This is a genomic window from Mycolicibacterium fluoranthenivorans (assembly GCF_011758805.1).
Taxonomy (GTDB): Bacteria; Actinomycetota; Actinomycetes; order Mycobacteriales; family Mycobacteriaceae; genus Mycobacterium; species Mycobacterium fluoranthenivorans.
This window is the reverse complement of record NZ_JAANOW010000005.1, coordinates 223490-281160: the sequence shown is the minus strand read 5'-3', so window position 1 is coordinate 281160 and position 57671 is coordinate 223490. Positions and strand designations below refer to the sequence as shown.

51 protein-coding genes and 1 tRNA gene (2 of these 52 running past the window's edge) are annotated in these 57671 nt (G+C 65.0%); 36 read left to right on the top strand and 16 right to left on the bottom strand.

The genetic code is table 11. The features are described from left to right. The 4 genes from FHU31_RS30225 to FHU31_RS30210 form a co-directional block, all read left to right on the top strand. Nucleotides 1-2197: the 3' portion of a cation-translocating P-type ATPase gene (locus FHU31_RS30225; RefSeq protein ID WP_167164932.1), read on the top strand. 185 nt of this gene lie to the left of the window's left edge; 2197 of the gene's 2382 nt are visible here — the last part of the coding sequence; its start codon lies off the left edge, out of view; it ends in the stop codon at nt 2195-2197. A gap of 10 nt (nt 2198-2207) precedes the next feature. After that, nucleotides 2208-2393, top strand: a complete 186-nt coding sequence (locus FHU31_RS30220; RefSeq protein WP_167164930.1) for an antitoxin — start codon at nt 2208-2210, stop codon at nt 2391-2393. Beyond that, on the top strand, nt 2394-2825 hold the full coding sequence (locus FHU31_RS30215) for a type II toxin-antitoxin system Rv0910 family toxin (RefSeq protein WP_167164928.1): 432 nt from the start codon (nt 2394-2396) through the stop codon (nt 2823-2825). A 95-nt stretch (nt 2826-2920) separates the two neighbouring features. Beyond that, entirely contained in the window at nt 2921-3664 is a 744-nt protein-coding gene (locus FHU31_RS30210; RefSeq protein ID WP_167164926.1) for a VOC family protein, read from the top strand. Here FHU31_RS30210 and FHU31_RS30205 read toward each other — a convergent pair. Both FHU31_RS30205 and FHU31_RS30200 read right to left on the bottom strand, forming a co-directional pair. After that, on the bottom strand, nt 3642-5297 hold the full coding sequence (locus FHU31_RS30205; RefSeq protein ID WP_167164924.1) for an NAD-binding protein: 1656 nt from the start codon (nt 5295-5297) through the stop codon (nt 3642-3644). The two genes, FHU31_RS30210 and FHU31_RS30205, sit on opposite strands and share 23 nt — an antisense overlap. A 42-nt stretch (nt 5298-5339) precedes the next feature. After that, nucleotides 5340-5816, bottom strand: coding sequence for a cupin domain-containing protein (locus FHU31_RS30200; protein WP_167164922.1), 477 nt, complete (start codon nt 5814-5816; stop codon nt 5340-5342). A 42-nt stretch (nt 5817-5858) separates the two neighbouring features. Here FHU31_RS30200 and FHU31_RS30195 point away from each other — a divergent pair, with 42 nt between their 5' ends. Next, nucleotides 5859-6269, top strand: coding sequence for a hypothetical protein (locus tag FHU31_RS30195; protein ID WP_167164921.1), 411 nt, complete (start codon nt 5859-5861; stop codon nt 6267-6269). Continuing rightward, nucleotides 6262-6846 (top strand): GNAT family N-acetyltransferase, encoded by a 585-nt coding sequence (locus tag FHU31_RS30190; RefSeq protein WP_167164919.1) that lies wholly within the window; start codon nt 6262-6264, stop codon nt 6844-6846. The genes FHU31_RS30195 and FHU31_RS30190 overlap by 8 nt, the downstream gene beginning before the upstream one ends. 44 nt (nt 6847-6890) lie before the next feature. Here FHU31_RS30190 and FHU31_RS30185 read toward each other — a convergent pair whose 3' ends face one another. The 4 genes from FHU31_RS30185 to FHU31_RS30170 form a co-directional block, all read right to left on the bottom strand. Continuing rightward, entirely contained in the window at nt 6891-7340 is a 450-nt protein-coding gene (locus tag FHU31_RS30185; RefSeq protein WP_090354710.1) for an Hsp20/alpha crystallin family protein, read from the bottom strand. Nucleotides 7341-7512: 172 nt separating this feature from the next. Then, nucleotides 7513-8376 carry a winged helix-turn-helix transcriptional regulator gene (locus FHU31_RS30180; RefSeq protein WP_263987974.1) on the bottom strand — a complete coding sequence of 288 codons (864 nt, stop codon included), beginning with the start codon at nt 8374-8376 and terminating at the stop codon, nt 7513-7515. Next, nucleotides 8376-9875 (bottom strand): carotenoid oxygenase family protein, encoded by a 1500-nt coding sequence (locus FHU31_RS30175; RefSeq protein ID WP_167164917.1) that lies wholly within the window; start codon nt 9873-9875, stop codon nt 8376-8378. The genes FHU31_RS30180 and FHU31_RS30175 overlap by 1 nt, the downstream gene beginning before the upstream one ends. Next, the gene (locus tag FHU31_RS30170; protein ID WP_167164915.1) at nt 9875-11059 is read right to left on the bottom strand and encodes an acetyl-CoA acetyltransferase; all 1185 of its coding nucleotides are present in this window, start codon (nt 11057-11059) and stop codon (nt 9875-9877) included. Before FHU31_RS30170 ends, FHU31_RS30175 begins: the two co-directional genes overlap by 1 nt. 188 nt (nt 11060-11247) lie before the next feature. Here FHU31_RS30170 and FHU31_RS30165 point away from each other — a divergent pair, with 188 nt between their 5' ends. Beyond that, complete coding sequence (locus FHU31_RS30165) at nt 11248-12315, top strand: GGDEF domain-containing protein (RefSeq protein ID WP_167164912.1); 1068 nt, start codon at nt 11248-11250, stop codon at nt 12313-12315. A gap of 80 nt (nt 12316-12395) precedes the next feature. Here the strand turns inward: FHU31_RS30165 and FHU31_RS30160 are convergent, their stop codons facing one another. Next, entirely contained in the window at nt 12396-13127 is a 732-nt protein-coding gene (locus tag FHU31_RS30160) for a nitroreductase (RefSeq protein WP_234901750.1), read from the bottom strand. A gap of 177 nt (nt 13128-13304) precedes the next feature. On the opposite strand from FHU31_RS30160, the gene FHU31_RS30155 reads away from it, so the two are divergent. The 6 genes from FHU31_RS30155 to FHU31_RS30130 all read left to right on the top strand — a co-directional run bounded on the left by FHU31_RS30155 (nt 13305) and on the right by FHU31_RS30130 (nt 21327). Continuing rightward, entirely contained in the window at nt 13305-14828 is a 1524-nt protein-coding gene (locus FHU31_RS30155; RefSeq protein ID WP_167164910.1) for a GMC family oxidoreductase, read from the top strand. A gap of 52 nt (nt 14829-14880) precedes the next feature. After that, nucleotides 14881-15498: a TetR family transcriptional regulator gene (locus FHU31_RS30150; RefSeq protein ID WP_167164908.1), complete on the top strand. Its 618-nt coding sequence runs from the start codon at nt 14881-14883 to the stop codon at nt 15496-15498. Nucleotides 15499-15640: 142 nt separating this feature from the next. Further along, a complete protein-coding gene (locus FHU31_RS30145; protein WP_167164906.1) occupies nt 15641-16987 on the top strand; it encodes an oxygenase MpaB family protein in 1347 nt (448 codons plus the stop codon). Between the two features lie 110 nt (nt 16988-17097). Next, a complete protein-coding gene (locus FHU31_RS30140) occupies nt 17098-18357 on the top strand; it encodes a bifunctional glycosyltransferase family 2/GtrA family protein (protein WP_167164904.1) in 1260 nt (419 codons plus the stop codon). A gap of 30 nt (nt 18358-18387) precedes the next feature. Further along, complete coding sequence (locus FHU31_RS30135; protein ID WP_167164902.1) at nt 18388-20355, top strand: glycosyltransferase family 39 protein; 1968 nt, start codon at nt 18388-18390, stop codon at nt 20353-20355. Between the two features lie 264 nt (nt 20356-20619). Then, nucleotides 20620-21327, top strand: a complete 708-nt coding sequence (locus tag FHU31_RS30130; RefSeq protein ID WP_167165189.1) for a response regulator transcription factor — start codon at nt 20620-20622, stop codon at nt 21325-21327. Nucleotides 21328-21330: 3 nt separating this feature from the next. Here FHU31_RS30130 and FHU31_RS30125 read toward each other — a convergent pair whose 3' ends face one another. Beyond that, a complete protein-coding gene (locus tag FHU31_RS30125; RefSeq protein WP_234901774.1) occupies nt 21331-22068 on the bottom strand; it encodes a response regulator transcription factor in 738 nt (245 codons plus the stop codon). 237 nt (nt 22069-22305) lie between these two features. Between FHU31_RS30125 and FHU31_RS30120 the strand changes: the two genes are divergently transcribed. The 3 genes from FHU31_RS30120 to FHU31_RS30110 all read left to right on the top strand — a co-directional run bounded on the left by FHU31_RS30120 (nt 22306) and on the right by FHU31_RS30110 (nt 26532). Next, the gene (locus tag FHU31_RS30120; RefSeq protein ID WP_272953499.1) at nt 22306-23868 is read left to right on the top strand and encodes a sensor histidine kinase; all 1563 of its coding nucleotides are present in this window, start codon (nt 22306-22308) and stop codon (nt 23866-23868) included. A 1248-nt stretch (nt 23869-25116) separates the two neighbouring features. After that, on the top strand, nt 25117-25734 hold the full coding sequence (locus FHU31_RS30115) for a hypothetical protein (protein WP_167164900.1): 618 nt from the start codon (nt 25117-25119) through the stop codon (nt 25732-25734). Nucleotides 25735-26145: 411 nt separating this feature from the next. Next, a complete protein-coding gene (locus tag FHU31_RS30110) occupies nt 26146-26532 on the top strand; it encodes a hypothetical protein (RefSeq protein ID WP_167164898.1) in 387 nt (128 codons plus the stop codon). A gap of 67 nt (nt 26533-26599) precedes the next feature. Here FHU31_RS30110 and FHU31_RS30105 read toward each other — a convergent pair whose 3' ends face one another. From FHU31_RS30105 to FHU31_RS30090, 4 genes are all read right to left on the bottom strand, one after another. Continuing rightward, complete coding sequence (locus FHU31_RS30105; protein WP_167164896.1) at nt 26600-28399, bottom strand: FAD-dependent monooxygenase; 1800 nt, start codon at nt 28397-28399, stop codon at nt 26600-26602. A gap of 3 nt (nt 28400-28402) precedes the next feature. Further along, on the bottom strand, nt 28403-29041 hold the full coding sequence (locus tag FHU31_RS30100) for a VOC family protein (RefSeq protein ID WP_167164894.1): 639 nt from the start codon (nt 29039-29041) through the stop codon (nt 28403-28405). 66 nt (nt 29042-29107) lie between these two features. Beyond that, nucleotides 29108-30067 (bottom strand): fumarylacetoacetate hydrolase family protein, encoded by a 960-nt coding sequence (locus FHU31_RS30095; protein ID WP_167164892.1) that lies wholly within the window; start codon nt 30065-30067, stop codon nt 29108-29110. Between the two features lie 142 nt (nt 30068-30209). Continuing rightward, a complete protein-coding gene (locus tag FHU31_RS30090) occupies nt 30210-31472 on the bottom strand; it encodes a PucR family transcriptional regulator (RefSeq protein ID WP_263987975.1) in 1263 nt (420 codons plus the stop codon). Between the two features lie 650 nt (nt 31473-32122). Between FHU31_RS30090 and FHU31_RS30085 the strand changes: the two genes are divergently transcribed. Further along, a complete protein-coding gene (locus FHU31_RS30085; protein ID WP_167164889.1) occupies nt 32123-33457 on the top strand; it encodes a PE-PPE domain-containing protein in 1335 nt (444 codons plus the stop codon). Nucleotides 33458-33573: 116 nt separating this feature from the next. On the opposite strand, the gene FHU31_RS30080 is transcribed toward FHU31_RS30085, so the two are convergent. Together FHU31_RS30080 and FHU31_RS30075 are read right to left on the bottom strand one after the other, a co-directional pair. Next, nucleotides 33574-34236, bottom strand: a complete 663-nt coding sequence (locus tag FHU31_RS30080; RefSeq protein ID WP_167164887.1) for a TetR/AcrR family transcriptional regulator — start codon at nt 34234-34236, stop codon at nt 33574-33576. A 104-nt stretch (nt 34237-34340) separates the two neighbouring features. Continuing rightward, the gene (locus FHU31_RS30075) at nt 34341-36245 is read right to left on the bottom strand and encodes an acyl-CoA synthetase (protein ID WP_167164885.1); all 1905 of its coding nucleotides are present in this window, start codon (nt 36243-36245) and stop codon (nt 34341-34343) included. Between the two features lie 473 nt (nt 36246-36718). On the opposite strand from FHU31_RS30075, the gene FHU31_RS30070 reads away from it, so the two are divergent. From FHU31_RS30070 to FHU31_RS31320, 3 genes are all read left to right on the top strand, one after another. Continuing rightward, entirely contained in the window at nt 36719-38254 is a 1536-nt protein-coding gene (locus FHU31_RS30070; protein WP_234901749.1) for an alpha/beta hydrolase, read from the top strand. 107 nt (nt 38255-38361) lie between these two features. Continuing rightward, the gene (locus FHU31_RS30065; protein WP_208411592.1) at nt 38362-39657 is read left to right on the top strand and encodes an MFS transporter; all 1296 of its coding nucleotides are present in this window, start codon (nt 38362-38364) and stop codon (nt 39655-39657) included. Between the two features lie 46 nt (nt 39658-39703). Continuing rightward, the gene (locus tag FHU31_RS31320) at nt 39704-40168 is read left to right on the top strand and encodes a hypothetical protein (RefSeq protein ID WP_208411591.1); all 465 of its coding nucleotides are present in this window, start codon (nt 39704-39706) and stop codon (nt 40166-40168) included. A 234-nt stretch (nt 40169-40402) separates the two neighbouring features. On the opposite strand, the gene FHU31_RS30055 is transcribed toward FHU31_RS31320, so the two are convergent. After that, nucleotides 40403-40475: transfer RNA gene (locus tag FHU31_RS30055), tRNA-Arg, on the bottom strand. Between the two features lie 426 nt (nt 40476-40901). Here FHU31_RS30055 and FHU31_RS30050 point away from each other — a divergent pair. Beyond that, nucleotides 40902-41765 (top strand): hypothetical protein, encoded by an 864-nt coding sequence (locus FHU31_RS30050; protein ID WP_167164883.1) that lies wholly within the window; start codon nt 40902-40904, stop codon nt 41763-41765. Nucleotides 41766-41826: 61 nt separating this feature from the next. Here FHU31_RS30050 and FHU31_RS30045 read toward each other — a convergent pair whose 3' ends face one another. Further along, on the bottom strand, nt 41827-42477 hold the full coding sequence (locus FHU31_RS30045) for a TetR/AcrR family transcriptional regulator (protein WP_167164881.1): 651 nt from the start codon (nt 42475-42477) through the stop codon (nt 41827-41829). Nucleotides 42478-42585: 108 nt separating this feature from the next. Between FHU31_RS30045 and FHU31_RS30040 the strand changes: the two genes are divergently transcribed. The 15 genes from FHU31_RS30040 to FHU31_RS29970 all read left to right on the top strand — a co-directional run. After that, complete coding sequence (locus FHU31_RS30040) at nt 42586-43629, top strand: DUF7064 domain-containing protein (RefSeq protein WP_167165179.1); 1044 nt, start codon at nt 42586-42588, stop codon at nt 43627-43629. Between the two features lie 34 nt (nt 43630-43663). Then, the gene (locus FHU31_RS30035) at nt 43664-44773 is read left to right on the top strand and encodes a phosphotransferase family protein (protein WP_167164879.1); all 1110 of its coding nucleotides are present in this window, start codon (nt 43664-43666) and stop codon (nt 44771-44773) included. Then, the gene (locus tag FHU31_RS30030) at nt 44770-45774 is read left to right on the top strand and encodes a spirocyclase AveC family protein (RefSeq protein ID WP_167164877.1); all 1005 of its coding nucleotides are present in this window, start codon (nt 44770-44772) and stop codon (nt 45772-45774) included. Before FHU31_RS30035 ends, FHU31_RS30030 begins: the two co-directional genes overlap by 4 nt. A 74-nt stretch (nt 45775-45848) precedes the next feature. Then, on the top strand, nt 45849-47459 hold the full coding sequence (locus FHU31_RS30025; RefSeq protein WP_167164875.1) for a phytoene desaturase family protein: 1611 nt from the start codon (nt 45849-45851) through the stop codon (nt 47457-47459). Between the two features lie 743 nt (nt 47460-48202). Further along, nucleotides 48203-49186 (top strand): MlaE family ABC transporter permease, encoded by a 984-nt coding sequence (locus tag FHU31_RS30020; protein ID WP_234901748.1) that lies wholly within the window; start codon nt 48203-48205, stop codon nt 49184-49186. 92 nt (nt 49187-49278) lie between these two features. Further along, a complete protein-coding gene (locus FHU31_RS30015; RefSeq protein WP_167164873.1) occupies nt 49279-50058 on the top strand; it encodes an ABC transporter permease in 780 nt (259 codons plus the stop codon). A gap of 23 nt (nt 50059-50081) precedes the next feature. Next, entirely contained in the window at nt 50082-51158 is a 1077-nt protein-coding gene (locus FHU31_RS30010; protein WP_167164871.1) for an MlaD family protein, read from the top strand. Next, nucleotides 51155-52162 (top strand): MlaD family protein, encoded by a 1008-nt coding sequence (locus FHU31_RS30005; RefSeq protein ID WP_167164869.1) that lies wholly within the window; start codon nt 51155-51157, stop codon nt 52160-52162. Before FHU31_RS30010 ends, FHU31_RS30005 begins: the two co-directional genes overlap by 4 nt. Further along, on the top strand, nt 52159-53121 hold the full coding sequence (locus tag FHU31_RS30000) for an MlaD family protein (RefSeq protein ID WP_167164866.1): 963 nt from the start codon (nt 52159-52161) through the stop codon (nt 53119-53121). The genes FHU31_RS30005 and FHU31_RS30000 overlap by 4 nt, the downstream gene beginning before the upstream one ends. Continuing rightward, the gene (locus FHU31_RS29995) at nt 53091-54239 is read left to right on the top strand and encodes an MlaD family protein (RefSeq protein WP_409371217.1); all 1149 of its coding nucleotides are present in this window, start codon (nt 53091-53093) and stop codon (nt 54237-54239) included. Before FHU31_RS30000 ends, FHU31_RS29995 begins: the two co-directional genes overlap by 31 nt. 8 nt (nt 54240-54247) lie before the next feature. Next, complete coding sequence (locus tag FHU31_RS29990; RefSeq protein ID WP_208411638.1) at nt 54248-55231, top strand: MlaD family protein; 984 nt, start codon at nt 54248-54250, stop codon at nt 55229-55231. Next, entirely contained in the window at nt 55228-56184 is a 957-nt protein-coding gene (locus FHU31_RS29985; protein WP_167164862.1) for an MlaD family protein, read from the top strand. The genes FHU31_RS29990 and FHU31_RS29985 overlap by 4 nt, the downstream gene beginning before the upstream one ends. A gap of 39 nt (nt 56185-56223) precedes the next feature. Beyond that, the gene (locus FHU31_RS29980) at nt 56224-56850 is read left to right on the top strand and encodes a hypothetical protein (RefSeq protein WP_167164860.1); all 627 of its coding nucleotides are present in this window, start codon (nt 56224-56226) and stop codon (nt 56848-56850) included. A 72-nt stretch (nt 56851-56922) separates the two neighbouring features. After that, nucleotides 56923-57504 (top strand): hypothetical protein, encoded by a 582-nt coding sequence (locus FHU31_RS29975; RefSeq protein WP_208411637.1) that lies wholly within the window; start codon nt 56923-56925, stop codon nt 57502-57504. A gap of 29 nt (nt 57505-57533) precedes the next feature. Then, nucleotides 57534-57671, top strand: the beginning of a protein-coding gene (locus FHU31_RS29970; RefSeq protein ID WP_234901747.1) for a hypothetical protein. The gene runs 321 nt beyond the window's last position; the window shows 138 of its 459 coding nt (coding positions 1-138); its start codon is at nt 57534-57536; its stop codon lies off the right edge, out of view.

Genomic DNA, 57671 nt, shown 5'->3' with positions numbered 1-57671 from the left:
GATCAACGGCTTGTTCGGTCTGCTGATCGTTGCGAACTCCGCGATCGGCATCATCCAGGAGTTGCGGGCCAAGCAGACCCTGGACCGGCTGGCCATCGTCGGGCAGGCGAAACCGTTGGTGCGCAGGCAGTCCGGGACGGTGGCGTTGTCACCCAACGAGGTGGTGCTCGATGACATCATCGAACTCGGGCCCGGTGACCAGATCATCGTCGACGGCGAGGTACTGGAGGGCGCCAACCTCGAGATCGACGAATCGTTGCTGACCGGTGAGGCCGACCCGATCCAGAAAGACGCTGGCGATCCGGTGATGTCGGGCAGTTTCGTGGTGTCGGGCAGCGGTGCCTATCGCGCCACCAAGGTGGGCCGTGAGGCGTACGCCGCCAAGCTGGCCGAGGAGGCCAGCAAGTTCACCCTGGTGAAATCCGAACTGCGCAGCGGGATCAACAAGATCCTGCAGTTCATCACCTACCTGCTGTGGCCTGCCGGCGCGCTGATCATCTACACCCAGCTGTTCACCACCGACGTCGGCTGGCGCGAGTCGGTACTGCGGATGGTCGGGGCATTGGTACCGATGGTGCCCGAAGGTCTGGTGCTGATGACCTCGATCGCCTTCGCCGTCGGCGTGGTCCGGTTGGGCCGGCGGCAGTGCCTGGTGCAGGAGCTGCCCGCCATCGAGGGCCTGGCCCGGGTCGACGTGGTGTGCGCCGACAAGACCGGCACGCTGACCGAAAACGGGATGCGGGTCAGCGATCTGAAGACCTTGTCTACGTCGTCTGCGTCCGATGTGACCGACGTGCTGGCTCAACTGGCCGCCGACGACGCCCGCCCCAACGCCAGCATCGCCGCCATCGCCGAGGCCTACAAGATGCCGCCCGGTTGGACCCAGACCGCCTCGGCGCCGTTCAAATCGGCCACCAAGTGGAGCGGAGCCTCCTACGGCGAACACGGCAACTGGGTGATCGGCGCGCCCGATGTGCTGCTGGACCCGGCCTCCCCGGAGGCCGAAGAGGCCGAACAGATCGGGGCACACGGGCTGCGGGTGCTGCTGCTCGGATCGACCGACACCGTCGTGGATACCCCAAACGCCCCCGGCACCGTCACCCCCGCCGCGTTGGTGGTGCTGGAGCAGCGGGTGCGCCCGGATGCCCGCGAGACCCTGGACTACTTTGCCTCGCAGAAGGTCGCGGTGAAGGTCATCTCCGGTGACAACGCCGTCTCCGTCGGTGCGGTGGCCGGCACACTGGGCCTGCACGGCGAAACCCTCGATGCGCGCCGGCTACCGGATGATCCCGAAGAACTGGCGTCCACGCTGGATGAGTACACCACCTTCGGCCGGGTTCGCCCCGACCAGAAGCGGGCCATGGTGCACGCGCTGCAGTCCCGCGGGCACACCGTGGCGATGACCGGCGACGGCGTCAACGACGTCCTGGCGCTCAAGGACGCCGATATCGGTGTCGCCATGGGATCGGGCAGCTCGGCGTCCCGTGCCGTGGCCCAGATCGTGCTGCTGGACAACAAGTTCGCCACCCTGCCGTATGTCGTCGGCGAAGGCCGCCGGGTGATCGGCAACATCGAACGGGTCTCCAACCTGTTCCTCACCAAGACCGTCTACTCGGTGCTGCTGGCCGCGCTGGTAGGTCTCGGCGGCCTGGCGTCGAAACTGTTCGGATCCGACGCCCTGCTGTACCCGTTCCAGCCGATCCACGTCACCATCGCCGCCTGGTTCACCATCGGCATCCCGGCGTTCATCCTGTCGCTGGCGCCCAACAACGAGCGAGCCCACCCGGGCTTCGTGCGCCGGGTGATGACCTCGGCGGTGCCCAACGGTGTGGTGGTGGGCCTGGCCACGCTGATCTCCTATCTGCTCGCCTACCAGGGTTCGCACGCGACCAAGGTCGAGCAGACCCAGGCGTCCACGGCGGCGCTGATCACCTTGCTGGTGGGTGCGGTGTGGGTGCTGGCCGTGGTGGCCCGGCCCTACCAGTGGTGGCGGGTGGCGCTCGTGGCGGTATCCGCGCTGGCCTACGTGGTGATCTTCTCGATCCCGCTGGCACAGGAGAAGTTCATGCTCGATCCCAGCAATGTCGCGCAGACATCGGTGGCGCTGGGCATCGGGTTGGTGGCCGCCACGGTCATCGAGGTGTTGTGGTGGATCGAGGGCCGAGTGTCCGGCGAACCCCGCAAACTGTGGCGATAAGGTGGGCCCCATGAGTTTTCTGGATAAGGCGAAGAACCTGATCGCCGAGAACGCCGACAAGGTGGATGCCGCGATCGACAAGGTCGGCGACATCGTGGACGAGAAGACCGGGGACAAGTACCAGGGCATCGTCGACAAGGCGCAGGAGGCGGCCAAGAACGCAGCCCGCAACATCGACCCCACCCCTCCGGCGTAGATGGCCAAGCTATCGGTCTCCGTCGACGTGCCGTTGTCGCCGGAGAAGGCCTGGGAAGCCGCGTCGGATCTGTCCCGGTTCTCCGAGTGGCTCAGCATCCACCGGGTGTGGCGCTCGACGCTGCCGGAGACGCTGGACAAGGGCACCAAGATCGACTCCATCGTCGAGGTCAAGGGCATGGCCAACCGGGTCAACTGGACCATCGTGAACTACAAGCCGCCGGAGTCGATGACCCTCAACGGGGACGGCAAGGGTGGCGTGAAGGTCAAGCTGATCGCCAAGGTGAAGTCCGTGGACGAGGGATCGGCGGTGCAGCTGGATATCCACCTGGGTGGTCCGGCGCTGTTCGGACCGATCGGCATGGTGGTGGCCGCCGCGCTGCGCACCGATATCCAGCAGTCGCTCTACAGGTTCAGGACCGTCTTCTCCTGACGCGGTTGTGCGGATTCGTGGGCGACGCGCCGTAGCGGCCCGCCGAAACCGCACAACCGCGATGAGTTTCGGAGCCGACGCAGGTCGGTACCGGCATGACCACACCACTTGGCGCACCCTGTTGGATCGACCTGGCCACCTCTGATCTCGAGGTCGCCCGACGCTTCTACGGCACCGTGTTCGGCTGGACCTTCGACGATGCCGGCCCCGAATACGGCGGATACGTGACCGCCCACGTCGACGGAAAGCCGGTGGCCGGCCTGATGGCCCATCCCATCGACCGGTGGAACACCTACCTGCACACCGCGGATGTCGATGCCACCCTGGCCCGGGTGATCGCGGCGGGCGGAACCGGCTGCGGCGGCGCCATGGACATCCCCGCCAAGGGCCGGATGGCCATGGTCTCCGATCCCAGCGGAGGCGTGGTCGGGCTGTGGCAGCCCACCGGTCACCCCGGCACGGAGATCACCGGCGTGGCCGGCACCCCGGTGTGGCATCAGCTGACCACCCTCGACTTGGCCAAGGTGCTCGACTTCTACGTGCAGGTCTTCGGCTGGCAGACCGAGGTGGCCGGGGATACCGACGAATTCCGCTACAGCACCGCGGTATTCGATGGCGAACCGCTGATCGGCGTGATGGACGGCACCGCGTTCATGAGCGCGGGTGAACCGTCGAACTGGTTCTTCTTCCTCGGTGCCGACGACGTGGACAAGACCCAGCGGCTGATCGTCGACAACGGCGGTGCCGTCGTCCGGGCCGCGGAGGACACCCCGTACGGCCGGCTGGCGTCGGTCACCGACCCCACCGGCGCGGGATTCAACCTGTCGTCGCTGACGTGACGGCCTGTCCTTTTCCCAAGGTGGCCAGCAGTTCGCGGTACGGCCCCACCAGATAGGCGGTGTCACCCGCGGTGAGTTGGGTGTCGCGACGCGGATGTAGTCGCGTCGCGACACCCGGCCGGGTGATCGCGATGACGCGGGTCTGCGTGGACATATCCGCCATGCGCACCCCGTCCAGTTCGCTGCCCGGTGCCACGCGCACCCCGCCCACCATGAACGAATGCTGGCCGACGGAGAAGGTGCCGAACACCTGCAGACCGAGTGCGGCGCCGATGAACCACGGCGCGGCCAGCTCCACCGTCGAGCGCACGTTCTCGAAACCGAATCGCTGCGCGACGGCCGCGCCGAGCACCCGGTCGTACACCCGCATCACGACGGGTTGGTCGGCGGTGAGCTCGCGCAGCACGATGCCGGTCTCGATGTTGACCATGTCGTTGGGCGTCAGGACGGCGATCGCCCGGCACTGCGCCACTCGGGCCGATTCGAGGGTCTCGCGCAGGGTCGCGTCGCCGAAGATCACCGGGACGTCCAGGCGGCGTGCGGTGGGCAGGAATCGGTTGTCCTCATCGCTGTCGATGACGGCGACGTCGTATCCGGCGTGCACCAGGTCGCTGACCACCCGGATTCCGAACGAGCCCAGGCCCACCACGACGATGTGGTCGTGCAGATGCCGTGCCCGCCGCAGACCCGCGGACTGGGCCAGCCGCCGCGACAGCAGCACGTCGGCGACGAAGGCCACCAGGATCGCGGTGGTGGTGACACCGGCGAACATCAGCCCGATACCCCAGAGGCGCAGCCAGGACGGCTGCTCGATGAAGCTGAAGTCGCCATAGCCGACGGTGGCGATGGTTTCGGTGCTGAAGTACAGGGCGTCGATCCAGCTCATCCCGGGCGGCCGTTGATAGGTGAAGCGCAACAGCACGGTCGACCCGATCAGCAGGGTCATCGACGCTGCCAGCGCCCGGTAGAACATCGGGTTGATGTCATCGCGCAGTACTCGTACGGCATCGAAGAACCGGCGCAGTGGCGGCCGCCGGACCCGGTTGTGGCTCAAAGGTTTCGACACCTCGATACCTTGTCCGGCCAGTTCGGCGGCGGTACCGATGATGGCGGTCCAGTCGCCCTCGTGGACGGTGATGTCACGACCCGGACACGCGGTCACCGAAGAGTCGCTGTGGACCACCGCGACCGGGGCCAGGTCGCCGTAGATCTCGCGCAGGGTGGCGTCGCGCGGCACGTCGGCACCGGAGACGACGAAGTCGATACCTGCCACCGCGATGGTGTGGGTGGTGCGATCCAGACAGGCCTCGACCACCGACGGGGCGGCCAGGTCGGCGACGTCGAGGATGGCGCCGGGCCCGTTGCCGAACGCGACCGCCTCGCGTAGCACGCCATTGGCCAGTCGGGCCACCACCCGCACCTGCGGGCTCAGTTGACGTGCCAGCAAGGCGATTTCGAGATTGACGGCGTCATCGTCGCCGACGCAGACCACCGCGACGGCCGACGGGACATCGGCGGCAGCCAGGGCCCGCGGATCCTGCAGCGGGACCACCGTGGCGCCGGCGCCGCGCAGCTCGTCGGCGATGCGCTCGGCCAGCGCATCGGTGCCACACACGATGATGTGCCCCTGCATAGGGCGCCACCTTTCCTGTCGCTTCGCCAGCCCCAGGAAAGGCTAAGGGCTCGGCGCCCCCAGCGCGAAGTCTGCGAAGTCGAAACCGGGCACGACCACACAGCTGACCAGTGTGGGTTCATCGTCCGGTGCTTCTCCCCGTCGCTGCGCTCGCCCCAGATGCCGGGCCCGCTGCCAGTACCCGGGCGGCACCACCACCTGCGGCTGCTCGCCGGCGGCGATATCGGCGCCCAACAGCAGCTCGGAGGCCTCCGCTTGGCGCGGCCCGACTTCCAGCACCAGCGGGCTGCCGCGGTGATAAAGCCACAGCTCGGCGCTCCGGACGGTATGCCAGGCCGACTGCTGACCGGGCATCAACAAGAACAGGATTGCGGTGCCCGCGCTGCGTGGCCCGGTGTACTCCGGGGGCAGCGTCGACTGCGGAACGGTCAGCGCGCTACGCCAGGTCTCGGCATACCAGCCGCCCTCCGGATGCGGGGACAAGTCCAGTTCCCGGGCCCAATCGGGGAGATCCGTCATGGCAACCCAGACTACGGTGGCCAACCGGATAACCTGAGCCGTATGGCACGTCTGCGTCCCGGCTGGCTGGTGGCACTGTGTGCGCTCGTGCTGATCGTGAGCGCATGGCTGCCCTGGCTCACCACCCACGGCGGCCGGGCCAATGCCATCGGGGCGAGGACGGGCGCCATCGAGGTGCCGCCGCCCGGTTTCGGTGTCGGGCAGTTGATCGTGCTGCTGGCCTCGACGTTGATCGTGGCGGCCGCGATGGCCGCGCAGCGCTTGTCTCCTAGGCTGGCTTCTGCTGGCGCCCTGTCGCTTTCGATGATCATCGCCGCGCTGATCGGCTGGTACTTCCGGCTGTACGTGCATGCGCCGATTGCCGCGGGCTACGGGCTGTTCGTCGGCGCGGGTGCGGTGGCCGTCGGGATTGTGCTGTCGGTGCTGACCATGGTGGTGGCCTGGGGTGACTAGCTTCGTCGAACCCGTGACGCTGACGGGGCAACACTGGGTGACGCTGGAACCGCTGAGCACCGATCACACCGACGAGATCGCCGACGCTGCCGCCGATGGCGACCTCGGGCGGCTGTGGTTCACCGGTGCCCCGTCACCGGATACCGCGGGCCGTTGGGTACAGACCTGGCTGGACAACCCGGCCGCGTTCTCCTTCGTGGTGCGGACCCTGGACGGAACTCTGGTCGGGTCGTCGAGCTACCTCAACATCGACGGGCCGAACCGGCGACTGGAGATCGGAGCCACCTGGTACCGCGCCTCGGTGCGCCGCACCGGGGTGAACACCGAAGCCAAACTTCTGTTGCTCGGCCATGCCTTCGACGAGTTGAACTGCGTGGCAGTCGAATTCCGCACCCACTTCTTCAACACGACCAGCCGCGCGGCAATCGAGCGGCTGGGGGCCAAGCTGGACGGGGTCCTGCGCAGCCACCAGCTGCTGCCCGACGGGTCGCGCCGGGACACCGTCGTCTACTCGATTCTGGATATCGAGTGGCCGGCGGTGCGCAACAACCTGCGGTTCCGGCTACAGCGGGAGTGACGCCGCCGGGGGCGGGTTGTGACGCCACCCCCGGCGGTGGCGACTCACTGTGAGTCGACGGTATTCGGTTCGATGGATCGCTGGCCGCCGCCGTGCGCGATATCGATCTTGCGCGGCTTGGCTCGTTCGGCCAGCGGGATCGTGACGGTGAGGACGCCGTTCTCGTAGGTCGCCGAAATGGCCGAGGTGTCAATGCCTTCGCCGAGGGAGAGCTGTCTGCGGTAACTGCCGAAGAACCGCTCGTTGGCGAACCATTGGACCGAGTCGTCGGTGCGGGCCGTGCGGTGGGCCGAGATGGTCAGCGTGCCGTTGTCCACATCGACGTCCACCGAGCCGGGATCGACGCCGGGAAGATCCGCGGTCAGAACGTAGTGGTCATCGATCTTGCACAGGTCCATGGGCATGAACCTCGGGGTGCGCGATGACCCGGACTGGCTGGTGAGCAGCCCGCGGGTCAGGGCGTCAAGGTCACTGAAGGGATCGAAACGGAGCACAGTAATCCACCTCCTCATTCGCTCAAGAGCCCACCACCCTGGCGGGCAGCCAAATCACTGTGCACTTCCATTTTTAGCACTCTCGATAAGAGAGTGCCAGCCCTGGGTTCGAGATTTTTTTCGCCATGTGACCACCGATACCCGCTGTGGCGCAGCATGTGTGGTGGGTCGGCTACCCGGCGGGGACGACGCCGACCGACCTTCCGCGCAGGACCTCGCCGCACTGATCACAGGCCAGCACAGCATCGAAGGCGGTGCCACAGGTGGTGTGGGTGAGCTCGACGGCCGGGCCGTCGGGTGTGGCGAGCCAGCGCTGCGCCCAGTCCAGCGCGGTCACCAGGATGGGCAGCACCGCGCGGCCCTTCTCGGTCAATCGGTAGCGGCCGTCGGTGGTGGTCAGGACATCGTTGGCCACCAGGATCTGCAGCCGGTCGGACAGGGAGCCGGGCGGGGCACCGAGTTGGGCGGCGAAATCGGTGAATCGGCTGGTGCCGACAAAGGCGGCGACCATGACGGCGAAGGACCACCGGTTGCCCAGGATGGTCATGGTCTGCGGGAACAGGCCCGCTCGGTCGCCCTGGGATCGCCGCCTGGTGGCGACGGTGGGCATGGACCGCGCCCAGGATCCGCTCGGACCCCACCGCGCATCCAGGGTCTTCTCGGTCGTGGTCGCGCCGCAGGCGGCACATGTCAGAGACGGTGCACACTGCGCACCGCAGCCGGAGTGCCACATCGCAGGCAGCGCATGCTCGGGCACCCAGCGACGCTCCCATGCCCAGATGGACACCAGCATCGGCCACAGTGACCGGCCGCTGCTGGTCAGCCGATAGTCTCGGCCGGCCCGGGCCAGCAGCCCTTCGGACGTCATGCTCGCCAGCCGTGATGTCAGCGCCGCATTCGAGATGGGCAGCCGCGCGGCGAATTCCCCGTACCGGGTGGCGCCCAACAGCGCCTGCTGGGCGATCAGCAGCGTCCACTCGTCACCGAGCAGGCCAAGCATCCGGCCGACGGCGTTCACAGTGGGGCTGGACTCCATCAGTCCCGCCAGCGCCGCAGCTCCGAACCCGGCGCCCAGGTCGAGTGCGTTCCGCTGGAAACCCGTTCCGGCAGTTGAAGTTTGCACACTGGTCCGTCGGCGAGGCCGGCAGCGTCGAACACCAGACAGTACGACGCATCGGCGGTCATATCGGTCGTGATGGTGACGAGGTAGCCGTCGTCTTCGCCGGTGCTGCCTATGCGCGGCGCCATGGCGGTCTCGCTGCCGTACACCCCGTCGGCGAACGCGTAGCGCTGCTCGGAACCGGTGTGCAGATCGTGGCGCACCAGTCCGTCGAACAGGAACCAGCCGGGCTTGCCCGTCGCGGCATAGGTGTAGCGGTAGTCCTTGGCCGCGTACGACGGGTTGATCATTCCGAACTCGGTCAAGCTGTCGGACAATTGCTCCTCGTGCGTCTGCCCGGTGCTCAGGTTGAACCGCCAGCGGTGCAGCCGGGTCTGCATCCCGTCCAGGGACAGATACCGGAAGAACCGCTGCCACCGCGGATCCATCCCGTCGGCGGTTCCGGCGTCGGTCGGTTCGGGGGTGCCCTGGAAGAACCCGTCGAGCACGATCTCGTCGCCCTCCTCGAAGGCGTTGGTGAAGTGCAGGACGTACGTCGTCGCGGCCTCGAACCAGCGAATCTCGCCGGATCCGCCGCGCCGCGGCAGGATCCCGAACCGCGACGGCAGATCCCGGTGCAGCCGGGGAATGTGCGCGTTGTGTTTCAGCATTTCGGCATCCCAGAACAGCGGGAAATCGTTGAGGATCACATAGTTCTCGGTGAACGCCATATCGTGCGGCAGTCGGGGGCCGGGGAGTTCGACGTCGACGTAGTGCACCAGCGCATCGCGCTCGTCGACCACGCCGTAATGCATGTACGGGGCCTGCTTGCCGTAGTTGAAGAACAGCAGTTCGCCGGTGGTGCCGTCGACCTTGGGGTGCGCCGAGACACCCAGGTCGGTGGGAAAGCCGCCGGCGAAGTCCGCCTTGCCCAGCGCATCCCCGGTGTACGGGTCGATCCGGTACAGGTCCCCGCACTGGTAGAAGCTGGTGAGTGCGACCCCACGGTGCACGGTCACATCGGTCGACGACGCGTCCTTCATCAAGGTCCGTGCGCCCCAGCCGTAATCGCGCCGGGCCAGCTCGACCGGCTCGGCGATGCCCGGCCACAGCGGACCGCCCGCTTCCTGCTCGGCGAGGAAGCCGTCGGTCGGGATGAAGCGGTTGCGGTAGAAGGCTTTTCCATCCCGGAATCCGACGATGTGCAACATGCCGTCGCCGTCGAAAGGGTGGTAGGTCTTGAACGCGGGATGCAGCGGATTCTCAGTGTTGCGCAGGTACACCCCGTCCAGATCGCCGGGGATCTCGCCCTCGACGACGCGCAGGTCCACGGCATCCCATTCGGTGGTCTGCGGGCGCCACGGGCCGGTGCGGTACGGGTGGTCGTCCTCCTCGGGGAGGGTGGACAGATACTTGGCGACCACTTCTACATTCATCAGAACCCCTGGGAGACGACGAAACTGACGGTGGTGGCGGTACTGCCACCGAAGTTCAAGGTGCCGAACGTTTTTGCGCCGTCGACCTGGTAGTCCCCGGCGGTTCCGGCGACCTGCTTGGCCGCGTCGAGCACCATCCTGACCCCGGTGGCGCCGACCGGATGACCACCGCCGATCAAGCCGCCACTCGGGTTCATCGGCAGCCTGCCGCCGATCTCGATCTCGCCGTTCTCGATGGCCTTCCACGATTCGCCGGGCCCGGTGAGACCGATATGGTCGATCGCCAGGTACTCACTCGGCGTGAAGCAGTCGTGTACTTCGAAACCGTCCAGATCCTCCAGGGTCACCTGGGCACGGGTGAAGGCGTCGACGACGGCGCGCCGGACATGGGGCAGCACATAGGGATCCGCCTCGGCGCGGTCCAGTTTCTGCTGCAGTCCCAGACCGACGGTGCGGTGCCCCCAACCGTCGATACGGGCGATCGGCCGGGCCCCGGGATGGTCGCGCAGATAGCCGTCGGAGACCAGCACGACGCCGGCGCCGCCGTCGGTCATCTGGCTGCAATCCAGTCGCCGGATCCGGCCCTCCACGACCGGGTTGTCGGTGGTGGCCGCCCACTCCCGGGTCTGTGCGTTCGGGTTGGCCTTGGCGTTGGCGTGATTCAGTGCGGACAGGGCGTCGAGGTGGACGTCGGCGAGGCCGTAACGCCGGTCGTATTCGTCGGCGACCCGGGAGAACATGTGGGGCCACATGAATTTCGCGTCCGCGCCCTCGTGCCCGGTCCACGCGGCCGCGCCGAGGTTCTGCGCGGCGATGTCGCCGGGCACCGTCTTCTCCAGTTCGACGCCGACCACCAGGGCACTGTCGTAGTTGCCGGCCCGCAGGTCGGCCAGCGCGGCCAAGATCGCCACCCCGCCCGACGCGCACGCCGCCTCGTGCCGGGACGCGGGGACATCCCACAGCGCGTCCTCGACGGTGGCGGGCATGGCACCCAGGTGGCCCTGGGCCGCAAACATCTCACCGAACGCGTTGCCGACGTGCACCACGCCGATATCGGCCGGTCGTGTCTTCGCGGCGGTCAACGTCGCACGGACCACCTCGGCGGTCAGTGCCGCGAAATCGGCACCCTCGCGGTGCAGGTTGCGGGCGAAATCGCTCTGGTAACCACCGAGGATCCACACCATGACCGCGACGTTACTGCAACTAACAGAGTAATCGGCGTGAATTCGCCGGTTCCGTGTGAGGGAAGCGCTGGCCGGCCTCGCGTGACACCCGATCTCGGCGACGGCATGGCCAGGCGATGCCTGTGCGGAAACGCCCAGGCCACCGCGCATGGCTACTATCGACCCAGGGACGGGTGTATCGGGGGATCATGATGGCGTTGCGGTCGCGGCTGCAGCAACGCGAAATTCTTGACGGCCTGCTGTTGCGCGAGTCGGTGTTCAGGTATGCGATAGCGGCGTTCGTGCTGGTGTTCGGTGTCATCGCCATGTTCTCCCTGGCCTCGTCGGATGGACCGCAGACGCCGGTGGCCAGAGGTGTCGTGCTGGTGGTCTCGCTCACCACGCTCCCGGTCGCCATTGCCACCACCCGCCTGCACCTCGGATCGGTGTGGTGGTCGCAGCGCGCGCGCTGGCAACCCGCTCCGACGTTGTTCGTCGGCTATGCCGACACCGGGCTGACGGTGATCTTGGCGGCGTTCCAGAACGCCGCCGCAGCACTGCTCGGCACCGCATTGTTCGCGGTGGTGGGTGCCTACGCCGCGCATTTTCTCACCTTCCTACCTCGTCTGGTCCACATCGCGGTGTCCAGCGTCGTCATCATCGTGTTCGGCGTCCAGACGGTCGCCGCCGGAGACACCGATCCGCTCGGCGGCGTCGGGCGGACCATGGTGCTGTTGCTGGCCGTCAACGGCACGGTGCTCCTGCACGGGTTGTACACCAGTGAGATTCGTCAGGCGATCGCTCGCAGTCACATGGTCGCCACCACGGATCCGTTGACACTGCTGGCGAATCGGCGTGCGTTTGATCTGCGCGCGCGGCGACTGATCGAAACCTCGCCGGACGGTGTCGATGTGCTACTCGTCGACGTCGACGACCTCAAAGTGATCAATGACAGCTATGGGCATGACCACGGTGACCAGGTGCTGCGGCGCGTGGCCGCCGGCATCACCAGCACGGTGGGACTGCACGCGGTGTCGGCCAGGTTGGGCGGTGACGAGTTCGGGATCGCGGTGGCGGTTCAGCCGGATCGCACCAAGGAACAAGTGGCCGACGCCCTGCGGCAGCTCCTGTCGCGCGAGGGCATCAGCGTCAGCATCGGTAGCGCACGAGCCGAAGGCCTGACGCCGACCGGTGAATCGGAAGCCGTGCTGAGCCACCTGCTCAAGACCGCAGACGAGCGGATGTACTCGGGTAAGAGACGGCAAACGCGTCCCTGACTGATCGCGGGGAGAGCCGGGCCCGGCGTAGTGGCATCGCGGCGGTCGGACGCCACCCGCGGTCAACCGCGCGGACCCGGTCAGGAATTGACCCACTCGACGACCTCGTCGAGCGGGGCGCGTGTGGTGCGGTAGCTGTTGGACGGATGGTCGAGGTCGGGATAGCCGAAGGAAATGCCGCAGACGACCATACGGTCCGGCGTGAGTCCGAGTTCCTGGCGGAGAACGTCGGGGTACATCGCCAGGGCGGCTTGGGCGATGCTGCCGACGCCGCGTGCGGCCGCAGCCAGCAGGAAGTTGTTGACGTAGCCGCCGCAGTCGACCGCACCATAAGGCCCCAGTGCTTCATCGGTGTGGATGATCGCCACGTGCGGTGCACCGAAGAAGGTGAAGTTCTGCAGCGTCTGCTCCCTCTGACGCTGGTGATCACCGCGTTCGATACCCAGGGCGTTGTACAGCTGGTACCCACTCTCGCGTCGGCGATCGCGATGGACGCCGCGGTATTCGCGAGGAAACGTGATATCGGGTGTCTCGGTGTGACCGCTCGCCGCCGCGGTGTACAGCGCATTGCGGAGGCGATCGGTTCCTGCGCCGCCGGTGACCGCCACCTGCCAGGATTGGCTGTTGCACCAGGATGCCGTCAACTGTGCGGTAGCGAGAATCTCCCGGATCGTCTGTTCGGCAACGGGTTCCGGCCGAAACGCACGACAACTCACGCGGATGGCCAGCAGGTGGGTGAGTGTCGTCGCCGCATCGGCCGGCAGCCGTTCGGACCGGCGGGATGTGACGATGGAGTCGATGTCGTTGGTCAATGTGCTTGTCCTTCAACGCGTGGGGAGCACGTTGACAATAGCGACGTCGGTCCGGGGTGCCGGTGGCGGTGTGTGCAGTCGCCGATCACCAATCGGAAAGTTTCGAATATGTGTTAAATTATGCTGCTGGCCGGGTGGCGGGTTCGCCCGGCATTCACGCGTTGAGGGGAGCTCGGCATGAGCGAGCATGATCTGGCGGACTACGTCGTGGTCGGGGCGGGATCCGCCGGATCCATCCTCGCCAGTCGGCTGTCCGCGGCCGGAGCCAGTGTCATTCTCGTTGAGGCGGGCGGCACCGATCGACGTCCCGACGTGGCCCTGCCCCTGGGCATCGTCACGCTCTACGCGACGGCCAACTGGAAGTACCCCACCGCGCCGGAACCGAGCAGGGGTGGGAAGGCGGGCGCCTTCGCCGGCGGGCGAATCGTCGGGGGCAGCGGATCCATCAATGCCATGGTCTACGCCCGGGGGCGGCGAGCCGACTACGACGGCTGGGCGCAAGCCGGCGCGACCGGCTGGTCCTACCCCGAGGTGCTTCCGCACTTCAAGGCGCTGGAGAACTGGGTCGAGGGTCCCGACGACTATCGCGGCGGTTGCGGTCCCATCGCGGTGTCGTGGTGCGGCCATCACCACGAGATCGATGACGCGTTCATCCAGGCAGCGGTAGATGCCGGCCATCGGCGCAACCCGGATCCGAACGGGGCGGACCAACTCGGAGTGGCGCGCAGCCAGGTCAACCAACGGCGCGGCTACCGCAGCTCGTCGGGTCGGGAATTCCTGCACGGCCTGCCCCGCGAGCAGCGCCCACGTGTCCTGACCCGCACCACCGTGACGCGGGTGATCGTCGAGAACGGGCGCGCGGTCGGGGTGCGGGTCGGCGATCGTGTCATTCGGGCGCGCCAAGAGGTCGTGCTGTGCGCCGGGGCGATCGGCTCTGCGGCGCTTCTGATGAACTCCGGCATTGCCGCGGGCGGCAGCGTGGCCGACCTACCGGGGGTGGGGGAGAACTTCCACGACCATCTCGTCGTCACGCAACGCTGGGTCTCGAAGGTACCGACGATCAACACCATGGGTCCGGTGCGTCTTGCCAAGGCGGTTCGCGCTTTCCGTGCTCGTGGTGAGGGTCCGTTGACGACCACACCCTTTGAAGCCCAGCTGTTCACCGAGGATTTTCAGATCGCGGTGACGCCGGCCAGTTACGAGCTCAGTCCGGTGAGCGGCCGGGCCACGTTGAAGCGTTCCGACGCGTTCACGGCGTACACGGTGGTGATGCATCCCGAGGGCCGGGGGCGGGTCCGGCTCCGGGGCGGCAAACCCTATATCGAGTTCGACCGGTTGGGCCGGGCCGAAGATGTGCGAAAGCTGTTGGAGGGTGCGGAACTCACCCGTGACCTCGTCGAGTCTCAGCCGGCCATGCGCGGGGTCACCGGCGCCCCGCTCAACCCGTTCGACGGCGATGCGCGGCATTGGCTCGACACCGCCGAGAGCAGCATCTACCACGCGGTTGGCACGTGTCGGATGGGAACCGACGATGGCGCGGTCGTCGGTCCCGATCTGCGTGTGCGCGGAGTCGACGGGCTGCGCGTCGCGGACGCGTCGGTGATCCCGGCCATCACCTCTGGCAACACCAACGCGCCCACCATGATGATCGCGCTGCGCGCAGCCGATCTCATTCTCGACCGGCCGAATCTCACCCGCTGACCGATCGCTTGTGGGCGGTCTTACCAGGTAGCGGGCTCACTAGACTGCGATCATGATCACCCCAGGCGGTGCCGGAGAATCCCTTCAGCGCCGGATGAAGGACCGGATGCTGTCTGAGGTCGCCGAGATGGCGACGCAGCTGTTCCTCGCCAAGGGTTTCGATGAGACGACGGTCGACGAGATATGCGCGGCGGCGGGGTTGTCCCGACGCAGCTTCTTTCGCTATTTCAAGACCAAGGAAGACGTCGTGATCTCGCAGCTGCCGGTGTTGTCCGATATCGGCTGTGAGGTTTTTCTGTCCCGGCCGCCCGACGAGGATGTCTGGACCGCACTTCGGCACAGCCTGACCCCGTTCGTGGAGTGGGTCGACGAAGATCATGCGCGCGCGTTGGCGTTTCTGGCGCTGATCGAGAAGTCGCCGACCTTGCGTTTTCGCTACCTTGATCGCGTCGATCGATGGCAGGCCGGCCTCGTCGCCGCGGCTCGCACCAGACTCGCCCATTCCGGAAACGACCTGTACCTGCCGGTGATCGTCGCCGCGGCCACTGGTGCGTATCGGGCTGCCGGAAAGATCTGGGCACAGTCGGGGGGAGGCGATTCGATCTCGGCGCTGTTCGATGAAGCGTTCGCGGCCCTTGCGCCTGCGCCGTATCCAGATCGAGGTCGCTGACTGCGGCTCGGCCCGGCCCTGCGATGCGGTCGTGACGACTCACGCTGGTATTCGCTGCCCCCACGGACTAACCTGGCACTCAGTGCCATCCTGGCATCAGGAGGCGCGCAGCTGCCGGCGACGAGGAAGAGGACCACGGGGAATGCTCACCGCACAGGAGCGGGCCGTTCGGATTCGAGGCCAACGCGAGGCACAGCCCGAGATCTACGGTTCGATCGACTTCGACACGATGCCGCTGCGCTTCACCACCGATCCGAACGTTGCGGCTCAGATGCGAGACGAACTGGCCGATCAGCGTCCACGGCTCCTCGCCAACGCCGAGTTGGTGTCGGTGGTCGCCGACTACACGCTGCTCGGGGATCGCGTCGGCGATGCGTATGCCGGGTTGATGTTCGAGTACGGATTCAAGCGTCTGGTCGACATGCTGGTCGAGGCCTGCGACAAGGGTGTAGATCAAGTCGACGGTGCCCCAAAGGAATTGGTCGATTTCATCGAGGACATGGAAAGTGTCCCGGAGTGGATCGACCTGGATCTGGTGGAGCGCGGTGCGCGTTTGGAACGTAATGCCACCGCCCACGTGTTGCCCTACGTCATCCGCGGCGGTCTGCTCGGAACGTTCGTCAACAAGTACGCGGCGCTGCCGATGGCCGTGACGGGTGCATTCAGCGAACGAACCTCGGGCAAGCGGGTCAAGGAGACGGCGGCGTTCTTCGTCTCGTCGGTTCTGCCCGGCGCTCTCGCGCGCGACGGGTACAGCTTCAAGAGCGCGGCGATGGTGCGGTTGATGCATTCGATGGTCCGGATCAATGTCATGCGTAAGGGCCGTTGGGACAGTGCCGAATACGGTGTGCCGATCCCGCAGGCCGATCAGATGCCGGCGGGTAACGCGGCGATGTTCGCGCTGGCGTTGAAGATCGTCGGTAAGGGGCGCCGCGAATTCACCGCGGACGAACGGGCCCGCGTGGAGTTCTATCGCTACCGATGCTTCCTGCTCGGCCTCCCCGAGGAGTTGTTGCCCACCACACCACAGGAAATCGTGGATGTGATGGCCACCCGCCACGCGACGCTGCGGGCCGGGTGGGACGACGACACCTGCGGCCGTCTGGTCGCCGGCACCATGGGTGCCCGATTCGAGCCGGAGGACTCGCTGCGCACCCGTGTCCGGGAACCGTTCGAGCGCAGCCTCAGCAAGCTGTTCTTTATCCGCACCTACATCAGCGGCGACACCTTCAGGGCCGCCAAGATGGGTGTGATCATCACCCGCGCAGATCGCCTCCGTGCAGCCGCCGCGCTCCTGTATGTCGTGGCGCGGATGCTGCCCTACGCGATCGCCGAGCGTGTGCCCTATCTCAGTGACCTGGCCGACCGCCGCCTCACCCGGAAGGTGTCCAGCTTGCTCGAGCGCTACAGCGGCGCCGAATTCCGTACCGATGCGACCACGTACCAGCCCACCCCGGGGGCGCACCAGCTCCGCACCGAAGGCGCGTAGTGGCCTGATTCGGAGGTCGCGGTGGCCTCGGCGGCCGCGGTCACCATCGCATAGCTTTCGCACACGTTTGTCCCATATCCCGCTCATGCCCGGGCCCCATGCTCATGGTCATGACCAAGATGCTGATTGATTCCGCGGCCCTCGAAAGTGGCGTGTCCACGCCTTCGCGGTCGAGCGCGCTGGCCGATGCCGCCCGCCGCGGCGTCCCGGTTCTCGACGTCGTGGTGCCCGTCTACAACGAGCAGGCAGCGCTGTCGGGCTCGGTGCATCGGCTGCACCGCTACCTGGCCGAGACCCTGCCCTACCCGGTGCGTATCACCATCGCCGACAACGCCAGTATCGACGACACCCCTCGCATCGCCGCGGAGCTCGCCGAAGAACTCGATGGAGTCCGGGTGGTCCGATTGGAGCAGAAGGGGCGCGGCCGTGCGCTGAACGCCGTCTGGTCGAATTCGGATGCCCCCGTGCTGGCGTACATGGATGTCGACCTGTCCACCGACCTCGCTGCCCTGGGGCCCCTGGTGGCTCCGCTCATCTCCGGTCATTCCGACCTGGCGATCGGTACCCGGCTGGCCCGCACGTCACGGGTGGTGCGCGGCCCCAAGCGCGAGGTGATCTCGCGCTGCTACAACATGATCCTCAAGACGACGATGTCGGCGAAGTTCTCCGACGCCCAGTGTGGTTTCAAGGCGATCCGCGCCGACGTGGCGCACCGGCTGCTGCCCCTGGTGGCAGACACGGGATGGTTCTTCGACACCGAGCTGCTGGTGCTGGCCGAACGGGCCGGCCTGCGCATCCACGAGGTGCCGGTGGACTGGGTGGACGACCCCGACAGCCGGGTCGACATCGTCGCCACCGCCACCGCCGACCTCAAGGGGATTGCCCGGATGCGCAAGGGCTTCGCCCTGGGCCGCATCCCGGTCGACGAGGTGGCTGCGGACCTCCGGGCCGGCCGGGAGCAGGTCACCCCGGCACGTGGAACGATCTATCAACTGGCAGCCTTCGGGGCGATCGGCGTCATCAGCACCCTGGCGTATCTGCTCATCTTCAGCGGGCTGCACACCGCGGTGGGATCGCAAACGGCCAACTTCGTGGCGCTGCTGGTGACGGCGATCGCCAACACCGCAGCCAACCGTCGGTTCGCCTTCGGCATCCGCGGGCAACAGGGCCGCGCCCGTCATCACGGTGAGGGCCTGCTGGTCTTCGGGATGGCGCTGCTGATCACCGGCGGATCGCTGGCCAGTGTTCACGCGCTGGTCCACCCCACCCCGCACTGGCTCGAGTTGGGCGTGCTCGTCACGGCCAACCTGGTCGCCACCGTGCTGCGCTTCATCGTGTTGCGCTCGTGGGTCTTTCACCCGAACCGCTGATTTCAGCCCCTACGTCACCGGAGAGAAACTATGACTGCTGCAGCCGACACGACCGATTGCACTGACGACGCTGCACAACTCGGTGACACGGCGGACCCGCGTTGGGCCCGGCCCGGCCTCATCGCGCTGCTCCTGGCCACCGCCGTGTGCTGGACCATCGGGCTCAGCCGCAACGGCTGGGGCAACTCGTTCTACGCCGCCGCCGTGCAGGCCGGCACCGAGAGCTGGAAGGCCTTCCTGTTCGGCTCCTCGGACGCCGGCAACTCGATCACGGTCGACAAACCACCCGCGTCGTTATGGGTCATGGAGATCAGCACCCGCCTGTTCGGCATGAACTCCTGGGCCCTTCAGATACCGCAGGTACTGCTGGGTGTGGCGTCGGTGGCATTGCTCTACGCCACGGTGCGAAGGGCTTTCGGCCCCGGTGCGGGACTGATCTCCGGCGCGGTGCTTGCGTTGACACCCGTGGCCACGCTGATGTTTCGCTACGACAATCCGGATGCCCTGTTGGTATTCCTGATGGTGGCTGCGACCTGGGCGCTTCTGCGCGGCATCGACAGTGGGCGCACCCGATGGGTCGTGTTGTGCGGTGTACTGATCGGGTTCGGATTCCTGACCAAGCAGCTGCAGGTCATGTTGATCCTGCCGGGCCTGGCGATCGCCTATCTGGTCGCCGCTCCGCCCCGCCTGCGGACGCGAATCGTCCACCTGTTCGCCGGGCTGGCGGCCGCCGTCGCGGCCGCCGGGTGGTGGGTCGCGCTCGTCGAGTTCTGGCCGAAGTCCGATCGCCCCTACATCGGCGGATCGTCGAACAACAGCTTCCTGCAGCTCACGCTCGGCTATAACGGACTCGGTCGGATCCTGGGCGGCGGCGCCGGCGGTGGCGGCGGGATGCCCGCAGGTGTGGGCCACGGCGGCCCCAGCGGTCCCGGTGGCCCGATGTTCGGGCAGGCCGGTATCACGCGGTTGTTCACCACGGAATCCGGCACCCAGATCTCCTGGCTGCTGCCGGCGGCGTTGATACTGCTGGTCGCGGGTCTCGTGTTGTGTGGGCGAGCGGCCAGGACCGATCCCAGGCGCGCCTCCTACCTCGCCTGGGGCGGTTGGCTGGTCGTCACGGCCCTGACGTTCAGCTTCATGTCGGGGATCTTTCACGACTACTACACCGTCGCCCTGTCACCGGCCGTGGCCGCGTTGGTGGGCATCGGCGTGACGCACCTGTGGCGCAACCGTGAGAAGCGTTGGGTGACTGCAGTGTTGGCCTCGGTGGTCGCATTGACTGCGGCGTGGTCCTGGGTGCTATTGGGCAGAGCGCCCGATTTCCTGCCGTGGTTGCGGTGGGTCGTCGTGGCTACCGGCGCTTTGGCGGTCGGCATGCTGCTCGCCTCGCTGATCCGGCCGGGCCTGACCGTCGCCGCCCGCGACCTCAAGGTGTTCGCGGCCGGGCTGGCCGTGGTGGCCGCCATGGCAGGACCGGTGACGTACAGCGTCCAGACCCTGACCACCGCGCACAGTGGTCCGGTGATCACCGCGGGGCCGTCGTCGAAGAACGTTGGGATGCCGGGATTCCCAGGGGGCGGTCCCGGTGCTCCCGGTGACAAGTCGGGTTCTCCTTCGTGGGGCCCGGGCGGGGGCAAGGTCTCCGCAGACGTGTCGTGGCTGTTGATGGCCAATGCCGGCGATTACCGATGGGTCGCCGCGACCACCGGGTCTTTGGACGCCTCGGATTACCAACTGGCCACCGGCCACCCGGTGATGCCGATCGGCGGATTCGGTGGCGGGGATCCGGCGCCGACCTTGGAGCAGTTCCAGGGTTACGTCCGCGATGGGCTCGTGCATTACTACTACGTGTCGGAACGGCCGGGAATGCCGTCCTTCGGTGGTGGATCCGGGTCGACGTCGGATTCCGACAAGATCTCGGATTGGGTCAAGCAGCACTACACCGCGAAGACGGTGGACGGCGTCACGCTGTACGACCTGTCGGCACCCGCGCACTGAGGTACACACGACTGCGGCGCACGGATCGAACGATCCGTGCGCCGCAGTCGTGCGCGGGGGGTGGGTGCCCGAATCCGCTCAGGCGTGCTCGGCTCAACGAATTGCTCTGTCAAAAAAGTGAACTGGGCACTCGGTGTCATTCCTAGCCGCGCGCTATGTCAAGCACAGGTGGCGCTCATCGCGATCGACGACAATGGCCCGGTGAGTGCACCAGAAGGCGGGAACACGTTGTCGGGGTGGGTGACCGGGGGCAAACAGGTGGCCATGTGCAGCCCCGACGGATCACCTCTACGGGCGCTGGTGGTCGACGACGAGTTGGCGCTGACGGAGGTGCTCGCCATGGCGCTGCGCTATGAGGGTTGGCAGGTATCGACGGCGGCCGACGGGACTTCGGCTCTCGTCGAGGCACGCCGGAATCCGCCCGATGTCGTGGTGCTGGACGGAATGCTGCCCGATATGGACGGTTTGGAGGTCCTGCGGCATCTTCGCGCCCAGCAACCGGCTCTGCCCGTGCTCCTGCTTACGGCACGCGATTCCGTCGAGGAACGACTGGCTGGTTTGAGCGCGGGAAGTGATGACTACGTCACGAAGCCGTTCAGTCTGGAAGAGCTGATTCTTCGCCTCCGGTCTCTGGTCCGGCGCGTCGGTGCGGCGGTCGTCGAGGGCAGCGCCAGAATCGTGGTGGGAGACCTGATCCTCGACGAGGACAGTTTCGAGGTCACCCGCGCCGGGCAACCGATTGGCCTGACCTCAAGGGAGTTTGAGGTACTCCGAATCCTTATGCACAACGCCCGCCGCGTCGTCAGCAAGAGCGAGATTCTCGACCGGGTCTGGGATCACGACTTCGGCGGGAGAGTGGGTGTGGTGGAGTTGTACATCTCCTATCTGCGGAAGAAGATCGACTCCGGCCACCCACCGATGATCCACACGCTGCGCGGCGTCGGATACATCATCAAACCGGCGACTCGGTAGCAGTCACCTCGGTGCGTTCCCGGTCTCGATCTGCTTGTCGGACGAAGTTCGGCTCGTGGCCTCGTCGAGGGCGGGTTTGAGGATGTAACCGTTCAGCCGCAGCGTATGGATCATCGGCGCCCCATCCTGATTGATCTTCTTGCGCAGACTGGACACGTAGAGTTCGACGATGTTGGGGCGTCCCGAGTATCCGTACGGCCAGACCCTGGCCAGTATCTGCTGTTTGGTCAGCAGGCGGTGCGGATTGCGCATGAAGTAGCGCAACAGCTCGAACTCGGTGTACGTGAGTGCGAGGTCACGCCCGGCGCGCGTCACCTCGCGACCTTCCTCGTTGAGCACGAGGTCGCCGACAACGATATCCGGCAGACCGCCGTTCACTCCTGAAGCCGCGCGCGACAACAGGATCCGCAACCTCAGCGAAAGCTCCTCCACCGAGAACGGTTTGGCCAGGTACTCGTATCCGGCGGCGAACCGGGCGAGCCGCTCATTGGTTGATCCCGCCGGCAGCAGCATGAGTACCAGCAGTGCCGGTTGATCGTGACGCAAGGTGCGCAGCAGTGACAACGCATCCGCGTCGGGAAGGCGGGGGTCCAGAATCGCCACGTCGAACCGGTGTCTGCGCGCCAGTGACAGTGCTTCGGCCGCGTCGTGCGCGGTGAGGACGTCGGCACCCTCCCAACTCAGCATGATCGACACGATCTCCGCGGCCACGCGGTCATCGTCGACGACGAGCACGGTCATCGGAGAGCTGCCGACTCCCAACGGACGTTCCCGCGCCTGCCGCCCGAACGAGGTCGGAGTGCTGTCGAAAACGCGTGGCATCATGGCGTGAGTGTCGGGCGCGCAAATCTGCGAACGCCTTTGGAAACCTATGAGGACGTTAGGAATTGACGTCCGACAGAGAATTCAAAGCTGGGACCTAAGTTCGGCATAGTTTTGTGCTAGCTGGGTGAGTGACGATCTGCGGGTGAGAAAGTCATGAGTTCCGCGTCTCACACAAAGATGGCCGACCTCGACCATGGATTGTTCTGGCGCGTGCGGCACCCGAGCAGCTGGTCACTCCGAGTACGTTTGCTGGCGGCGCAAACAGTGGTGTTGGCGTTGGCCTGCTCGGCAATCGGCGCCGGCGTGCTGTTGGCACTGGACCGCTTCCTGATCGACCAGCTGGACGATCAGGTGGTCGAAGCGGGTTGGCGATCCTCGATGTTGTACTCCCTGGGCCCACCACCGGTGATGCCGGACGAACATCGACCGTCAGGGCCCGGTCCGTTCTTCCTCAACGCTCCGGGACAGGCCAGCGGCACGCTGGGCGCGGTGTACCACAACGGACGGTTGCTCGATGCTGCGGTGATCACCGACAGCGGGAGCCTGCGAGAGGTGACTCCGACCGCGCGCGAAGAACTCGCCGGGATGATCACAGCGGGCCCCGAGTCGCAGGTCATCGACGGACTGGGTCGATATCGCCTGATCACCACACCGGGCCTCGGCGGTGAGGCCATCATGACCGGGCTGCCGACACGGCCGGTGGACGACACGCTGTTCGCGGTGGTCGGCATGCTGACCGTGATCGGTGTGGTCACGCTGACGGCCGCGATTGCTGCCGGGGTGTTGATCTTGCGACGTCAGCTGGCACCACTGTCGGCGGTGGCGACGACGGCGCAGCGGATTGCGGACTCCGAACTGGATCGTGGCGAGGTGACACTGCCGAAGGCGCCGAACGCGGGCACAGCAGGCTCACGGTATACCGAGGTCGGCAGGCTGAGTGCAGCCTTCGATCGAATGCTGCACCGGATCGGTGAGGCGATGTCCGCCCGGCATGCCAGTGAGACAAGGGTGCGGCAGTTCGTCGCGGATGCCAGCCACGAGCTACGCACGCCCTTGGCGGCAATTCGGGGCTACACCGAACTTGTTCAACGTCAGCATGATCCGTCACCCGATCGATTGGCGCACGCGATGAGTCGGATCGACTCAGAGGCCAAGCGAATGTCGAGGCTGGTGGAAGATCTGCTGCTACTGGCCCGGCTGGATGCCGGCCGGCCGCTTGAGCATGAACCTGTCGATCTGTCCGCCCTGGCGATCGATGCGGTCAGTGATGCCCACGCTGCGGGACCGGGCCACCAGTGGGATCTGGAACTGCCGGAAGAACCGGTCGTCGTGACGGGCGATGTGGGCCGGCTGCATCAAGTGCTCGCCAACCTCCTGTCCAACGCCCGCGTGCACACCCCCGCCGGCACGACGATCACCACCGTGCTGGCCCAGGGATCCGATGCCGTGACCATCAAGGTCGTCGACGACGGACCGGGGATTCCGGCAGAACAGCAGGCAGAGATCTTCGGCCGATTCGTTCGAGGCGACAGCTCGCGGTCACGGCGCGGCGGCAGCACGGGTTTGGGGCTGGCCATCGTCTCGGCGGTCGTGTCCGCTCATGGCGGATCGATAGCCGTCGACAGCGTTCCGTCCGCCACAACGTTCACCGTGACGTTGCCGCTTCGCAGTGACCTGTCGCCGCAGCAGCAGAAGGTGGAATCTGCCTGCAACTGAGGGTATTCCGAAGGCGGGTTTGGTGCAGGCCGCAATGCACCAAACCCGCCTCACCTGCTCACAAGAAGGGAATGGGCAACCCGAACGGCCCCGGCGCCGGACCAGGTCCGCCCAGCATCGGAGGCGGCGGCGGACCGGCGCACGGCAGTAGCGGGATGCACAGCCCGGGGCCGGGTCCGGGCCCGGGTGGCCCGGGCGGTCCTGGGAATGCCGAGGCAGTGGCGGATCCAAATCCGACCGCGCCCAACGTGAGCGCGCCGAATATTCCTGCGGTACCGGCAATCAGCCGAGCACGTGTCTTTACGCTGCTCATGAAGTGCTCCTTGTTCTCGATTCGGTGTGGACGTGAGGAACGCTATGGGATCAGCGTGGGTTGTTGTCTGGCTCAGCCTGAGAATCCGATATGTTCCGAAACAGGCTGTGTGCTAGCTACTTCCGAACTTGCGGACAGCCCGTGCACAGGCGAGGCATAGTGCGCATTTCGTGATGCTGCCGTGGTGCCGATGTGACTAAGTGCTACGAAAGTCGCTGCTGTGCAATTGGTGTCGAATTTTGCACAACCACCTGAAAGGAAATGCGATGCGCGATCGAAGAAGTAGTCTGCGCGGTGCCGTAGCAGTCTGTGACGGCCTGGCGCTGGCCGGACTGGGGTTCGGCGCGGGAGTGGCCAGTGCCGCCCCGCCGCCTCCGCCGGGACCGGGTGGCCCGCCCGCGCCCGTGCGCTGTGTGCCTCTGCTGCCCTGTCCGCCGGCACCCAACCCGCCTCCGCCGGGACCGGGTGGCCCCGGCTGGCGCTAGTTCGGCTGGTGTGGTGTACGCCGTTTTCTCGGCGTACACCACACCATTCGGCCGTCGATCTGCCGGGGAGGGCAGATCGCGCGAGCGCAAAACCCACATGGAAATCACAGCGCACCATGGCAGGCGCCAAACTCGTGTCGCTAGTTTGGTTGTCGTCCAGATGATTTGACGAGAGGGTGAGATCTTGACCGTAAAGCGTAACGTACGTCACGTCTTTGGTTCTGCCGTGCTGATCGCGGGGTTGAGCACGGCGGCGCTGGGTATCGGAGCGGGTGTCTCGAACGCAGCTCCGCCACCCCCGCCTCCACCTCCGCCGTGCGGATCGCCGATCAATCCGTGCCCACCGCCGCGCTGAGCGGAGTCACTTGGCCGGGCCGCTGTGCGAGTTGGTGATTCGCGCACAGCGTCTCGGGTATTCGTTCGCCGAATTCGTTGGGTTAGGAGTGAACCATGGCCAACTCGTCGGGCCGCTATGTGGCGGCTGCGCTGGCCGCCTTTACACCGTTGACGGCAGTCGGGGTGATCACAGCTGCTCCCAGTTCGGCGGACTGTGTGACCGGGCAGTCGGAATTCAACGGCAACTGTGTTTCGTCGACGTGTAAGAGGAGTGAGGTGCGCGACGCGGGTACCGGCGAGTGCCGTAGCGCGCTGTCCGCGGCGCTCGGCAAGGCGCAGGCTCCGGCCGTTGCGAGCGTGACCACGCAGCAATGGAGTGATGCCGCGCAGGTGGCGCAGCAGGGTGGCCGGATACCGTCCGGGATCGGAGCGACCAAGGACGTGTTCAGTGTGGTCAATTCGGCCATCGATATCCCGACCAGCATCGTCGGCGGGATCAGTGACGCCGCCGACGCTGTGTACTACGTGAGCAAGGCGTTGGGTTCGGTGGGCGGGAGCAGCGGAACCAGCACCGCCAAGACAAGTGTGAGCGCACTGTCGACGGTTGCCGATGCCGCGCAGTCGGTGTCGTCCCCCACGCTCGTCAAGGTGGGACTGCCGAAGATCGGCGTACCGAAGTTGTTCCAGAACTGTCTACCGGTCAAGTTCGCATTCTTCAGACCCTGTATTTGATGGCGGGATATCTGAGCGTGCTTGTCGCCGACTCGATGATCGATCAGCCGGGTATGTCGCGATAAGCCCGGTAACCAGGGGAATTATGTAAATTCTGTTCACGCTCTGGTTCTTAATATCCGGCTATTTCAGACATCTCGACCTGGCACGCTTCATCTCGTGATCACTGACGTCCGGCATCGGGGCGTGTGGATGCCTGCCCACGCGTTGCACGACCCCGAGTCGACCATGCGGATGGCGGAGTGGCTTCGTCACAGTGTGGCGAATATGAACAGGCGTGTGCTCGTCACGCCTCAGCGTCGAGAGTCCCTCGACGATATGCCGCTGCTTCGTGCGCTCTCGCAGGGGACTGCGCGTCGCAGAGTGTGCCGGCTCACGGATTGGGAGTGGGGTAGCGGCCCGGTGGTTCTCGTGTGGCCGGACGACCGCTGGCTGGAACGCGCTGTTCCCATGGCCGTTCGGCAGACACTCATCGTGCTCGAGAGAGCCGGCTGCGTCGATTTTCGAGGGTGGGCGACCGCGGCGAGGGCCTACGATCCGTCCACTGGACGGACGATGCCCCCGTTGGGTGATCCGCTGCGTCGCCAATTCGTGCGGCTGTTGTCCCATGACTTCGAACTTGCCGGAAGCGCGGTCCGCGGCAGTGATCGGGAGCGCCCGCAGCGGCATCTGCGCGATCTGATCGATGCGGGTCTCGATGAGAATTTTGTCGTGACCTACGCACTTGCCCTCGATCGCAAGATCCCGGCCAAGCAGATCCGCGAACATTACCGGGCCGCCGCGGCCGGTCGATCCTGACGGTGGGCTTCCCACACTGCGATTAGTCGACCGCGTCGGGGTCCTTCCGCGACGCGGGGAGGCGTTCTCAGACGGGGCTCCGAAGACTCGGGGCGTTGCCTCGGTACAGAGGTGCCCATGCGTCGCGCACGAACCTCTGCAGCTGCTCGGCTGCATCGAGTCCGGTGCGGCTGCGCCACACGACGTGGCCGTCGGGGCGAACGAGCACTGCGCCGTGTTCGCCGATTTCGAGGAGGTCCAGCATCGCGTCACGGGTATCCGGGCTGGGCGGGGTCAGTGCGGTGACCGTGACGGGCACATCCACCGGCCGGTGCCGCGTGCTCGCGGCCCACGCGTGGGGGTCGCCGGTGAACAGTGTCAACCCGGTCGGGCTGATCAGGTGGTGCAGGGGTCGGATGCTTCCGTTGTCGTCGAGTACGAGGGTGTGCGGCAGTCGGGCGCCGGGGTGCGTACTCGGGTGATAGCGAGACACGTCGCCGGCCGGGCAGGGGCCCTCGGTAGCGGTGTCGATCAGCGGACTGTCGTAGGCGTAACCGAATTCCAAACCGCTGGCCACGAAATGTTCCAGCTGTCCGGGGATCTGCTCGGCCATGCGCCGGCGCAATCGCTGGCTTCGGTTGCCCTGCTGCAGGAGTCGCTTGGTCCGTGACGTCTGAGCGGTGGTCAGTGTATCGGCGATCGTGGCTATGGCGCGGTCGGGAATCCAAGATAGCCACGGCTTTGTTATCAGCTCGGTGGCCAGATGCAGAGATCGGTTGGTGATGCCCAGGGGTGCTGTGACCTCGTCAAGCTTGAAGTGGTTGGACGTGCTCTGCTCGGCGAATCGGGTCACCACCGGCCGGCGTTCGGTTTCGTAGGTATCCAACAGTGAGTCGGGGGCCCCGTCGGCGAGTACCGCGGCAAGCTTCCAGGCCAGGTTGTGGGCGTCCTGGACGCCGCTGTTGAGGCCGAAGCCACCGGTGTGCGGAAAGCGATGTGCCGCATCGCCGATCAGGAGCAGTGGTCCGCGGCGAAAGCTCTGCGCCATCTGCGAGGTCATGGTCCACGTGCCGGTGGATCGGATTCCGTAATTGCTCGTGCCGAGGACGTGGGGCAGTTGCCGGTCCCAATAGTCGCGACTGCTGCGTGCGATGAGCTGAGCGGGGTGAAGGTACGGCGTCATCAACACGTAGTCGTCGTCGGCGTGGGCGATCATGACTCCGCTGAAGCGGGGGTGATAGATCCAACTCAGCAACGGGCGGTCGGCGCCGTCAGCATAGAGCTCCGGCGCGTGGAAGAAAACGCTGCCCATGTTGGCCAGGACAGGCCCGGTCATGGCGATGTCCGCCGCCTCGCGCAGGGAGCTGTTCGCGCCGTCGGCGGCGATGATGTAGCGCGGTGTTTCGTTCTGCGGCATCGCATCAGGTGACTGCAGCGACAGCTGATCCGCCGTCATGACGGCGTGCCAGCCGCGGCGGAAGTCGATCAACGCCTCGCCCTCGAGAGCTTTCCACAGCGCCGGCATCAGCAGGTGCTGACCGATGTGGGAGATCAGGAACGGGCTGTGCGAGCGGACCTCGGCGAGTTGCTCGGGTTCGGAGAGCAGATCGATTTCACCCAACGGTGCGGCGTGGACGTCGGTGCACCACCGGATGATGTTGACCGTGTCGATCGACGGGGTGATCACCTCGAGGTCGTGTACCAGCGTCGGTGAGGCCTCGTTCCAGATCTCCAACGTGCGGGCGTTGACGACGTGCGCGGCGGGGTGCAGTCGCGTGTCGGTGCGCTGTTCCACGACGGTGCTGGCTATCCCACGGCGTGCCAGTAGTAGGGCGAGGGTGCAACCGGCTGCCCCGGCGCCGACGATCACGATCTGTTCAGTGGCCATGGATCACAACGTCTTCCACGTGAGGGTTTGCTTGTTGGCGCGCGGCTTGGTTCCTGGGCGGGTGCCGGCGCCGGGCTTGAGCAGATCGGTCTCCGAGGTACCTGCGCGCAGACGTTCGAGCAGATAATCGGGATCGACGTTGACGCCGATGGGGTTGTCGGCGAACTCCTTGCTGTTGAAGTAGTCCGCGGTCAGCTGGGCGCTGGGGAAGTTCTCGGTCTGGAACTCCAGGCGAATACCCTCCGGGTCCTCGTAGTACAGGCTGGTGGTCGGTCCGTGGTTGATCGACCAAACCGGGGTGATTCCGGCATGTTTGAGACGTTCGTAGGTCAACAGCAGGCGGGTCACGGAGGCGAAGGTGAACGCGAGGTGGTCGATGCCGTAGGTCTTGCGGCGGAACCGGGCAAGCGGGAAAGCGTGCCGCAGGGGTGCCGGTAGTTTGATCAGAGCGAGACGGTGACTCTCGCCGTCCCAGGTGAGAAACGCGATCTGCGAATCCTCGTGGACCACTCGGGCATCGAATACGGTTCCGTACCAGGCGATCATCTCGGCGCTTCGAGCGGTTTTCACCACCCAGTGCGCGATGAAGTCGGGCACCAGACGATCCGGGTTTTCTTCGAGATCCGTTGGTGCAGTGGACATGTCTGGTCGAATTGGGGTCGATGGTTGCGGCTGGCTCGGCGGGGTGCTCACAGGGCTTCGTCCTTTCTAGGCCGACGGGGCAACGATGGTGGTCCGTTGGGTGCCAAGGTCCACAGAACCGCTGGGATTGCGGATCGAGGCGCTGATGACATCGCCGGGTTTCAGATAGGGCTTGCGCTTGTTCATCTTGATGAACGAGGCCCAGAGCTTGTCCTCGGGCAGTAGCGCAGTGGCCAGCCGGCGCACCAGTGGCGGCGGTGAGGTCGCCACACAGCCGTGCGGGGTGCCGGTGAGCAGCACATCGCCCGGGCTGATGTTGCAGAATTCGGTGAGCTCGGTCAACGTCTCCGCCGGGCGGTAGAGCATATTGGCGGTGTTGTCGCGTTGCCGCGGTGCGCCGTTGACGTCCAGCCGCAGTTCCAGATCGTCGAGCAGGGAGAAATCCTGGGGTTCGAGCACTGCCAGCACTGGTCCCAGGGGGCAGAAGCCGCGGTAACTCTTGCCCTTGAGGAATTGGCCCTGGGGCAGTTGTACGTCGCGGGCGGACAGGTCGTTTCCGATGGTGATACCGAAGACGTATTCGTGCAGGTTGTCGATATTGATCGTCGTCGGTGCACTGACGGTTCGGCGCATCACCAGGGCCAGCTCGATCTCGTAGTCCAGGAGTGCGACATGGGCCGGGCGGGTGACCTCGGCGTGCGGGCCGGTGACGGAGGCGTCGGTCTTGTCGAAGAACAAGTTGAACGCACGTTCGTCCGGGTTCATACCGGACTCGATCGCATGTTGGCGATAGTTGGCTCCCTGGCACATCACTCGACACGGGGTGGTGACGGGGGAGAGCGGCTCGACATCGCTGAACGCAAGGGATCCCGGCTTCGCGCCCGCTGCGCGCCAGTCGGCTTCGCCGTGCTCGATCAGCTCGGCGGTGTGTTCGTAGTCCCCGTCGAGCGGGGAGAGGGTGGCACCGTTCAGTACGCCCCAGGCGGCGCGGTGCTCGTCGTGAAAGCGGACGAGGTGGACGACCACGTGTTCTCCTCGGTGTCGGAAAGTTGGGCAGTGGCTGTGTCGAGTCAAGGCGGAGAAGCGCCCATCAGCTCGGTGTTCCATCCCAAACTCGAGAAGGAAAATTGGACTTCGATCCACATGGTCATGGCGTCCACGCGATCGCTCAGCCTGAGGGGCTCCGTGGCAGGACGGCGGTGCCGATCTCCTCGGCGAGCGTGAGGGCGGCGTGCAGCTGCAGGCGGCGTTCGGTGGCGGGACGCCCGCGCAGCTGCTCAGCTCGCTGCACGCGATAAGCCACCGTGTTGCGGGCGACGTGGAGGTGTTCGGCGGTCCGGGCGAGGCTACGGTCCCGATCCAGGTAACACCTGAGCGTGTGGCGCATCACGGCCACGGATTCCTGGTGTCCGGCCAGCTCGCCGAGCTCGCGCACTACGAATTCACTGGCCGCTTGTAGGTCGGCGCTGAGCATGGCGACGATATCGAGCTCGTCGTAGCGAAGGAGCCACTCGCCGCGTGTCGACATCGAGCCGATATGAGCGGCATCGCCGGCCTGCTGGTGGCTGCGGCGAAACCCGTCAACGCCGATTCCGGGCAGTCCGGTCGCCACCCGCACGCCCGGCGGAGGTGGCGTCGGCATCGCATCGGCTGGACTCGGTGGTCGGGCGGTGCGCGATCCCCACGCCCAGACGCGGTGACCACCGACCGGTAGCAGCAGAGTGGACACGCAGCCCGCAGCGGCCAGCACGTCAGCAGCGGCGGAGGTCAGGTGGACCGGATCATGAGGCGCCGCATCGTCTGTCCAGACGATGACCGCGAGATGCCACCGGCTCAGGTCATAGCCGAGGACTCGGGTCGCTCGGTCCGGTGACGCGCCGCCATCACCGCTGAGGATGTCCTCGACGATCTCCATGCGCAGAGCCGCCGAGCTGGTCAACCAAGCCTGGTGGGCGCGGGTGTACTCGGCAGCCATGCGCTCGGTCAGGAATCCGACCACGCCGAACAGGAGTTCACTGACGCGCCGCATCTCGGCAAAGCGCTGGCTTTCGGGAAGTACCCGATCTGCGGCGTCGAGGATGACTTCTGTTGCGGTTGCGTGGGCAACCTGGATGCTGCGCAACATGTGCTCGATGCCGATTCCGCGTGCCACCACTTCCATCGGACCGGACAGGACCTCGGGCGTCACCATCGCTGTCACGTCTGCATCCTGTGCGAGCGCTGTCAAGGTGCCGATCGCTGCCGCCTCGCATCCTTTGCGCACCTCCGTGGCGATCACGTCGACCGCCAGTTCCGGGATCGCTGCGGTGATGTGGGTGGCCATGGTCGCGCCGAGTTCCACTGCCCAGCCCGCGGGGCCGGGACCCAGCAGGGCGGTGAGTTCGTCGGCACGTGCGGCCAAGACTGCCGACGCCACACTCTGTGCAGCCACCGGTTCGAGCTTGGTGAGCCACGACCGCCGCATGTGGTGACCAGCCTTTCAGGGCTGAAGGAGTACCCGACACTCGTCGTTCAGAGCATTGCCGCGATATTGTTCAGGGGCGCAACGAGTTCGGTCACCAGGATCTTCTCTACGTGTTTGTCCTGGGGTCGAACAGCAGTGCGCCGGCCATGTCGACCGTGATGGTGGCGACGAGCTTGCTGTCGCCGTCTGGCGCGCTCTGGATGTCGCTCTTGCTGAGGGTGCTCACATTCGCGACCCTATCCCGATGCTGACTTACAGGCAATGACTTGAAGTCAGCTCATGTGCCGACCCCTCGGCGCGGGCGCGTGGACGACACGCAGGTGAGCGGGGGCGTGACGGAGGTCTCGTCGAAGCCGATCTGCTGCAGAAGGTTTCGGTAAGCGCGGGTATGCGCACCGTGTTATTTTTGCCGCGTCAATATCGGTACTGGTGTGCCAAAAAGGATGGGTCGCATGTCGATGCTTCTGTGCGCCGGAGCGGCCTTGTGTTGACAGCGCGACTGATCCGCCTCCTGCCCGCGACCTCTGGGTTTCGTGAGTGTGCGAATCCTGCCGTGGCATCGGTGGGAGCCACCGGAGCGGACGCTTACCGCCACTGTGACAACGGAAGGTTTCCTCGTGGACTCCAAGTCGCGCATCATCGCTGCGGGTTTCGCTGCCATGCTCCCTTTCGTCCAGGGTGCCGCGCCGGTGGCTGGAGCCGCGGTCGCCGGCAGTCCCGACATCGCCGCGTTCTATCTCCAGGGCACGTGCCTGTGTACTACCGTCCCCGTCGCCCAACAGGCGTTGGGACTTGCGGACGGGTACCTCGCTGAAGCCGGCCCCATCACCGGAATCGGTTATCCCGCAGGCCTGCTGTTCGCACTGGACTCGGCGATCGGTGCCACCGGTGTGAACTCACACCTGGATGCAGTCCCCGCCGGCACCAAGATCACTCTTGCCGGTGTGAGTCAGGGCGCAATCGTGCTGGACTACGTCAAGCAGTCGATTGCCCTGCGGGTCGCTGCGGAGCGGCCCCCGACGGAACTGACCTTCGTGACATTCGGTGATCCGATGAACACCACCGGCGGCATCGTTGCCAAGAATCCGCTGCTGTGGCTGTCGGTGCCGCCGGGACTACTGCCCACACCGTACGACACCACGGAAATCGTTCGCGAGTATGACGGTATCGCCGACTGGCCGGACCGATTCAATCCGTTGGCGGCCACGAATGCGGTGATGGGGGTGGCATTCGTACACCCGGACTATGGTGCCGCCGCCGACCCGAGCACACCGGGCACGCTGAAGACCGTGACCGTCAACGCGGCCGGTGGCACCACCACGCACTACGTCATCCCGACCGCAGACTTGCCGATCACCGCGCCGCTGCGCATCGCCGGCATCGACACCACCGTCGCCGACAAGTGGCTACGCCCGTACATCGACAGCGCCTATGTCCGTCGCCCCCAAGTCGTTCCCGACACCACCGCCGAGAAACCTGCATCTGCATCGTCGCCGCAGGTGGCAAGCGCTGCTGTGTCGGCCGCCGACACGGCAGCCCCGACACCCGCAGTATCCGTTCCCCAACGGATTTCGCCAGCCGGCGTTGATTCCGACATCGGGACCGGTGCGGCCGACGTCGTTGTACGGGCGGGGGTCCACGAATCCGCCGCGGTGGCCGAAGATAGTGGCGCCAGCGCGCGCCGATCACCGAAACGCCTGTGGACGAAGGCGTTCGGTCGGCTCACCAGCTGGCGCAAGCCCAGCGTCACCGGTGGGGGCCGATCGGATACGGCCCGCGACGTGACGGGAACTGACAGCACACCTACCGCGGCGTCGTCGCGATCGGCATCAACGATTTCGGCTGAAGTCCAGGAACATCGCCGCAGTGGTTCGGACAGCTCCGCCGCAGACAAGACCGCCGGAACGGCCGAGAAGCCGGTGCACGCCGCGGGTGAGCCCGGCGCCGACTGAAGTCCCCGCGGCAGCAGCTCATTCCTACCGCCGAGCTGTTCTCCGCCGTCGGATTTCATTCCGGCGGAACGATATTCGGAAGTCACCCGGTCGGGATCTTGAAGCCGAGCCAGTCGCTACGCGGCCGACCCCGCGTCGTTGCCTGATGTGAGGTCGGGAAGTGCCTGCGTCGTGAGGCGTTCGGCCCGCTTGGCGGTGACACCGAACATGCGCAGGACGTCACGCGTGACGTCGTCGGCGGTTTGGGCGTCGTCGCGGTCGGGTTGATCGAGCAGGAGTTGTCCAAGTCCCAACAGCGCGCCGCCGGCAATGGCGAGGGCGATGTCGGGATCATCCACCTGGAAGCGGCCCGCCTCGGACGCGGCGACGATATCGCGTTTGGCGCGGGGGGCCAGCCCACGGTCCGACGACAGCAGGGAGACTCCGATGGACAGCATGATGCGACTCTCTTGTGGCTGGAGCCGGAAGAGTCGTCCACACAGGCGATATCGGCAGGCGAATCGCTCTGCCGGATCGCTCAACGACTCGGTGAGTCGATCCAACAGTTCGCCCTGGGCATCGAGCACATCGGCGACCGCGGCCGCGAACAGCTCCTCCTTGGACCCGAAGTGGTTGTAGAACGACCCCATTCCGATATCGGCGGCCTGGGTGATCTCCAAGATCGGGGCATTGAGCTTGCCCGCGGCGATGAACTCCTGCGCCGCTCGAAGCAGGGCTGCCCGGGTGCGCTGTTTTTGTCGCTCCAGCCGATTCGGTACCGGGATCTGCCTGTCGCTCACTACGCCCACCTCCACGTCGCGGCAAGTCTATGCGATGGCAGTCAGTTATGACACTTTCGTCAGATGAGGAGGTGTCGCATGGCGGAGCGGCAGGTGCGGCGGTGTCATCCGTGACGTGCCTCTATCAGCCACGCCGTCGTGAACTGGTCGAGAACCGCGGCGACAGCGTCGCGGTCCGCTGACGAGTCGACGGTGACGGTCACCACCGGGGCGCTGCCATCCATCGCGGCGGCCACGTCGGCGATGCCGGGTAGTTCGGCCAGCGCGTCGAGTGCGGCGCTGCGGGCGGCGTCGACGCGCAGCGGAAGTTTGTACGGTTTGCCGATCGCGGTGAGCGGCAGGTCCGGAACGACGGTCACGAGTTTGGGCGCGGCGGCGCGTTCGGGCACCCTGGCCGTGGCCCAGCTGCACAGGTCCTCGGCGGATACCGCATCCGGAGACGTCAGCGTGACGTATGCGACGGGCACTTCGCCGGCGTGGATGTCGGGACGTCCCACGGCGGCGGCTCCGGTGACGTCGGGATGGGTCAACAGAGCATCCTCGATCGTGGTCGGGTCGATATTGTGGCCGCCGCGGATGATGAGATCCTTTGCGCGGCCGCGGAGGTGGACGAAGCCCTCCGCGTCGACCATCGCCAGGTCGCCGGTGTCCAGCCAGCCGTCGACGAGGGCGCCGAGACCGTCGAGCCGGAATTCGTCGCCATCGCGTCCCACCACATAGCCGGGGAACACGCACGGCCCGGAGATGACGAGGTGTCCGACCTGGCCCGCGGGCAGGTCGTGTCGGGTGCCGTCGTCGTCGATGTCGACCGCTTTGAGGTGTTGGTAGGGCAACCGCTGGCCGACGGCGCCGTCACGGGGCAGTTCGGTGAAACTGCGGACGCTGGCGCAGGTGGCCTCGGTCAGTCCGTACCCTTCGAGCAGCTGCAGTCCAGTGTGCTCGGCGAATTTGGTGCGCACCGACGGGGGCAGTGCCGAGGCGCCCACCAACGGGTACCGCAAGCTTGAGATGTCCGCATCGACGGGGCATTGCGACAGCACCGCGTAGACCGTGGGCACCGCACTCATCGCGCTGATCTGGTATCGCTCAACGATTTTCCAGAAGTTGCCATAGAGCAGCGGATCGCGGTAGCCCAGCGGGCCGGCCCATACCGCGGACTGGCCGCGAAACAGCGGTGCCAGCAGGGTGACCACGAGCGCGTTGACGTGAAAAAGAGGCAGCGCGGCGAAGACCACCGAATCCTCGTCGAGGGCGGTGTTGGCGGCGATCATCCAGGCGTCGGCGACCTCATTGGTGTGGGTGTGGGCGGCCAGTTTCGGTGCACCGGTGGTGCCACCGGTGTGAAAGACCGCCGCCAGGTCGGTGCCGGCGGGCGGGATTCCGGTGAACTCGGTGCCGTCGAAGTCCATGGCGAGCGCGTGCAGCGGTCCGATGGTGAGCCCGTCCATCCCGAGGGGCTCGGGCCTGCTCACCGTTTCCCCGGTTGGTGCCAGCAGGAGCACGGTGTCCACGACCCGCGCGGTGGCCAGTTGTCGAGCGGTGGCCCAGATCGCGGGGTCGAGTTCGGGGCCGGCCGTGATGAGGACGCGTGCGCCGGAGCGGCGTAGGAGTTCGGTGATGTGATCGAGCGACAGGGCGGCGTTGATGGGCGCCGCGACGCCGGCGAGCTGGGCAGCCAAGGTGGCAGTGACCAGTTCCGCGCAGTTGGGAGCGATCAGAGCGACCGTGCTGTGACGATCAACTCCCCAGTGGTGCAGCAGGTTTGCCGTCCGGTGCACGTCGGTCAGCAGCTGTCCGAAGCTGATGGACGTCGGCTCCTGCCAGCGGTCGCCGTCGGGAAGTACCCGTAGAGCGGTGCGGTCCGGCCACAACGTGGCGGCCCGGCGCAGCAGGGCATAGGTGGAGACTGGGAGTCCGCGTTCAGCAAGCGGGACCGCCTCGATGTCGGCGATATCGGCGGGCTCGGCGTAGCGCGGCCACAACACGTCCTCGGTATGCGTTTGGTTCACGCGTCTCTGACCTCCATGCGTTGCCGTCTCGGAGCGGGGTGTATGTCACTGTGAGCACCCGCGTGCGCCGTGATTGCGGCTGCTCCTTCGGTATGAATGACGAAATCGTCACATGCGAGTCAATAGTCAGTCAAGCCATCGTGCGGTTGCTCGGGAAGTGGGCAGGTGACCGGTGGCCTGCCCGCGCTGGGCGCCTGAGCTCATTGACTGACGGCATAGTCGTATATGACGATATCCTCACCGAAGGTGCATCGTGCTCGGGGACAGCGTGACTTGGCAATCTTTGAGCGGCAGTGGACCCGACCGCTACGTGTTCGCGGCCGCCGCCGATGCACGTTCGGTCGTGCCGCCGATGTATGCGGCCTGCGCCGCTCCGTGCGCCGACACTTCGGGGCTGCCGGATTGATGGCGGAACCGACTCGACGCTGATTGGTAATCGGTTGTGGGGGGCCAATTCGTGCGAGTATGGCGCCATGTCGAGGTGGGGGAAGCGTGGGATGGTCGTGGTGTCCGGGATCGTCTGCGCGGTGACGTTGGCGCTGACCGATGCCGTCCCGCCCGCCGCGGCAACCCCCGGGGACATCGCGGAGCCCGGACAAGCGTTGGCGTGGAGCAGTTGTGACGACTGGGTTGACGCCAGTCGCGTGCCGACCGCCCAATGCGCCGCGCTGTCGGTGCCTGTCGATTGGACTGATGCCGCGAATCCGCAAGCAGCACAGGTGCAGTTGGCGGTGATGCGGGTCCCGGCCAGTGGCAAGCGCCTCGGCACGATCATCTCAAACCCGGGCGGGCCGGGCGTGTCGGCCATCGACGTCATGTCCCGATTCGCGCCGAAACTCGCGAAAACCGAGATCGGGCGCCAATTCGACCTGGTGGCCTTCGACCCGCGTGGTGTCGGACTCTCCACCCCCGAAGTGCGGTGCGAGACGGACGCGCAGCTCGACGAAGACCGCGCCGATCCTCAAGTCGACTTCAGCCCGGCCGGCGTCGCGCACATCGAAGATACCGAGCGCCAACACGCGCAGAAATGTCTGGACCGGGTGGGTGCGCCGTTCTTGGCGGGCATGAGCACCGAGAACACCGCGCGCGATATGGACGCCGTGCGGGCAGCTCTGGGGGAGGAGAAGCTCAACTTCTTCGGCTACTCCTACGGCACTCGCTTGGGAACCGCCTATGCCGAACAGTTCCCGGATCGGGTGCGGGCCATGATGCTCGACGGCGTGGTGGATCAGTTCACCGATCCGCTGGCCGACGAGATCGTGTCTGCGGCGGGATTCCAGCAGGCCTTCGACGCCTACGCCAGCGACTGCGCCTCTCAACCGGATTGTCCTCTCGGCGTCGATCCGGCACAGTCCGTCGTCCGCTTCCGGGAACTCGTCGACCCGCTGGCCGACGAGCCTGCCCGTACCGCCGACCCGCGCGGGCTGAGCTATCAAGACGCCATGACCGGTGTCGACGCGGCACTCTACGACTCCGAGGACTGGCCGCGGCTCACCGATGGGCTTACCGCCCTGGCGCGTGGCCACGATGCCGACGACCTCCTCGAGCTCGCCGACGAGTATTCCGAACGGGACGAGGAGGGCCATTACGCCAACCTGGAGGACGCGTTCGATGCGGTGCACTGTGCCGACGACCTTTATCCGAACGATCCAGCTGTCTGGGCTGAGAACGACCGCGCCGTCCGGCGCGCCGCGCCCTACAAGAGCTATGGCGAGTTCACCGGCTTCGCTCCCCGCCCCCTGTGCGTGTTCTGGCCGGTGCAGCCGACCGTGGCGCCACACCCGGTGACCAGCCCCGGGCCTGGCAAGGTCGTCGTCGTGTCCACCACCGGTGATCCCGCGACGCCGTACCAGGTCGGTGTCGACGTGGCTGCCCAACTCGGTGCCCCGCTGATCACCTTCAACGGTGATCAGCACACCGTCGCATTCAGCGGAAACCGCTGCATCGACAAGCCGTTGGAAGCTCTCTTCATCGATCTCACACAGCCACCGGCGGACTTGCACTGCTGAAGCCCGGGCTGGACCGGGTCCCGGTGCCATCTGTGAGTCACCTGATGGCTTCCTGTCTTTCGCAGATGAGCTGTTTGTGATCGCACTTTTCTGGGGACAAAGGTGCGGTGAGTTCAGCCAGTGTGCCCGCGGCGTCGTCCGGCGAGTTGAGACGGTCGTTGCGTGCGCTGGATTGGGTGAACTTCTTCCTCGCCGATGTCCAGGCGGGCCTGGGACCGTTTCTGGGCATCTATCTGATCAACAAGGAGGGGTGGAACCCGGCGAGTATCGGGCTGGTGCTGACGCTGGGTGGTGCGGTCGGATTGTTGTTGAACGCGCCGGCCGGAGCCCTGATCGACAGGACCACCCACAAACGCGGTCTTCTGATGGCGGCGGCCGCGCTGACTGCTCTGGGTACCTTCGTGGTCACGTTGACCCCGAGTCTCGCCGTGGTGACCGCCGCGCAGTTGATGACCGGAATTGCGGCGGTGGTGCTCGCCCCGGTGATCGGGGCGATCGCACTCGGCGTGGTCGGTCCGCAGGCTTTTGCGAGTCGTACCGGGCGGATGCAGGCGTTCAACCACGCCGGAAACGTGGTCGGGTCAACGGTCTACGGCTTGGCCGGCTATCTGATCAGCTTGCGTGCCGGCTTCTGGATCGCCAGCGTGTGCGGGATCTTCGTGGTCATCGCCACGCTGATGATCAAGGGCACGCTGATCGACGACAAACTTGCGCGCGGGCTGACCCCGGAACTGCGTGGCGAGGATCGACCCTCGGGCTTGGCGGTGCTGTTGCGGAGTCGGCCCCTGCTGATGTTGGCGTTGGTGACGATGTTGTGGCAGCTTGCCAACGGCGCGATGCTGCCCATCACCGGACAGAAGCTCGCGCTGGCCAATGCCCATGAAGGGGCGCTGTTTCAGGCGGCGTTGATCGTCGTCGCGCAGCTGGTGATGATCCCGATGGCGATTCTGGTGGGCCGCAACGCAGATCGCTGGGGCCGCAAACCGTTGTTCGTCGCGGCATTCGTGGTGCTGCCGCTGCGGGGACTGTTGTTCGTCCTGGCCGGTGACACGACGTCCATCATCGCCATCCAGGCCCTCGACGGAGTGGGGGCGGGTCTGCAGGGCGCCTTGTTCCCGGTCATGGTGGCTGATCTGACCCGTGGCAGCGGACGCTTCAACGTCGCGTTGGGAGCGGCGACCATGGTTCAGGGAATCGGCGCCGCAGTGTCCACGACGCTTGCCGGCGCGATCATCGTTCTCGGCGGCTACACCACTGCCATGGGTGTGCTGACGGGGATCGCGGTTCTTGCACTGGTATTGCTCGTGATCGGGGTGCCGGAGACCGCGCATCGAGCCGACCGGCCACCGGGACGCAGTCTGGATCCGCCCGGGGATCCGCTCGACGAACCGGTCATGGCATGAGTCCGCAATTCGGGGACCTGGTCACTACGGCGAGAGGACATCGATCGTGAAGGAGCTCCCGGGGGGCGGGGATGCCCACCGCCGGCCGGTGAAGAAGGCCGCACCCAAGAAAGCCGCAGCCAAGAAGGCTGCACCAAAGAAGGCCGCGAAGAAAGTGCCGGGTAAGAAGGCGGCCGCGAAGAAGGTGGCCAAGAAGGCCGCGCCCGCGAAGAAGGTGCCGGGTAAGAAGGCGGCGAAGAAGGCCGCGCCCGCCAAGAAGGCTCCCGGCAAGAAGGCAGCGAAGAAGGCGGCCTCGGGACAGTCCGGAACATCGGCGCGCAGGCCTGCGCTGCCCGCGGCGCCCACCGATCCTCTGGTCATTCTTGGTGTGCGGGAACCTTTTTCGATGGCACAGCTGCGTCGCGCCTGGCGACTCTACGCCGCCACGCACCACCCTGACAGTGGAGGGGACAGCGCCATGTTCAGCCGTGGCCGGGAGGCCTACCTGACGCTGCGGTCGCGCGCGCAGTGAGATCGAGAGGCTCACCCGGATGGTCGAGTGCCGACGCCACCGAACGCTCACGCCGTTCGACCGGTAGCGCTCGGCAATAGTCGCCATCCTTCGGGCGGGCGGACGTGGGATCAAATCCGGACACGTTCATGTGAACGATCAACCGAAGCAACTGACAGACATCAGCCGAAACAACGTCAACCATCAGCCGGAGTAGAAACGTCACCCATCAACCGAGGTCATACAACAAAAGAGTGCCCCCGGCAGGATTCGAACCTGCGACACCGGCTTTAGGAGAGCCGTGCTCTATCCCCTGAGCTACGGGGGCCAGGGACGCTCGAAGCTTACCCAAGCCCCGCTGACAGTCCTACGCCAGCGGCAACTCGGCCGTGACGGTAGGTAGGACGCTGCCACCGCGACCGCGATCTGGTGCGCCCCCGGGCTGGCTCCCTGTCGTGGCTGCGATCGATGGATGGGTGAAGTGCGTTGTAGTGCACGGTATTTCATTGCTCAGCACTGGCGGGTGTGCGCCGTTCGTGACAGCGACCTTCGGCCGTTCTGTCACTCGCGGCGCTCTCGGCCTGATCGGCGCGCGATGCAAACCCTGAGAAAATGATCGTTCTTTCACCATTGAAAACCCGTTCAATTCCAGTTAGGCTCCGAACGTCGTCAATCGTGTGGTCCACGACACACGTAGAGGGTCACCGCTGGCGGCATCACTGACGCATACCGAAGATCTCGGCGAAAGAGAGCTATGACAGGACAAGGCGCTTTGCTGGCAGCCCCGGCAATTCCTGCGCACCCCACGACACCCATGCCGTTCGTGCCGGAGGTCATCTTCACGATCTTTCTCGGCATACCGGTGGTGGTGATGGTGTTCTTCGCGATCAAACACCTGGCGACCGGTCGCGGTCCGCTGCTGATGTATTGCCTGATCGGCGGCGGTATTGCCTGTCTCTTCGAGCCGATCGTGGACACCTTGGGTCTGTGCTACATCCGACAGGATGCGTCCCTCACGACGTTCTCTTCGATGGGGCGCGACTTCCCGTTGTTCATCAACTTCGTCTACATCTGGTACGTCGGCGGCTTGGCGTATCTCGCCTACCGCATTTTCAGTACCGGGGTGACCCGCAAAGCTGTATTCCAGCTCTATCTGATCGACGTCTTCATCAACATCTGGTTGGAGAGTCCCGGCGTGCTCATGGGTGCCTACGAGTACTACGGGCCGCAGCCACTGAACTTCTGGGGCCTACCGCTGTGGTGGGTATGCGTCAATCCGCTGATGCCGTTGACGGCGGGAGCATTGATCTACCGCCTGCGTGAGCACCTGCCGGGATGGCGACTGGCTTTGGTCATTGCATTCATCCCGATGGCCGACGGTATTGGTAACGGTGCCGCCGCCTGGCCGGTGTGGACGGCTCTCAACCTGGACGCGCCGTTGCTGGTCAGCCACCTCGCTTGGCTGGTCACGCTCGGACTCGCGTTGACGTTCGTGTGGGTGTTGTCGTTCGTGGTTTCCCGACCCGATGACGAGGTGCTCATCAAATCGAAGATCGGCGTGCTCAAGGCGGCGATCTTCGGCGTCGAAGGCTCCGGCAAGGTTCCTGTTCGTGTGTGAGGTCGCCGCTCGTCGAGCGGATGTCCGGGCGGCCTGGATGGATGACCGAACTCCTTGCGCTTCAAGCCTGTTCGGAAGCCGCGACCTTGGCCACCACCGTGGCGGCCTCGTCCGGTGTGAGCCCGAGTGCGGCCAGCATGTATTGCGCGAAGGCGCGCTCTGCGTGTGGACCGTGGCGGCCGTCCAGGATCTCGCGGATCAACGCGAATGCCGCTCCTATCACCGCGGTCAGGAGGACGTCGATGTTCGGCACCACGAAGCGGCCGCTGTCGATGCCGCGTTCGACGGCCTCCCGGGCGTAGGGATGTAGCGCCCGGCCGAACAGTGCTTCCGAATGTCCGATATTGGCGATCAGGCGGGCGAATTCCGGCTCGGTGTAAGCCACGCCGACGACTCGCAGGCTGGCAAGAGCCACCACATCTGCCGGATCGGAGCTGAGGTCCTCGGTGGCGACCGTCGCGGCCGCCAGTTCGGTGAGGCTCTCGGTCATGATCGCTTCCAAGAACTCGTCCTTGGACTCGAAGTAGTTGTAGAACGAGCCCAGTGCGACGTCAGCGGTTTCGGTGATCTCCTGGATGCGAAGTCCGGCAACGCCTTTGGCGGCGATAAGGGAGCGGCCGGCATCCAAGAGCTGGCGGCGGGTGCGCTGCCGTTGCCGTTCCGTGCGGGTAGCCGGTTTGTCCTGCGGTGCCACGTTTCGATTCTTCATCATGAATCAATATTCATACTTGATAAGCCATTCATTTGCCGTTAGGTTGATCCGAGTCGGCAGTGAACTGAATCACGATTAGGAAATACTGTGACCTCCAACGCAGCGTCCATGGAACTCCACGTACACCCGGGAGAGACGGATCTGTTGATCCCGTTGCCCGGCTTGCAGGACCTATGGGACCCGCACCTCATCCACACGCACTACTTCGGATTCTCGATCCCCGAAGCGGCAATCGGTGGATTCGTCTACATCAGGTACCAACCCGCATTCCCGCTGTCCCAGGGTGGGGTGTGCATCTTCCAGGGCAACGACAATGTCGAGTTCACCGACATGGCGTACCTCGACTACGAGATCACCATGCCGTGGCCACGTATCGAGAACAACACGATCACGACCGACAACGGACTCCGCATCGAGTTCGTCGAGCCGGGTGTGTCGGCTCGGTTGACCTACACCGCGCCTGATGGACGGCTCCGCATGGACCTCAAGGCCGATGCGGTCACTCCACTGTTGGCGCGTGGACACGTCATGCCCGGCGAGGAAGAACATCACGACCTGGCCCGAAAACCAGGGGGCAGCGAACAATTCATGCAGGTGAAAGGCAATCTGACACTCGATGGCCAGGCGTACGACGTCGACTGTTTCGCCCCTCGAGATCGGTCGTGGCGGCAGGTGCGAGTGGAGCGGCGTGGAGCCGTCGCCAGCCCGCCGGTCGGATGGTCGCCCATGTACTTCGGACCCGACCTGATCTTCAACCAGATCAGTTTCGAGCCACTCGACACCAACCCGCGATGGGCAGGGCTTTACGACGTCGGGGATCGCCCGTCGCACCACTTCGCATGGGTGCAACGCGGCGACGAGACGCGCTCGATCACGTCGGTGAACCGCGACGTCCTCGAGTATCACCCTCGCCTGCACATGGCGACCTGTCAGGAGATCACGGCGCGGGACGACCGCGGAGAGGTCTACCGCTTCCGCGGCGAGGCGATCGCGTGTGCGTCGATTCCCTCTTGGCCCAACGCCTCGTTCCGCGACAGCGTCTACCGATGGGAAGACGGTGAAGGCCGGGTCAGCCATTGCACCTATCAAGAAATCTGGTTCGACATCTACCAACGGGCGATGGCCGAGCGTGCCGCCGGGCCGCGGGTGTGAAGGCAATGGCTGACAGCGAAAGAGAGTTGGAGTAATGGCGCTGAAGAACACCATCGACACCGAGGCGGCCTCTGCGCGTATCGCGCAGTGGATGGAATCGAAAGTCGTTGAAGCTACGTCCCTGCGAGTGACCGACCTGGTCGTCCCAGCGTCCGCCGGGATGTCGAACGAGACGGTTCTGTTCAACGTGGAATGGGTGGGTGCGGACCGGTCGCACAGTAGAGGGATGGTGGCCCGGGTTCAGCCGGCGGGGCCCGGGGTGTTTCCGTCCTACGACTTGAGCAAGGAAGCGCGGGTCTTGACGGCGCTCGGTGCGCACACCGATGTTCCGGTCCCCGAGATCTTCTCCTACGACGACGCTCCAGCGGTCTTCGGCTCGCCCTTTCTGGTGATGGCCCGCGTCGACGGCCGGGTGCCCTCCGATGACCCTCCTTTCACCGCCGGCGGATGGGTGCTCGATCTCACCGCAGAGCAGCGAAGGCTCATGTGGCAGAACAGTATCGCCGCCATGAGCCGAATTCACTCGACCGATTGGCGAGGTATCGGGCTGGGATTTCTCGACAACGGTGAGCAGGGTGCCGTGGCCGCGCAGATCGCCCAATGGCGGGACACCTTCGCCTGGGCAGCCGAGGGTGAGGCGAATCCCACGATTGAGCGAGGACTCGACTGGCTGGCCGACAACGGGCCCGCCGACGAGGGGGCGAAGGTGCTCAATTGGGGAGATGCCCGCGTCGGGAACATCATCTTCGGTGACGATCTCTCGGTGGCAGCCGTCCTGGACTGGGAGATGGTGAGTGTGGCGCCGCGTGAGGTCGACTTGGGATGGTGGCTGTTTCTGATGCGCCATCACACGGAAGGGATCGGTCTTCCGCTGCCCGACGGTGTGCCCACCCGTGAAGAGACGCTGGCGCTGTACGAATCGGTCAGCGGGCACACCCCGTGTCACGTCGGCTACTACGAAGTGTTGGCGGCGACCAAACTGTCGATCATCATGGTCCGGGCCGCCCACATGATGATCAGTATGGGGCTCCTGCCCGCGGACTCGCCGATGGCACTGAGCAACCCGGCCAGCCAACTACTCGCCCAGCTTCTCGAGTTGCCCGCACCGACGGGACTCACCACCACCTTCATGGGTAACCGATGACGAAGGTCGGGGGTGGCCTCACGCTTGGCGATACCGCTCAGATGCGGTCTGGGCAGACCCGGCCGGCGGACACCCGGGAACTGGGCGGTGGGGTGTCGTTGTGGGCACTGCTCGGCGTCTTCTGGATCCTGTTCGTCGGGCAGGCCTGGACCCGTTGGGCGCTGTCCGACGACCAGTTCGCGCCGGCACCGATCTTCGGCCCCGACACGTTCTCGGATAGCTCCCTGGCGGTGCTGCGGATCATCGAACTGGTGAGTCTGGTCATCGCGGCAGTGACCATCTGGACGTTTCTCATCCGACCGCTATGGCGTCAAAGGCAATTGACTCTGGACGGCATGATCGTCATCGGCTCGCTGCTCGCCGCCGGCATCGATCCGATGATCAACTACTTCCACTACACCTTCGCCTGGAATGCCCACGCGCTGAACCTCGGTTCCTGGCTGGCGTTCTTCCCGCTGCATCAGGGCCCCACCCGCTATGCGGAGGGAATCGCCTGGTTCGTGCCCCAGTACCTCTACTTGGGGATAGGGCTGGCGGCCATCGAGTGCAAGATCATCCTTGCACTGCGGCGGCGCCACCCGGGGATAGCCAACATTCGTTCGTTCAGTATGGCCTTCGTCGTGATCCTGTTGCTGGATATCGTGATTGAACAGCTGTTCGTGCGGACTCAGGTCTACGCCTTCCCACGTACGTGGGATGCACTCACCGTGTTCGCGGGAACGCAGTACCAGTTTCCCGTGTACGAGAGCGTCTTCGTAGCCGCCTACGCCGCAGGCTTCACCTATCTGCGGATGTCGGCTCACGACAGTCCTGACGGGCTGCCCTGGGTGCATCGCGGAATTCAACGCTGGTCACCACGACTGCGGACGCCGGTCAAGCTGTTGTCGATCGTGGGGTTCTGCGCGGTATGGGCGGCCCTGAGCTACTTCATTCCGTGGAGCTGGATGTCGGTGAACGCCGATTCGATCATCTCCGTCCCGACTTTCATGATGCCGGGCTGAACGGCACCGACGTCGCCGGACCTGCACGGCGAGCGCAGGCTCTCCGACACCAATCCGAAAGAGTGATAGACAATATGCAACCACAATCCACGTCCACCCGGGCCTTGCCGCGGGAAGCGGACTACGTGATCGTCGGCGCAGGGCACAACGGTCTGACAGCCGCGTGCTATCTGGCTAAGGCGGGCCACTCCGTTGCCGTCCTGGAGGCGTCTCCAACCGTCGGTGGAATGACGTCGACCAACGCCACGCTGCCGAGTGCGCCCGGGCACCTGTTCAACGAAGGGGCCATCCAACTCACCGGAATCTTCCGGTTATCCGGCGTCGCTGAGGAACTCGAACTGCACAAGTACGGGCTGAGGCAGATCTCGGTCGACCCCGCGCACGTGCAGCTGGCGCCGGATGGGAGTTCACTGGCGATCTGGAAAGATGCCAGTCGCACTGCCGACGAACTGCGACGGTTCTCTCCGCGAGATGCCCGGGTGTGGCTCGATCTGGCCAACGCGCTTGATCCTGCGATGGATCTGGTTGTCGCCTACATGAAGTCGCATCCGTTGCGGCCGTGGAACAAGGAGATGGCAAAGGCGGTAGCGCGCGCGGCGCGACATCCCAAACAGCTGTGGTCGCTGCGCCAGCTGGCGACCGCGTCGCACACCGAATTCCTGGAAGAGAACTTCGAGTCCGAACTGCCCAAGGGCGCCTTGGCGGCGATGGCTGCCTTCTCCCAGATGCGATTGGACATGACCGCGTGGGCGATGATCTATCTCGGCGTGGTCCAGAAGGTGGCCAACGCCATGCCTGTCGGAGGTACCGGGGCCTTGCCGGCCGCACTACACCGTTGCCTGCTCGCACACGGCGGGACGGTGCACACCGACACCCGGGTGCACGAGTTGTTGATGGAATCGGACCGCGTCGCCGGCGTGCAACTTGAAAGCGGTCAGGTGGTGAAGGCACGGAACGCGGTGATCACCACCTGCAATCCCGTGATCACATTGAACCAGCTTCTGCCAGAGGGTGTCTTGGACAGCCGGCTCTCAGCACGCGCCAGGGATATCCCGATACGCAAAACGCACGCCACCTCACTGAAGATCAATGTCGCGATCAACGGGGAGGTGTCCATGCCGCGCCACGAGAAGTGGCGCGGTGACGGACTGGACCTGCGCAAGTACCTGGTGGCCTGGCATACCCTCGACGAGCAGGACGCCGGGTGGAACGCCCTGGTGCGAGGGGAGTGGCCTGACCCGGTCCCGGTCAGCTGCGCGATCATTCCGTCAGCTGTGGATCCTACGCAGGCGCCTCCGGGCCGCAGCAACCTGTGGTTGTGGTCCGGTGTCATCCCTGTGACGCCCGCCGAGCCTTGGGGAGACGTACGTGACAAGATCGGGGACTCGGTACTCCGGGATAGCGCAATGTATTACGAAGGACTCGAGTCTCTGGAGATCGACCGCGCGGTATTGGGCGGGCCGGATATCGAGCAACGCTTCAATGCCCCCGCCGGCAACGTCTATCACGTTGACCCTCTCATCACGCGGTTCGGGCCGCTGAAGCCGGCTGCCGGGTTTGGCGCCTACCGAACTCCCGTGAAGGGTCTCTACCTCAGCGGTGCCGGGACGCACCCGGTGGGTGGAGTATGTGCACTGCCCGGAAAGCTTGCCGCGCAAACTGTTCTGCGTGATCAGGCGAGGTAGCAGGGCGCAGTACGACCGAAGTGTGCCGGCTGCCACCTGTGCCTGCAGGTGGCAGCCGCGCAGTGGCAAGTCAGGTCGAGACCGAGATTGGCGGTGGTCGGTGCTGCATTGATGGGGCGCATCGCCTGGGGTGACCGCGGTGGTATCCGTGCCGATTGTCCGGGGCCCGCTATCACGTTCGGCGGAACGTGCGAGACGTACGGAGATTTGCTCACAGCCCTCTCCTGCTTCTCGATCTGACGGATCGGAACACGCGCGAGATCTTCTGGAGGCTTTCTTCTGGGAGGTCATCGCGTGATGAATCATGCTTGAAATAACTAGCTCCGACCGTACTCCGCATAATGACAGCGAGGTCGTCACGCTCGATGGTGCCGGGCGATAGCAGGCGGGTCGGGGCCGGACGGACACTTGAGAATATTTGCTCATTGTGTTGACCGGGTGTGGTCTGAGTCATAGCATGGGCGAGTCCAATGGTTCGGCGAGCAAATGTTTTCAGCCATCGAATGGGGTTGGGCCGGAGCAGCAACGACGGGACGGTGGCCGTGGTGCCACCTCGCGAGACGGTGCTGATCGATCGAGGGGAGAGCAATGTCGAAGAGCGGTATTGGCGAGGGGGTGACGTGGCGGGGTGTTGGCCTGTCCGGCGCTCGTGGTACTTCGCTGTCAGCATCAATTAAAATTCGAATTCGAAATAAATTCGGCGCCGACGGTGCGACCGGGCTCCCTGCCGGGAACTGTGCGCGATGAGTGAGTTCGAACGTCAGGCAGATGATCTCGAAGCTATCCAGGCGCCCGACGAGATGCTCGACGGCACGGCGGTCGCGACGTTGGCCCGCCCAGTACCGCACATCGGGAGGGAGTCACCCAGGGCGAAACCGCGCGGCGGTCTCGGCGTCACCCTGTCGCTGGCGAAGACCGGCGCCAACACCTTCGCGAAGAAGGTCGGCTCCCTTCCAGCGCGTAGCGCTGCGACGATGGGACGCAGCGTCATTCTCGCGGCGTCGGTATTGCGATACGCGGTGACGGATACGTTGTCGTTGAAATTGTCTTTTGGTGAGTTGATCATTCAGGCTTGGTCATTGTTGAAGGTCACGGCGCTGCCGGCGATCTTGATGGCGATACCGTTCGGCGGCATGGTCGCGGTGCAGGTCTCCGGTCTTGTCAACGAGGTGGGGGCGAATTCGCTCGTGGGTGCCGTGACCGGCGTGGCGGTTCTGCGCCAGGGCGCGCCCGTGACGGCCGGGCTGTTGATGGGGGGCGCCGCGGCGGCCGCGATCGCGTCGGACTTTGGGGCGCGAGCGATTCGCGAGGAGTTGGACGCGTTGCGCACGTTGGGTATTGATCCCGTGCGCCGCTTGGTGGTGCCCCGGTTTCTGGCCTTGCAGTTGATCACCCCGATCCTCGTGGTGATCGTGATTGCCATGGGCGTCGGTGCGGCGTTCGTGATCGCCACGACGGTCAACGGGGTGACACCGGGCAGCTTCTGGCTGTCCTTCGGTTCATTCGCGAAGATGGTTGATCTGTGGTTCACCTTGGCGAAGGGCTTCCTCTTCGCTGCGATCGTGGCGGTGATCTCTGCTCAGCGCGGAATGGAAGCCAAAGGCGGGCCGCGTGGGGTGGCCGACGCCGTGAACGCCTCGGTGGTGCTCAACGTCATCCTGATCATCGGCGTCAACCTGGGGATCACCCAGCTGCAAACCATGTTCTTCCCGATGGCGGTGGCGTAGTGACAGTTTCGAGCCAAGTCAGGCGGTCGGCACCATCGAGGCTTCTCAGTACCCGCTGGTTGCCCACGCGCCATCTGTCGGAACCATTGCGGATGGCGGGCCAATGGGCGACGTTCATTGCGCAGACACTGTGGTTGCTGCCGATCACGGTGCGCAAGTACCGGCGCGAGACGCTGCAGGTGATGAACAACCTGGCCTGGGGCAAAGGGTCGATCGTCGTCGACGGCGGCGTCATCAGCGTGTTGGGGATTCTGGGTATCACCGTCGGCGCCATCGTGGCGATCGAGGCCTTTGCGACACTGAATCTGATCGGGCTGGGCGCCCTGTCCGGGGTGATCGGTGGCTGGGGCAACGTCCGGGAGATGGCTCCGCTGGTGGCCGGGGTGGCATTCGCCTCACAGGCCGGTTGCCGGATGACGGCCGAGATCGGGTCGATGCGCATCGCCGAGGAGATCGATGCCACCGAGGCGATGGGGCTGCGAGCTATTCCGTATGTCGTGGGAACCCGGGTGATCGGTGGATTGATCTGTGTCATACCGGGATTCCTGTTGACTCTCGTCGTGAGTTTCGTGACCTGCGATGTGGTGATCCGGATCCTCTACGGACAGCCCGGCGGCACCTACCATCATTACTTCGTCGAGTTCCTGACCCCGGGTGATATCGCTGCCTCGTTGTTGAAGGCGACCGTGTACTGCACCGCCGTGACGCTGATCCATTGCTATTACGGATTTTTCGCCTCGGGTGGTCCGGTGGGTGTCGGGGAGGCCTCCGGCCGGGCGATCCGGGCAAGCCTGGTCACGATCATGGTCCTCGATCTCACGACCACCATCATGCTGTGGGGTCTGCGCCCAGAGTTCGTGTTCAAAGGTTAGGTGAAGCTGCGGTGCTATTCCGAATGTCGGCGGATGCCGAGAGACGCAGGTTGATCGTCATCGGTGGGGCGGTGCTCTCGTGCTGCGCGTTGGTGTGCGCACTCGTGGTGACGAATCCGTTCCGAGGTCGCGCTTCCGACCGCATGTCGGTGGTGATGGATCTTCCGTATGTCGGGCAGGGGGTGGCCACCGGTTCTCCCCTGATCATGCACGGTGTCACCGTGGGGAAGGTGACATCGGTGTCGAGTCTGCCCAAAGGCACCGTGCGGCTCAACGCTGACTTGGAGTCCGCGCCCACTGCGAAACTCACCGATGCGCTGAAAGTGGATTTCCGGCCTGCCAACTACTTCGGTGTCACCGGCATCAACCTGATGCCGGGCGAAGGGGGCACGCGCCTGCACGACGGCGTGCGGATCACGACGGTCCCCACCGGAAACTTCACTCTGCAGGCGTTGCTGTCGCGGATGGGTGAAATCACCGACGGGGTGGTGACCCCGCAACTGGTGGACGTCATGAATCGGGCCACCCGCTACACCGACGGGCTCAACCCGCTGATCGAATCCATGGTGACGGCAGCCGAATCCGTGACGAAGGTGCAGACCGTCAGCACCGAACAGTTGCTGCGGAATGCCACGGGTATCAGCGTGGCGTTTCCGGGCTTCCTGGACGCGGCCACTGCCGCCGGGTACGGCTTCAACCAAGGGTCGGGGTTCGTCACCTTCAACGTCTCCGGTCGAGACGCACTGCCCGGACAGGACATGGTCGCCGTTCCTGGTCAGCCGCAGACCGAGGAGTACTGGCAGACCCGGTCCAAGGCGACGCTGAACGTCATCGCGAATGGACTGTTCGGCGCGCTGGGCAAGCTGTTGGCGTCTCATCCCGCCGACTTGCTTCCCTTGGTCAACGGGATCCAGAGCCTCACCGATACGGTGCCGGGCCTGATCCCCCCGGTGGGGCTCAACGACACGTTGGTGGAACTGCGGACCCGATTCGAAAGGCTCTACGCGGGCTCGCCGGAACAGCGGGCTTTGCAGGTGCATATCGTGCTGGACCAGATCCCGGGTGTGCAGGCTCCGGTCAGTGCTCTGGGGGGACCATGATCAAGCCCAAGGCTGCGTTGTGGCGATTCCTGGTGGCGAGTGCGCTGGCCGCGGTCATCTTCGTGCTGATCGTCAATGTGCTGCGGCAGCCGGTGGAAAGTGCCACGCGCTCCTACACTGCCGAATTCAGCGATGCCTCCGGACTGCACGTCGATGCCGACGTCCGGGTGCGCGGGGTTCGGGTCGGCAAGGTTGCAGACCTGCGTTTGATGCGCAAGGGCGGCCAGAGTATCGCCGAGGTCGATCTCAGCCTGGACCAGCGTTACACGGTAGTGCCGGCCACCAGGTTAGCCATCAAATACCAGGCGCTCACCGGGCTTCGGTATGTCGATGTATCGAATCCGGCGGAGCAATCCAATCCTGCGGATGCGGTGCACAGAGTTCCGATGAGTATGACGCAGCCGTCGTTCGACATCACGACGTTGTTCAACGGGCTGCAACCGGTCCTGGCGACGTTGAGTCCCGACGATCTGGACACCTTCACCGCGAACGCCGCGTCATTCCTGCAGGGCGATGGTGACGGGCTGGGGCCCATGCTCGACAGCATCCACAAGTTGACCGCGCTGGTCGCCGACCGTCAGCACGTGGTCGCCACCTTGATGAGCAATCTCAGCGCGATCGCCGACGGGCTGGGTGGCCACTCCAAAGACCTTGTGCAGGTGCTGGAGTGGTTGAACCGGCCACTGGACGCGGCGCTTTCGGTGCTCGACGAGTTCCGAAAGTCGGAGCTGTATGGGCCCAGTTTCACCTCTGCGGCCTTGCGCCTGCTGGAGAACGCCGGATTCTCCCCGGGCAAAGCTGACATAGACCAAGGAATCGACCGTGCCATCACCGTCTTCGACAATTACAGCGATGCGTTCAAGCGGGTGCCGGTGATCTGGGACAACGTCGAGCCACCGGCAGAAGACGGGCAACCGCAACCGTGTTCGAAGGGCCGCGCGCAGCTGCCCCAGTCGATGGATGTGTTGCTCAACGGTCAGCGGGTGGTCCTGTGCAATCGATGAAGATGCTCGGTAATCCGATGCTGTGGGGCGTGACCTCACTGGTATTGGTGGCTGTCCTGGCGGTGACGGCAGGCGCGGTGTATGTCAGTCCCCCCAATCAGCGGTCGGTCGTCTTCTACACCGATGACGCCGCCTCCGTGCGACCGGGTGACGGTGTGCGCATCGCCGGTATCACCGTCGGCAAGGTGGAGGACATGGCGATCGAGCCGAATCGTGTCCGGATCCACGCGAGCGTGGAGAAGGACGCGTTTGTCGGCGATCAATCCCAAGTTCAGGTCCGGATGCTGACCGTTGTCGGTGGCTACTACGTGAATCTGGTGTCCCTTGGTGACAAACCACTGGGAGACAAGCCCATTCCCGTGGACAGGGTCACGATGCCGTACAACCTGATGAAGACGTTGGCGGACTCGACGAAGATCACCGAGCACATCGATCCGAAGCCGATCCGCCAGTCTCTCGACGAGATCCAGGCCGGACTCAACGGGGCCAACGTCGACACCCTCAGCGCGGTGATCAGCGCCGGTGACGCGCTGACCCAGACCATCGACCGACAGCGCGGACAGGTGTCCGAAATCCTCGATCTCTCCGATGAATACATCGAGGCGCTGGCCAACTACCGTGACAAACTCAAAGAACTCGTCTCCAAGGTAGCAATCCTGGAACAGACACTGGTCCTGTACGGCAAGGGATTTGCCAGCTCGCTGAAGGGTCTGGGGGAGGTGTCCGACGCGTTCCTGGTCCCGCTCGGCAAGTTCTGGGTGAACCACCGTGAGGAGTTCATCCAGAAGGTCCGCGAGTGGCAGAACCGGGTGCGCCGCTGGGTGGACAACAACAGCAGGATCGTGCCCAGGTTGCGGCGGGTTCGCGACAAGATCGAACGTGTCCTGGACGCTCAAAACGCCCGCCCGGAACTCTTGGCCACCGATCTGTGTATTCCGATGCCAGGGAGCCCCTGCTGATGGGCGGCTATCTCAAGCGTGGAGTCCTGCGCGTCTGCGCGGTGACAGTGGTGAGCGCGGCGGTCGCGTGTGCCGGCTCGTCCTGTGCGTCCGAAACACGGGACGTCGTGTCCCAGTACTGCGCATTCATGCCCGACACCATCGGGTTGTACGTGGGTAATCCGGTCACCCAGATGGGCTATCCCATAGGAAAAGTCACCGCCATCACCCCCGGTGCCACGCAGGTACGGGTCGAGTTCTCGATGACCGAGCAGCGCACGCTGCCCAGTGACGTGAAAGCCATCATCCGCTCGCCCTCGATACTTGCCGACCGGTCGTTGGAACTGGTGGGCAACTATGCGGGCGGCGCGCAACTGAGCCGTGGGGACTGCGTCCCGCTGAACCGCTCGGTGTCTCCGAAATCACTGTCGGAGGTGATCGGATCTGCGGACACCTTCGTCAACGCGATCAATGCCGCCGGGTCGACCAACGTCGCCGACACCATACGCGGGGTGGATCAGCTCGCACATGGCAACGGAGCAGGGTTCGGGCAACTGCTCACCGTCTCCTCTGCCTTGCTGGACAGCCCCGATCAGGAGATCAGCAATATCGGCTCGATCATCCAGAACGTCGCGTCACTGACCACAGCGCTGAAGGAGATCAGGGGGCCGATGAAAGAGATCCTGCAGGACATGCCCGTCACCACGCCGGATCTGGTGACGGCGATTGAGGGGGCGGCGCGAATCGCCGGACCAGAGGGGTACGGAACGCTTGGTCCGCTCACCGAGATGGTCGGCGTGCTGCAGACCAGGCTGGGTGACGAAACTCAGATCACGTTGGATACGGTCAGCGACGCCGTGCGCAAAGTGGCGCCACACGCCAACCAGTTGGCAGCCCTGTTCAACGGTGTGCCCTGGTGGATCAACACCGCAGCGAATCATTTCAACGCCAAGCAATTCGGCACCTTCAACATCGCCTATCGGCCGCCGCTGTTTCGGGTTCCCACCCATGACGGGCTGGCGTTGTGCGGCCTGATGAACGCGTCGATGCCGGGTAGTTGCGCCGATGTCAACGGACAGCCGTACGCAGTCGATGTCGCGTTGCTGCAGTACGTACTTGCGCAAGCGAGTCATCAGTGATCCGCGCGATGGCAGTGGCGACCGTCGGCATCTCCGCCACCTTGGTGCTCTCGTCGTGCGCCTCCATCACCGTTGACGCACTACCTCAGCCGGGTGGTACCCACGGTGCCGGCTATCAGGTGGTCATTGAATTCGCCAATGTGTTGAATCTGCCGGACAGGGCGAAAGTGGTGCAGGATGGCACGACGGTCGGTGTGGTCACGAACGTCGCCTTGAAAGACGATCACGTCGACGTCGCGATACAGATCGACGAGGGCGTTGCGGTGCCGTCCAATATTCGTGCCACGCTGCAGCAGTCGACGGTGCTCGGCGACACCTACGTGGCCCTCGAGCGTCCGGAAGCCGACGACACGGCGAAGGCCGTGCCGGCAGGGGGACGAATTCCCCTGGCACAGAGCACATCGCCGCCCCAGCTTGAGGACACGTTGGCCAATCTGGCCAACTTCGTGGGCAGCGGAGCCATCCAGCGCGCGCAGAACACCATCATCGGGTTGAACCACGTCACGCCGGCCAGACAACAGGATCTGCGCTCCATGGTCAGTCGTGTCACCACGGATCTGAGGGACCTGTCGGACAATATCGACACCGTAGACACATGGTTGGACGGGGTTTCGGGCACCGTGGACGTGATGCACCGTAACCTTCCCGCCTACCAGTACTGGTTCTCACCGGCCGGCATGACCGGTTTCGATCGGGCAACCGTGGCGGCAAGTTATATCGGAACCGTCGTTCCTTCTGTCGGCAGCATCTACAGCGGTGGATTCTGGCTTGTGCCACTACTGGATTCGCTGGGCAAGGCCGTGGGTGCTGTGCAGCAGAGCAAATGGGACTTCGAGCGTGAGGCACCCGCCTGGCGCAAGTTGTTCATCGAGGACTTCTTTCCCGTGGACAAGAACCCGGCGATCAACATCACCTCTATCACCGGACCGGATGGTCGGGAAATGATCGGAAATGTCCAAGATGTGCTGCGGATCCTGGGGGCGACGCCATGAGAACCGTCAAGAACATCGCGTCCTTCGGCGCGTTCGCGGTGATCATCGCGACGGCTTCGGCGTACATCGGATCACTGGGCCTCTGGATGGGGCCGCCCGAGAATCGAATCAACCTGTCGATGGCGGTCCCCGAGGTGAAGGGTCTGGTCGTCGGCTCCAGTGTGTTGTTGCGTGGCGCGACCGTAGGGAAAATCACCGGCATATCGTCCTCGGTCGACACCGCCACCATCGATTTCTACGTCGATGGCGATCAGCGCATACCCGTCGACAGTGATGTGCGGTTGGACAACCTGTCTGCGCTCGGAGAGGCTTATGTGGGGTTCTTGCCACGCACCGACACCGGACCGGTGCTGACCGACGGCCAGCACATCGCGACGGACGCGATCACGGTGCCGCCGTCGATCTCACAGTTGGCCACCAGCGTGGTGCGTGTGCTCAACCAGATGGATCCGGATCAGCTCAAGCGGATCCTCGACGAGGCCGATGCGGGCCTGCCCGATCCGGGCAAAGTGCTGCCCAACCTGTCCCGGGCCAGCCTGCTGACCCGAAACATGGTGGCCGGCATGAACGGTCAAGGGCAACAGGTGCTCGACAATTTCCAGACCCTACTGCAGAACGCAGACTGGGTCGGTCCCACACTCGCCGAATCCGCCCCGTCGCTTCGGGCCGCGGGACCACCGGTGTCGCACATTTTCCAAGGCATGATGAACACCGTCGCGTGGAACAATCCCGACAACATCAATCTCTTCCAAGATTTCTTGGCGCGTGTTCAGAGCTTTCTGGACAACAGGGCGCCCGACCTCCAAGTCGTCGGTAATGCACTGCTGCCGCAGTTCCAGGGAATAGGTGGGGCGTTGATGAACTTCGACACGGCGCAGATTCTCTCGAATGCGTTGTCGGACATACCGGAGGAGGGGGCGATCACACTTCATGTCACGATCCCCGATCCCTAGATCGAGGCCCTGTTCCGAAAATCTCAAGGAGGAAATCCCATGTCCGTGATCGACACTGAAATCGACAGCGCAGCAACAGAGTCCGACGACAAAGTGAACGATGGCATACCGGCGGCGGCCAAGGTGGCGGAACCCACCAAGGCGCCTCGACAGGTATCACTGTCGTTGCGCACCGTGGCCGTAACGGCCACGATCCTGTTACTGGCCGCGGCGGTCGGTGTGCTGGGTTGGCTGTATATCGGTGTGCAGGGAACGCTCGATGCGCAAGCGCGCGCGTCCAGCAACAGGGACAAAGCCGAGAATGTCGCTGCCGACTATGCGGTGAACGCCGCCGGCATGGACTATCAAGACTTCAACGCTTGGAAGGTCAAGTTGGTCAACGGTACTTCTCCTGAACTCAAGGACAAGCTGACCAAAGCTGCCGACTCGATGGAGCAGGTGCTCGCTCCGCTGCAGTGGAAGTCGACTGCCAGGCCGCTGGCCACCAAGGTGCGCTCGGAAGTCGGAGGCGTCTACACCGTTGACTCTTTCGTCAGTGTGCTGACCAAGACCATGCAGGCCCCAACCGGGTTGCAGTCCACGGCCACCTACAGCATCACCATCGACAGCAACAACAACTGGCTGATCACCGATGTGGGTGGTATCGATGCCGCCCTCGGGAAATAGGTCAGGACCGCCGTGTCCGGTAAAACCCCGAAGTCACCTGTATGGAACCGGACTCCGGTCGCGGCAGGCGTACTGGCCGTATACGCGGTTGCGGTGATCGCAGCCGGCGCGGCACGGGCAGATCCGGTGAGCGACTACGACCCGGTGGCCCACTACGACCAACCGCAACGGCTGCCGGTCATCGCGCCGTCTCCGAGCACCTGGGAGCCGCAGTTCCCGTTCCCGTTCGACCAGTCCCGCCGGTACGTCACGCCCGCCGACATCGACGCCGAGCGTGAGATGTGCCAGTGGTATGACGCCCAGTTCGATCCCATCAAACATCAGATCGAGGGCCTGAACGACAACGTGATCCGTCACAACGGTGATTTCAACGCAGTCGACGTCGTTCGGCAGACAGATATCGTGACCGCGAATCTCGACCAGTCCCTGGACTTCCTGACCCCGCGGGTACAGGCTTTGACCCGAAGTTTCGACCATTCGGCCGACATGTTCTTTCCGCTCTACCAGGGCGATGCGTTCTACGGACTGTGGCAACAGATGTCGAATGTGAACAACGGCCTCAAAGCCAGACAGCCGACGTGGTTCACCGGTCCGTCGTACCACCAGATGCAGTTCTGGGGAAGCAAGATTCACCGCTCACATGTGTGTAGCTGACCCGCGATGAGGAGACAGAGATGGCGAGCATGCGATGGCCTGCTGTGATGGTGACGGCGCTCTCGGCATTCGTCGTCGCAGCTCCGGTTACCGCCCGTGCGGCGACCGACCCTGCCCCTGAACTGGTCCAGGCGGTGCTGGCGGCGCGGGACGGTGGGTGTGGGCCG

Excerpts from the sequence above, each read along its gene's own strand:
- FHU31_RS30220 (WP_167164930.1), top strand. The coding sequence starts at position 2,208 with ATGAGTTTTCTGGATAAGGCGAAGAACCTGATCGCCGAGAACGCCGAC.
- FHU31_RS30215 (WP_167164928.1), top strand. The coding sequence starts at position 2,394 with ATGGCCAAGCTATCGGTCTCCGTCGACGTGCCGTTGTCGCCGGAGAAG.
- FHU31_RS30210 (WP_167164926.1), top strand. The coding sequence starts at position 2,921 with ATGACCACACCACTTGGCGCACCCTGTTGGATCGACCTGGCCACCTCT.
- FHU31_RS30205 (WP_167164924.1), bottom strand. The coding sequence starts at position 5,297 with ATGCAGGGGCACATCATCGTGTGTGGCACCGATGCGCTGGCCGAGCGC.
- FHU31_RS30200 (WP_167164922.1), bottom strand. The coding sequence starts at position 5,816 with ATGACGGATCTCCCCGATTGGGCCCGGGAACTGGACTTGTCCCCGCAT.
- FHU31_RS30195 (WP_167164921.1), top strand. The coding sequence starts at position 5,859 with ATGGCACGTCTGCGTCCCGGCTGGCTGGTGGCACTGTGTGCGCTCGTG.
- FHU31_RS30180 (WP_263987974.1), bottom strand. The coding sequence starts at position 8,376 with ATGGAGTCCAGCCCCACTGTGAACGCCGTCGGCCGGATGCTTGGCCTG.
- FHU31_RS30175 (WP_167164917.1), bottom strand. The coding sequence starts at position 9,875 with ATGAATGTAGAAGTGGTCGCCAAGTATCTGTCCACCCTCCCCGAGGAG.
- FHU31_RS30170 (WP_167164915.1), bottom strand. The coding sequence starts at position 11,059 with ATGGTGTGGATCCTCGGTGGTTACCAGAGCGATTTCGCCCGCAACCTG.
- FHU31_RS30165 (WP_167164912.1), top strand. The coding sequence starts at position 11,248 with ATGATGGCGTTGCGGTCGCGGCTGCAGCAACGCGAAATTCTTGACGGC.
- FHU31_RS30155 (WP_167164910.1), top strand. The coding sequence starts at position 13,305 with ATGAGCGAGCATGATCTGGCGGACTACGTCGTGGTCGGGGCGGGATCC.
- FHU31_RS30150 (WP_167164908.1), top strand. The coding sequence starts at position 14,881 with ATGATCACCCCAGGCGGTGCCGGAGAATCCCTTCAGCGCCGGATGAAG.
- FHU31_RS30145 (WP_167164906.1), top strand. The coding sequence starts at position 15,641 with ATGCTCACCGCACAGGAGCGGGCCGTTCGGATTCGAGGCCAACGCGAG.
- FHU31_RS30140 (WP_167164904.1), top strand. The coding sequence starts at position 17,098 with ATGACCAAGATGCTGATTGATTCCGCGGCCCTCGAAAGTGGCGTGTCC.
- FHU31_RS30135 (WP_167164902.1), top strand. The coding sequence starts at position 18,388 with ATGACTGCTGCAGCCGACACGACCGATTGCACTGACGACGCTGCACAA.
- FHU31_RS30130 (WP_167165189.1), top strand. The coding sequence starts at position 20,620 with ATGTGCAGCCCCGACGGATCACCTCTACGGGCGCTGGTGGTCGACGAC.
- FHU31_RS30125 (WP_234901774.1), bottom strand. The coding sequence starts at position 22,068 with ATGACCGTGCTCGTCGTCGACGATGACCGCGTGGCCGCGGAGATCGTG.
- FHU31_RS30120 (WP_272953499.1), top strand. The coding sequence starts at position 22,306 with ATGAGTTCCGCGTCTCACACAAAGATGGCCGACCTCGACCATGGATTG.
- FHU31_RS30115 (WP_167164900.1), top strand. The coding sequence starts at position 25,117 with ATGGCCAACTCGTCGGGCCGCTATGTGGCGGCTGCGCTGGCCGCCTTT.
- FHU31_RS30105 (WP_167164896.1), bottom strand. The coding sequence starts at position 28,399 with ATGGCCACTGAACAGATCGTGATCGTCGGCGCCGGGGCAGCCGGTTGC.
- FHU31_RS30100 (WP_167164894.1), bottom strand. The coding sequence starts at position 29,041 with ATGTCCACTGCACCAACGGATCTCGAAGAAAACCCGGATCGTCTGGTG.
- FHU31_RS30070 (WP_234901749.1), top strand. The coding sequence starts at position 36,719 with ATGTCGAGGTGGGGGAAGCGTGGGATGGTCGTGGTGTCCGGGATCGTC.
- FHU31_RS30050 (WP_167164883.1), top strand. The coding sequence starts at position 40,902 with ATGACAGGACAAGGCGCTTTGCTGGCAGCCCCGGCAATTCCTGCGCAC.
- FHU31_RS30045 (WP_167164881.1), bottom strand. The coding sequence starts at position 42,477 with ATGATGAAGAATCGAAACGTGGCACCGCAGGACAAACCGGCTACCCGC.
- FHU31_RS30040 (WP_167165179.1), top strand. The coding sequence starts at position 42,586 with ATGGAACTCCACGTACACCCGGGAGAGACGGATCTGTTGATCCCGTTG.
- FHU31_RS30035 (WP_167164879.1), top strand. The coding sequence starts at position 43,664 with ATGGCGCTGAAGAACACCATCGACACCGAGGCGGCCTCTGCGCGTATC.
- FHU31_RS30030 (WP_167164877.1), top strand. The coding sequence starts at position 44,770 with ATGACGAAGGTCGGGGGTGGCCTCACGCTTGGCGATACCGCTCAGATG.
- FHU31_RS30025 (WP_167164875.1), top strand. The coding sequence starts at position 45,849 with ATGCAACCACAATCCACGTCCACCCGGGCCTTGCCGCGGGAAGCGGAC.
- FHU31_RS30020 (WP_234901748.1), top strand. The coding sequence starts at position 48,203 with ATGAGTGAGTTCGAACGTCAGGCAGATGATCTCGAAGCTATCCAGGCG.
- FHU31_RS30015 (WP_167164873.1), top strand. The coding sequence starts at position 49,279 with ATGGCGGGCCAATGGGCGACGTTCATTGCGCAGACACTGTGGTTGCTG.
- FHU31_RS30010 (WP_167164871.1), top strand. The coding sequence starts at position 50,082 with ATGTCGGCGGATGCCGAGAGACGCAGGTTGATCGTCATCGGTGGGGCG.
- FHU31_RS30005 (WP_167164869.1), top strand. The coding sequence starts at position 51,155 with ATGATCAAGCCCAAGGCTGCGTTGTGGCGATTCCTGGTGGCGAGTGCG.
- FHU31_RS30000 (WP_167164866.1), top strand. The coding sequence starts at position 52,159 with ATGAAGATGCTCGGTAATCCGATGCTGTGGGGCGTGACCTCACTGGTA.
- FHU31_RS29990 (WP_208411638.1), top strand. The coding sequence starts at position 54,248 with ATGGCAGTGGCGACCGTCGGCATCTCCGCCACCTTGGTGCTCTCGTCG.
- FHU31_RS29985 (WP_167164862.1), top strand. The coding sequence starts at position 55,228 with ATGAGAACCGTCAAGAACATCGCGTCCTTCGGCGCGTTCGCGGTGATC.
- FHU31_RS29980 (WP_167164860.1), top strand. The coding sequence starts at position 56,224 with ATGTCCGTGATCGACACTGAAATCGACAGCGCAGCAACAGAGTCCGAC.